The following is a 56,546-nucleotide window of genomic DNA, read 5'->3' on the forward strand; positions in this document are numbered from 1 at the left end:
CGTACCGGATGCGACTGCAACTGCAGCTCGACCTGGTTGGCGTCGAGCTGCGCCATCTGCGTGGCTTCGCTCACAAGACGGTCGAGGCGGTCGGCTTCTTCGTTGATGACGAGGATCAGGTCGCGGAGCTGGTCGGCCGCGACGGCGGGGCCGTCGAGGATGGTGGTGGCCGACGCCTTAATGGCGGTGAGCGGCGTGCGGAATTCGTGCGTCACCGAATCGAGGATGGCGGAGCGCAGCTTTTCGCCTTCGCGTGCCGCTTCGGCGCGCGCCAGCGATTCGACCGCGCCGGCGCGCTCGAGCGCGATGGCGATCAGGCTGCCGATGGCTTCCTGCGTCGCGCGCGAGATCGAATGTCCGGCAGTGCCGACAGCGCCGACGGACTTCACGCCGAGTCGAATCGGAACCACGCTGGTGTCGGTGGCCGGGTCAAACACCGGCTCGCCTCGCGACGCGACCAGGCGCAAAGTGACTGCGTCGAGGTTCGCGCTGCCGGGGCCGGAGCGATACACGTCGGCGTGGCCGGCGGCCAGCACTGCCGACGCCCGCGCGCCGAAAGCTTCCACGATGTAGCGCGGCAGGAGGTTGAGCAGTTCGGCCACGCTCTCACTCGCCAGCAACTGCTGGGTGAAGTTGTACAGCCGCTCGACCTCGCGGCGGCGCTGCGTGGCGTCGTGAGCTTCGCGGCGCGCGCGCTCGGCGAGCTGGCTGGCAATGATCGCGGTGGCAAGAAACGCGAACAGCGCGACCCAGTTCTGTGTTTCGGCGATGGTGAAGGTTCCAAGCGGCGGCAGAAAGAAGAAGTTGAACGCCAGGGTAGCGGCGATGGCGAAGGCAATGGCATACCACAATCCCCAGCTTGCCGAGACGATCAGGACGGCCAGCAGGAAGGTGAGCGCCACGGTTGTCGGGTTCGCATGGATGACGATGCGATAGAGCGCGACCAGGGCGAACAACACCGCCAGCATCGCCGCGCCGCGCGCAAACTTGACAATGACCCCACGCACGAGCGCATTGTACGCTGTGGGTTGCGGCACATTTTCGCCGCGCAGACATCGTGCACAAGACCCCCGAACAATGGCTGGAAGTGGCCGCTCCTGAGAAGAAACAGGGCGTATTCAAGCTCTGGCTTGGCTACTCGCCGGGCGTGGGCAAGACGTACAGCATGCTGAGCGAGGCGATTCGCCGCCACAGCCGCGGCGAGGACGTGGTGATCGGCGTGATCGAGACGCACGGACGGAAGCCGATCGCCGAACTGGCGTCGCGCCTGGAAGTGGTGCCGCGCAAGAAGCTGGAGTACAAGGGCGCGCAGTTCGAAGAGATGGACGTGGACGCGATCCTGGCGCGCAAGCCCGCCGTGGCCGTGGTGGACGAACTCGCACACACCAACATTGAGGGCAGCAAGCACGCCAAGCGCTACGAAGACGTGATGGAGCTGCTGGACGCGAAGATTGACGTGCTCTCCACCGTGAACGTGCAGCACGTGGAAAGCATTTCACCCATGGTGCAGCGGATCACGGGAGTGATCGTGCGCGAAACGGTGCCCGACTGGGTGATGCAGCGCGCGGGGGAAATCGTGATGTCTGACCTGACGCCGGAAGCGCTGCAGACGCGCATGCGGCGCGGCGACATCTATCCGGTGGACCGCGCCGAGCGCGCGCTGGGCAACTTTTTCCGGCGCGGCAACCTGATTGCTTTGCGCGAGCTTGCCCTGCGCCAGGTGGCGCAGCAGGTGGACCGCACGCTGGAGACGTACCGCGCGCAGGAGCACCTGGAGGGCGAACCCCAGGTCCGCGAGCGCATCGTCGTCTCGGTAAGCTCGAACCCGGCAGCGCAGTACCTGATCGCCCGCGGCGGCCGCATGGCGCACGCGATTGACGCCGAGTTCTACGTGGCCTACGTGGACATGGGCCAGGACACGCGCGACGAAGACCGCCGCACCCTGGCGGAAAATATCCGCTTCGCGGAAAACATGGGCGCGACGGTCGTGAAGCTGCAAGGCAGCGACGTGGCCAGCACACTGGCAAAGTTCGTGCGCGACAAGCACATTACGCAGGTGATCTTCGGGCGATCGGCAACCAAGGGCTGGCGCCGCTATCTCTACCTTTCCGCCGTGCAGCGCTTCCTGCGCGACGCGCCGCCGGTCGACGTCCACATCGTGACGCAAGAGGCCAAATAGTGGCGGAGACGCGCGCCGCCGAGCATCGCCGCGTCCTGCTGGTGGATGACGAGCCGCAGATCACGCGCGTGCTGCGCACCGGACTGGCCGCTGAAGGCTACGACGTGCGCGTGGCCAACGACGGCCGCTCGGCCTTCGACCTGTTCCAGGCGTGGACGCCCGACATCGTCGTCACCGACCTGGCGATGCCGGAGATGGACGGCCTGGAGCTGTGCACGCGCATCCGCGAGCACTGGCAGACGCCGATCATCGTGCTGTCGGTGAAGGGCGAGGAGCGCAAGAAGGTGCAGGCGCTGGACGCCGGCGCCGACGACTATGTGACCAAGCCGTTCGGCATGAAGGAACTCTCCGCGCGCATTCGAGCCACGCTGCGGCGCGCGCCGGCGCGCGAGACGCCGCCGCAGAAGATCCGCATCGGCGCCTTCGACATTGACGTGGAGGGCCACACCGCTGCGCTGCGCGGGCACGAGCTGCGGCTGACGCCGAAGGAATTCGACCTGCTGGTGTATTTTGCGCAGCATCCGCACAAAGTCATCGGGCACCGCGCGCTGCTCTCAGCGGTGTGGGGCGCCGAAAGCGCGGGTCAGACCGAGTATCTGCGCGTCTTCGTCGGGCAGATGCGCAAGAAGATCGAGCCCAGGCCCGAGGAGCCACGCTACATCGTGACCGAGCCGCGCGTCGGCTACCGCTTCGAGCCGGGCGAGTAGGCTCGAATGGGCGAACCTTTATAAACATTTTAGGCAGCGCTTACACATATCTTGCGGGCGCCGCGATCGAATAGGCAGTGCGGCGAGCGGTATCGCCGCGGACTCTATGCTGGCTGCCGGCTTCATCATTTGCGGGGTACCGCTGCTGAGCTTCTTCGGCATGTTCTTCGTGCAGTGCGGCCGCGAGTACCGGCGCGGCCGCCGGGTGATGTTCGAACGGCTGCCGGATGCCGGCAGGCCGCGCCAAAAAGCAAAGCTCATTCCCTTCCGCAACTATGAATCGCCGGGCGCATCCGCCAGGCGCAGGCGCATCGTGATGGGCATCGCCGTGGCGGCCCTGGTTGTTGCAGGCGGGCTGAAACTTCGGGCGCAAACAGCCGCGCCCGCCACCGCCAGCGCCGCTCCTGCGAGTTCGCCATGGCAGTACGGTGGATTCCTGGATGCGGCCTACCTGGTCGCTCCGAACGACCCGGCCAACCACCTGTTTCGCAATCGAGGCACCACCTTCAAGGTGAACGAGCCTGTGCTGGACATGGCGGCCGCGTACATCCGCAAGGCGGCCGCTCCCGGATCGCGCTGGGGCGCGGAGTTGACGGTGCAAGCGGGCGAGGACGCGGAAGTCTTCGGATTTTCCGCCACCGCGCCCAAGCTTGCGGGCGCCGATGGTCTGCGGCACCTGGGACCGACCGACGTTTCCTATCTGGCGGCAGTTGGCAAGGGACTCACAATCCAAGGTGGCATCTTTAGCAGCTTGATCGGATACGACAGCCTGTACGCGAAAGACAATTTCACCTACACGCGTCCGTGGGGGGCCGACACCACGCCCTATCTGATGCTGGGCGTGAACGCGAGTTATCCGTTCACGGAGAAGGTGACCGCGACGGCGTTCGTGGTGAACGGATACTGGCACCTGGCCGACGCCAACCGCGTTCCGTCGAGCGGCGGGCAGTTGGCGTACAAAGCGACGCCTCACGTGACGCTGAAGCAGACGGCCATGTACGGGCCCCACCAGCCGGACACGTCGCTGCCGTTGTGGCGGTTTCTGTCCGACAGCATTGCCGAGTGGAAGCGCGATCCGGTGACGGTCGCGTTCGAATATCAGCTGGCAACGGAAAAGGTCGCCGCCCCGGGCCAGCCGCGCGCTTACTGGTCGGCGGCGCAGTTGCCCATGCATTGGGTGATGGACAAGAGCAAGCATTGGAGCCTGACGCTGCGCCCGGAGTTCGCATGGGACAGCGATGGGCGATGGACCGGCTTCCCGCAGACGATCAAGGCGGTCACGACGACGGTGGAATATCGCCTGCCGTACCGACAGACGAACAGCATCTTTCGCGTCGAGTATCGGCATGACGACTCGCGCGGCGCGGGCGGCGGATTTTTCGAAAACGGGCATGCCGGGCCGGGCAGCGAGCGGCTCACGCCTACGCAGAACCTGGTCGTCTTCGGGCTGATCCTGACGTTCGACGGCCAAATCCGGCGGAAGTGAGGCAACGAGTATGTGGGACCTGGGAATGATCGCGCTGACGCTTGCGCTGTTCGTACTCGGAATTGGTTACGTGCGCGCTTGCGAGAGACTGAGGTAGAGCCATGGCGACGGGAACGGCAGCCCTGCTGGTGATTTGCGCCGCGCTCATGGTTTACCTGTGCGTTGCGCTGCTGCGTCCGGAGAAGTTCTGAGATGACGGCGAACGGGTGGTTCCAGATCGGATTGTTCCTGCTGGCGGTGCTGGCGGTAACCAAGCCGCTCGGCAGCTACATGGCGCGCGTGTTCGAGCGCGAGCGCACCTGGTTCGACCCGGTTGCGCGGCCGGTGGAGCGGCTGCTGTATCGCGTGACCGGCGTCCGGGAAGATGAAGAGATGCGCTGGACCGAGTACGCCACGGCCATGCTGCTGTTCAGCGCGGTCTCCATGCTGGCGCTGTACGCGCTGCTGCGCTGGCAAGCTCTGCTGCCGCTCAATCCGCAAAAGTTCGGCGCGATGCCGGCGGACCTGGCATTCAACACGGCGGCGTCGTTCACCACCAACACCAACTGGCAAGCCTACAGCGGCGAGACGACGGTGAGCTACCTGGTCCAGATGGCCGGGCTTGCCTACCACAACTTTGTTTCGGCGGCGGCGGGCATCGCGCTGGCGATCGCTTTCATTCGCGGCATCGCGCGGCGCGAGCGCGAAACCATCGGCAACTTCTGGGTTGACATGACGCGCGCCACGCTGTGGATCCTGCTGCCGGTCGCGTTCGTCTTCGCGCTCGTTCTGGTTTCGCAAGGCGTGGTGCAGAACTTGCGCGCCTACGACCACGCCCGGGTGGTCGAGGCGCAGACCGTGCAGGGCACTGACGCTGACGGCAAAGCGGCAACCAGGCAAATCACCGAGCAGGTGATCGCGCAGGGGCCGGTTGCGTCGCAGGAAGCGATCAAGATGTTCGGCACCAACGGCGGCGGCTTCTTCAACGCCAACAGCGCGCATCCGTTCGAAAACCCCACGCCGCTTTCCAACTTCCTGGAGCTGGTTTCGATTTTCGCCGTCTCTGCCGGCCTCGCCTACACCCTCGGCCACATGACCAACTCGCGGCGCCACGGCTGGGCGGTGTGGGCGGCCATGGCGGCGCTGTTTCTCGCCGGCGTCAGCGTCGCCTATTGGTCGGAGGCGAAGGGCAATCCGCTGCTGCCGGGCGTGGACCAGCGCGCGTCGGCGATGCAGTCCGGCGGCAACATGGAAGGCAAGGAAGTGCGCTTCGGAATCGCCAACTCCGCCCTCTTCGCCACCGTCACCACCGACGCGAGCTGCGGCGCCGTGAACTCCTGGCACGATTCGTTCACGCCGCTCGGCGGCTTGGTGCTGCTCACCAACATCATGCTGGGCGAGGTCATCTTCGGCGGCGTGGGCGCGGGGATGTACGGAATTTTGATCTTCGTGGTGCTCACGGTCTTCATCGCCGGGCTGATGGTGGGGCGCACGCCCGAATACCTGGGCAAGAAGATCGAGGCCTTCGACGTGAAGATGGCCATGCTCGCCGTGCTCATTTTCCCGCTCACGATTTTGGTGTTCGCGGCGATTTCGGCGGTTTCGCCGGCGTTCGGCGCCTCCAGCATCTCGAATCCCGGCCCGCACGGGCTTTCGCAGATGCTCTACGCATTCACGTCGGGCACGGGCAACAACGGCTCCGCGTTCGGCGGACTGAACGCCAACACGCACTGGTACAACGTCACCATCGGCATCGCCACGCTGGTGGGGCGGTTTTTCATCATCATTCCGATGCTGGCGATCGCGGGGAACCTGGCGGGCAAGAAGGCCGTGCCGCCTTCGGCGGGAACGTTTCCGGTGACGACGCCGCTGTTCAGCGTGCTGCTGTGCTCGGTGATCATCATCGTGGGCGCGCTCACTTTTTTTCCGGCGCTGAGCCTGGGGCCGATCCTTGAACACTTGCTGATGCACGCGGGAAAAACATTCTGATGAGCGGCACGCGACAACGCGGTTTGTGGGACGCGCGCATCGTGGGACGCGCGGCGGCGGATTCGTTTCGCAAGCTGAACCCGCGCACCATGATGCGCAATCCGGTGATGTTCGTGGTCGAAGCGGGCAGCGTGCTGACCAGCGCCCTGTTGTTGCGCGCGCCTGCGCCGCAGTTCGGATTCAATCTGCAGATCACGCTGTGGCTGTGGTTCACCGTGCTGTTTGCCAACTTCGCCGAAGCCATGGCCGAGGGCCGCGGGAAGGCACAGGCCGAAACGCTGCGCAGAGCGCGCTCGGAAACGCTGGCCAACCGGCTCACGCCCGACGGCGGCATGGAGCAGGTGGCCAGCTCGAAACTGCGCGTGGACGACATTGTGCAGGTTTCGGCGGGTGAACTCATCCCCGGCGACGGCGAGATCATCGAGGGCGTCGCGTCGGTGGATGAGTCGGCGATTACGGGCGAATCGGCGCCGGTGATCCGTGAAGCCGGCGGCGACCGCTCGGCCGTGACCGGTGGCACGCGCGTGCTGTCGGACTGGATCCGCGTGCGCATCACGTCGAATCCCGGTGAAACGTTCCTGGATCGCATGATCGCGCTGGTGGAAGGCGCGGAGCGGCAGAAGACGCCCAACGAAATTGCGCTGAACATCCTGCTCGCGGGGCTGACCATCATCTTCCTGCTGGCGGTGGTGACGCTGCAGCCGTTCGCCATCTACTCCGGCTCGCCGCAGACGGTGTTCGTGCTGGTGTCGCTGCTGGTGTGCCTGATCCCGACGACCATCGGCGGATTGCTGCCGGCCATCGGCATTGCCGGAATGGACCGGCTGATTCAGCACAACGTGCTCGCCATGTCGGGGCGCGCGGTGGAGGCCGCCGGCGACGTGAACACGCTGCTGCTCGACAAGACCGGCACGATCACGCTCGGCAACCGGCAGGCGAGCGCGTTCATTCCCGCGGCGGGCGTAACGGCGGCCGAGATGGCCGACGCGGCGCAGCTCTCGTCGTTGGCCGACGAAACGCCGGAAGGCCGCAGCATCGTGGTGCTCGCCAAGGAGCGCTACGGCCTGCGCGGACGCGACGTGGCGTCGCTCCATGCCGAGTTCGTGCCGTTCACCGCGCAGACGCGCATGTCGGGCGTCAACATGAACGGCCGCGAGATCCGCAAGGGCGCCGTGGATGCGATCAGCAAGTACCTGGCGGCGTCGGGCGCGGCCATCTCCACTGAACTCCAGGTGATGGTGAACGAGATCGCGCGCTCCGGCGGAACGCCGCTGGCGGTGGCCGAGCGCGGGCGCGTCCTCGGCGTGATTCACCTGAAGGACATCGTCAAAGGGGGCATGAAGGACCGCTTCGACCGGTTGCGCTCGATGGGCATCCGCACGGTGATGATCACCGGCGACAATCCGCTCACCGCCGCCGCCATCGCGCGCGAGGCCGGCGTAGACGACTTCCTCGCCGAGGCCACGCCGAAGGAAAAGATGGACCTGATCCGCCGCGAGCAGTCGAACGGCAAGCTGGTGGCCATGACCGGCGACGGCACCAACGACGCGCCCGCGCTGGCGCAGGCCGACGTGGGCGTGGCCATGAACACCGGGACGCAGGCGGCAAAAGAAGCCGGCAACATGGTGGACCTGGATTCCAATCCGACGAAGCTGATCGAAATCGTGGAGATCGGCAAGCAGCTGCTGATGACGCGCGGCGCGCTCACCACGTTCTCCATCGCCAACGACGTGGCAAAGTATTTCGCCATTATCCCGGCGATGTTCGCGGGGACATTTCCGGTGCTGAACGCGCTGAACATCATGCGGCTGGCGAGCCCGCAGTCGGCGGTGCTTTCGGCCGTCATCTTCAACGCGCTGATCATCATCGCGCTGATTCCGCTGGCGCTGCGCGGCGTGCGCTATCGCGCCATGCCGGCGGAAGCGCTGCTGCGCCGCAACCTGCTCATCTACGGACTGGGCGGGCTGGTGGCGCCGTTTGTGGGCATCAAGCTGATCGATCTTGTGATCACGCGGACAGGACTGGCATGAAACGGCAGCTTCTGACTGCGGTCTGGATGACGCTGGCGACCACCGTGCTGCTCGGCATCGTGTATCCGCTGGCGGTGACCGGCGCGGCGCAACTGCTGTTTCACGACAAGGCGAACGGGCAACTGCTGCACCGCAACGGACAACTGATCGGCTCGCGCATCCTGGGACAGCAGTTCTCCGGGCCGGGATACTTCCATCCGCGTCCGTCGGCGGCCGGCGACGGCTACGACGCCGCCAACTCGGGCGGAACCAACTACGCGGCGACCAACGCCCGGCTGGTGGAACGCGTGCGGGCGAACGTGGCCGGCTTGCAGCGCGAAAATCCGGACACTCCGGTCCCTGCCGACCTGGTCATGGCGTCCGCGTCAGGACTCGACCCCGAGATCTCAATCGCCGCAGCGGAATTCCAAGTACCGCGCGTGGCCCGCGAGCGGCACATGACAACCGAGTCACTGGCCGCGCTCGTGCGCTCATGCACGCGCAATCGGCAGCTGGGATTTCTCGGCGAGCCGGGCGTGAACGTATTACAGCTCAACCTGGCGCTCGATGCCGGCGCCGCGCAGTGCGGCAGGTAATCCGCTTTCGACCGCTGCTAAACTACTGCGTACCCGGCCCGGAGGGATGCGTGAGCGGTCGAAACGGGCGGTCTTGAAAACCGCTGTACCCGAAAGGGTACCGGGGGTTCGAATCCCTCTCCCTCCGCCATACAGTCTGACGTGCGAAATTCTCCCGGGTCATTTTCCGCCGCTTTCGATCAGCAGGAACGCGGCCCTCGACCAGCGCGTAGAGCGATATTCCGGTCAAGCCCCGCCGATGTCGACGAGCTCGGACTTCGGATGCCAGTCTGACTCAGGGCGGCCCTGGATCAGGCGTACGCAGCGGTTCCAACGCAGAATGGCGTCGTCATTGCCGCGGGGGCGGATTCTCTCAGCTTCCTCGTAGCAGCGGAGGGCCTCTTCCAGCACGGTCAGCAGACCGTAAGGGGGCCGCCCCGCGTTGAGTTGTGCCTTGGCGCGCCGCTCACTGAGAATGCCCCGATAGTAGAGGCGTTCATATGGGTCACGCAGGCGGCCGAAGACGCTCTCCACCTCGGCGTAGCGGTCCGAGAGATCGCCTTTGAACTGGTCGGTGATTGCCAGGCCGAGCAGACGCAACGCCTGCTGGTCTTCCGGATCAACGGCCAGCACGTCGTAGCAGATGGATTCGGCCTCTTCCGGTTCGTTCAGCAGACGATACAGCTCGGCCTTCGACTTTGCCTCCGCGATGCCTTCCGCGGAAATGGTCTTCAGGGTGTACGGCATGGCCGTTCCTCCGTCAGGTTTCAGTAGCAGGCTTGGGCCTGATGGCGCGCACCAGGCGCAAGAGCGGATCGTAGAACTCGTCGACTACACGCTCTTTCAGGGGGATGATGGCGTTATCGGTAATGGCAATTCCTTCCGGGCACACTTCGGTGCAGCACTTGGTGATGTTGCACAGGCCGAGGCCGAGATCGTCTTTCAGCTGCCGGAGACGGGAGGCGCCATCCAGCGGATGCATCTCCAGGCCGGCAACGCGCACGAAGAAGCGCGGTCCGCCGAATTGCTCCTGCTTCCCGTGATCGCGCAGGACGTGGCAGACATTCTGGCAGAGAAAGCACTCAATGCATTTGCGGAACTCCTGCACGCGATCGACATCCTGCTGGTACACCTTCCACTCCGCGCCCGCGCGCGGCTGGAAGGGCACGATCCTCTGGTTCACGCGATAATTCCATCCCACGTCGGTGACCAGGTCTTTGATCACCGGAAACGACTTCATGGGAGCAATCGTGATGGGTTGGTCCTGCGGCAGGGAGTCCATGCGCGTTTTGCACGTCAGGCGCGGCCGCCCATTCACTTCCGCCGAGCACGAGCCGCACTTGCCTGCCTTGCAATTCCAGCGCACAGCCAGATCGGGCGCCTGGTGGCTCTGGACGTAGTGCAGCGCGTCGAGCACCACCATGCCGGGAGCGACCGGCACGCGATACTGCACGTGCTGCCTACCCTCGTTCGAACCTCGAAGAATGCTTAAGACCGCCTCGGCCATCCCTAAGCCTTCGCTCCCTTTTCTTCTGCGACCAGTTGCTTCAGTTCGACAGGCATTTCTTCGGTTGCGACCTGGCGCAGCGCCATCGCGCCGTTTTGTCGAAAGATGATGTTGTTCTGCCGGCCCCAAACGGCGTCCGGTTCGGGATAGTCGATGCGGCTGTGTGCACCTCGGCTCTCTCGGCGCGCCAGGGCGCTGCGCGTGACCGCCTCCGCCACGGTCAGCATCGATCCAAGGTCCCGACACAGGTGCCAGCCGGGATTGAAGAGGCGCGATCCATCGCAGCCGAGCCGGCGGCTTCGCTGCTTCAACTGTTCGATCTTTGCCAGGGCTTCTTCCAGGTCTTTTTCCACGCGAAAGATCCCAACCAGGGCCTGCATCGTTTCTTGCAGTTCCCGATGCAGCGTGTAAGGGCTCTCACCGTCAGGGCGCTCGAAGAACGCCAGCATCTCTCGCTCGGCATCGCGCACCTGGGCATCGTCCACCGTGGAATAAGCAACCGACTTTGCCTGTTCGCCGGCCGCCAATCCGGCGCGGCGGCCGAATACGAGCAAATCCGAGAGCGAGTTGCCGCCCAATCGGTTCGCGCCATGCAGGCCGGCCGCCACTTCGCCGGCGGCAAACAGCCCCTTGCGGGTGGACTCGGCGGTCTCCGCATCCACGCGCACGCCGCCCATCATGTAGTGGCAGGTCGGTCCGACTTCCATCGGCCCCTTGGTGATGTCCACGTCGGCCAGCTCGAGGAACTGGTGATACATGCTGGGAAGCTTGCGCTTAACCACTTCCGGCGGCTGGTGCGAGATATCGAGGAAGGCGCCACCGTGCTCGGTGCCGCGTCCTTCTTTCACCTCGGTATAGATGGCGCGGGCCACTACGTCGCGGGTGGAAAGCTCCATGCGCTTCGGGTCGTATTTTTCCATGAAGCGTTCGCCGAGTCTGTTGCGCAAGATGCCGCCCTCGCCGCGCACCGCCTCCGTCACCAGCAGTCCCTGCACGCCCGGCGGCCATACCATTCCCGTCGGATGGAACTGGACGAACTCCATGTCCATCAGTTCGGCGCCCGCGTCGTAGGCCAATGCCATCCCGTCGCCGGTGTACTCCCAGGAGTTGGAAGTAACCGGCCAGGCCCGGCCAATTCCGCCGGTCGCCAGGACGATGGTCTTGGCTCTGAAGACGACAAAGCGTCCCTGTTCGCGCCAGTAACCAAAAGCACCCGTGATGCGCTCACCATTTTCGAAGAGCCGCGTGATGGCGCACTCCATGTACACGTCAATGCCCAGGCGCACGCCGCGGTCCTGCAACGTGCGAATCATTTCCAGGCCGGTGCGGTCCCCCACGTGGCAAAGGCGCTTGAAGGTGTGGCCGCCGAACGCGCGCTGCAGGATGCGGCCGTCCGAGGTGCGATCAAACAGGGCGCCCCACTGCTCCAGTTCGCGGACGCGGTCCGCCGATTCCTGGGCGTGAATTTGCGCCATGCGCCAGTTGTTGAGGAACTTGCCTCCGCGCATGGTGTCACGGAAGTGTGTCTTCCAGTCGTCACCGGGGTCTACATGACCGAAGGCGGCGGCGATGCCACCCTCCGCCATCACCGTATGCGCCTTGCCGAGCAGCGATTTGCACACCACGCCCACCTTGGCGCCTTGTGCCAGCGCCGCAATCGCCGCGCTCAAGCCCGCGCCGCCGGCCCCGATGATGAGCACGTCGTGTTCGTGCGTCTCGTACTTTCTGCTCACAAGAGCCTCAGGTCACGAATCACGCCACTGGACACAAGGCGCACGTAGAGATCGGCGAAGCCAACAGAAAACAGGCTCAGCCAGGCGAAAAGCATGTGGTTTTCGTTGAGTGACGTAAGGCGGCGCCAAACAAAGAAGCGCCGCTGACCGGATGCTGCACAGGAGAAGCAATCGACCCTGCCTCCCAGCAGGTGGCGCAAGGAATGGCACGACAGCAGATAGAGCGTGAGCAGCGCGACGTTGACGAGCAGCACGATCGAGCCCAGGCCGGCGCCGAATCCGTCGTCAAAGAAAAAGCCCTTGACGGCGTCGTGCCACAAGAACGCAATGAACACCAGCGCCAGGTACAGGAAATAGCGATGGAGGTTCTGCAGGAGAAAAGGAAATCGGGTTTCACCGCGGTACTGACGGCCGGCGCGTTCGCTCACCGCGCAGGCTGGCGGATCGAAGAAGAACGAACGATAGTACGCCTTGCGATAGTAGTAGCAGGTAGCACGAAAGCCGAGCGGGCCGCCGAGGATGAGCAGGGCCGGGGAAAAGGGCCAGTAGCGATGGTGGACGTCGATGAGTGGGGAATAAAAAGGAGAGAGGTAAGGCCCCCATTGGAAATAGGCGCCCTCGAAGGCCCGCAGTGTGGCGTACACACCAAAGGCGCCCAGGCCGATGATGACGGCTGCCACCTCCAGCCACCAGGCGTCGCGGCGCTGCCCGGCCGCGGTGTCGATCGGAACCAGGCCGTTTGCACCCATAGGCCTCCGCTGTAAGCCGTCCCACGACGGGACCAGGACGGTTCGACGCGGGCATTATATCCGCGACCGCCTGAGCGACGCCGAGCGCGGAGATCTTTCCGCCGGCGCCGCCGAGCCGGCTGCAAACCCTTCCCTCACGCTCGACTTTGGATCTGACGTGGACACGCAAGGCGGCGAGCGGTTCGCGCCGGACCCGTTCCGCCGCCATTGTTCCTAAGATGGCCGCCGCTTTTACCCGCGCCGCATGACCGCTATTTCTTCGCCGCCAGCGTGGCCGTCATCTTCGCCAGTTCGTCGCGGAAATGCTGCGCCTGGTCCGGCTGCTTGAGGGCGTCGTATTCCTCGATCAGGTCCTGGCGCGCGTTTTGCAGCCAGGTGACGGTGGGCAGGGTCTGCCGGCCCACGATCTGGTATCCCAGCTTCGATTCGCGCTCGGCTTCGGCCACGCGGCCCGCGCGCAGCAGGGTGCGGCCCAGCTTGATGCGCGTGATGCCGACGTTGAGGTGTCCGTCGGGCAGGGTCCGCGCGTACATCTGGAGGGCTTCGCGGAAGAGCGCCTCGGCGCGCTGGTAGTCCTTCTCGGCAAGATAGACGCTGGCCAGGTTCGACGTGGCGATGCCGATCACGTAATGCCTGCCGTTGTAGACGGTGCGATAAATGTCGCGCACGCGCGTGAAGTACTGCTCCGCGGCGGCGTACTTTCCCTGCTTGCTGGCGGCGTTGCCCAGGTCGTTCAGCGCCGAAGCCACCTTGGGATGCACTTTGCCGAAGACGTGCTCCTGGATGCCGAGCGCTTCGGTCAGCACCGCGGTGGCTTCGTCAAAGCGGTCCTGGAAGACCAGCGACCGGCCCAGCTGCGTGAGCGACGAGGCCGTCTTGTAGTGTTCTTTGCCGTAGTAGGCCCGGTTGATGTCGAGCGCCTGGCGGAAATATTTCTCCGCCTGCGCGTAGTTCCCGTACTCGTGCTGCACCGCGCCCAGGTTGATCAGGTCTTCGGCGACGCTGGGATGCCGCTCGCCGTAGAGCTGCTTGTGCATGTCGAGCACGCGATGCGTGATGGAGTCAAAGACCTGGTAGTGGCCGGCGTAGAAGTGGTTGTTGCCCAGGTGCGCCAGGCTGTCGGCCAGCTCCGGCGTCATGGCGCCGCCGCTGGAGTGCAGGCGCACGGCGTCTTCCAGCACGGCAATGGCCTGGTCGTAGGAGCCGCGTTCTTCCAGGACCTTGCCCAGCGCGTCATCGGCGCGCGCGATTGCCGGATGATTCGGCGGCAGGCGGCGCTTCGCCATCGCCAGTCCGTCGCGGACAAGCTGCTCGGCCTGCGGAAGCTGCGCCTGGTCGGCGCGCAACAGGCCGAAGAGCACGGTTGTCTCGGCAACTTCGGCGCTGTCGGCGCCGTAGAGGCGCTTGCGCTCGTCGAGCGCGGAGCCGAGCAGCGACTCGGCGCGATCGAACTTGCCGAGCTTCTGGTAGATCGTTCCGAGGGTCTGGTAAAGCTCGGCCTGGGCCGCGGGATCGCGGCTGAGCGCCTGCGCCTCCTGCACGCCGCGATCGAGCAGCGAGATGACGCGCAAACTGTCAGCCGGGCCGGCGGCCTCGTCGCCGCCCTGGAACAGGTTCAGCACGAAGCGCTGCGTGCGCCCGGCGCGCGCCGCTTCGGCAAGCGCCTGGTTGCGCGCGCGCGTGAGACGCACGGTGAAGAACGTGACCAGCGCGATTGCCGCGGCAAGGACCAGCGCTGTCGCCGCAACCGCGTTGCGATTGCGGCGCACAAACTTGCCGGCGCGATAGCCGAGCGTCTCGGGGCGCGCCTCCAGCGGCTCGCCGCGCTGGAAGTGGTCCAGGTCGCGCACCAGCGCTTCCACCGAGCGGTAGCGCCGCTGCGGATCCTTGTGCATTGCCGTGAGGCAAACGACGTCGAGATCGGACCATTCGGCCTTGGTCGCCGAAACCGCTGACAAAGCCACACGCCCACTCAAGCCAACGGAGCGCTGGAGCGGGCCGCTCGAAGAGTTGGAATCCCCGCCCTTTCCCGAAGGCGGGTGAAAGGGCGGGGCGCCCACACTTGTGTCCCTTCGCGCGACGGCCGACGGGCGCTCCGGCTCCTGGCTGACGATCACCTGCTCGGCTTCGGCCGGCGTTCGCCGGGAGAGATCAAAGGGCAGGCGTCCGGTGAGCAGCTCGTACAGAATCACGCCCAGCGAATACACGTCGGTGTGCACGCCCACGCGCTCGCCACGGACCTGCTCGGGCGCGGCGTAGGCCGGCGTCATCAGGCGCAGGCCAGTCATGGTCGCCTGCACAGACTGCGGAGTTTCCAGCGTCTCGATCTGCTTGGCGATGCCAAAATCGAGCAAGCGGACCGAGCCGTCTGCTTTCACCAGAATGTTGGAGGGCTTCAGGTCGCGGTGGATGACGGCGCTGGAGTGCGCATACTGCACCGCTTCGCACACCGCGCGCAGCAGTTGCAGCCGCTGGCGCAGCGGCGACGCGTGCCGCGCGCAGTATTCGGTGAGCGGCACCCCCTCCACGTACTCCATGACGAACCAGGGCGTGCCGTCGGGAAGCGTGTCGGCGTCGTAGAGGCGCGCGATGGCGGGATGGTTCAGTTGCGCCAGCGTGCGCTGCTCGCTGGCGAAACGCTCGCGGCGCGCCGGCGAGAGCCACGCGTCGCGCAGCAGCTTGATGGCGACCAGGCTGTGCAGGTCCTGCCGCTCGGCCAGGTAGACCACGCCCATGCCGCCTTCGCCCAGCGCCTCCCGGATGCGATACGGCCCGAATTCCCTGCAGGGCAGCGTGACCGGGCCGAGCACGGCCTCGGCCACATGCGAGACGCCTTTATCCAGCAGCGAAGAGCGCGCGTCTTCCTGCAGCAAGGCGAGCACTTCGGGAACCAGGGTTTCGTCGTCGTGGCAGACGACGCGAAGAAAGGCTTCCTGTTCACACGGGGGAAGATCAGCCGCGTCGTGAAACAACGTCTGTATTCGCTGCCAGCGCGCGCTGTCCATTTAGCAGTTGTCGGTTGCCGGTTGCCCGTCGCCAGCTGCCAGAGTCTCGCAACTCATAACTGGCGACCGACAACGGGCAACTGCCTCATCGCGTTCCCCGCAGTTCGTGCGCCAGCCAGGCCTTGGCGGCGCGCCAGTCGCGCTGGATCGTGGCTTCCGAGACGTCGAGCAATTGCGCCGTTTCGGTGATGTCGAGCCCGCCGAAGAAGCGGCTTTCCACCATCATGGCCTGACGCGGATGCAGCTTTGCCAGCTCGTCGAGCGCGGCGTCCAGAGCCAGCAGGTCCTGCCCTGCCGCGGCCGCCACCGCGGCAGGGCTCCTGCTCCCATCGGTGGATTCGTCGAAGGTAACCAGCGCCAGTTCGGCGCCGCCGCGCTTGCCGGCGTGCCGCCGCCTGGCCGCTTCGATCAGCACCTGGCGCATGGCCCGCGCCGCGATGCGTTTGAAGTGCAGCCGCGAAGTGGCGGCGAAGCGCGGCGACTTGGCCAGTTTGATCCAGGCTTCGTTGACCAGGGTGGTGGGGCTCAGCGTCGCCCCGGGGTCGCGCCGGCGCACGCTCGAAGCCAGCCGCCGCAGCTCCTCGTAAGTAACACTAAACAGGAGGTCAAGTTCACGCCGCTCCTCCGGCGACTCGCCCGCCGCTCCCCCCGGTGCTCTGCCAGTCGCCGTGTCCTGAAGACCCATGACGGTTTTTTGCGCTTTCCGACGTAATGCGAAGTGGATGAGCGGCTCCCCCAAGGTCGCTCGGCAACCGGCGGAGTTTTGCTTGCGCTGTGGGGAGGCGAAAGCCTAGCACCCGCAGAACGGGCGCGCAACTGCCGCTTGCGGCAATTCAGCCCATGGGCGCTGCTGATCTGGCCGGCGAACGCGCTCAGAATTTTGAAGACATGCCGAAGCAGGGTCCCGGTTCGGTTCGATGGACGCGATCGAGGCTGCTTGCCGCCGCTCGCAGCACGGTCGCGTCTTTCGGTTGCAGTCCGGCAACGGAGTGCAACGAGCGGCGGGTGCGCGATTGACCCTCAGGTCTCCTGTGCGCGCCCGCCGCTTTGGAGGGTGGTTCATTCACGTAGAGACGTGGCTTGCTGCGTCTCCATTTCAGCGATCATCATGCTGAGGCAGGCAAGGCATCTCCGGTTTCCGCCGGCGTCGCCGGAAATGGCGGCCGAACCGTTCGGGCGCTACCAGAATGCGGTGGGGACCTTTGTCGTTGAGTTCTTCGGCGACGGCGCGGCGCGCATCACGCTGTGGGGTGCGCGCCGTCTTGATGCCGAGTACGAATTCTCCGCCGAGCGGCTCCTGCTGTCGTTTCGCGATCACCGCATCCTGTTCCGCCGCCGCGCCGACGGCTCGCTGGCCAGCCGGCCCGAAGAGCTTCCCGGCGTGCTGCGCCGCTGCGCCTGAGCGGTGTTGTTCGCGCCGCGCAAAAACAGATAGAATTCCTCATCGATGCCTTGCCTCCGCCGGATTGCCGCGGCCGTGCTTCTGCTTGGCCTGATCGCCGCCCCGGCCATGGCTTGCCTCGTTCCTGCCGCGCAGCTCACCGCCACGGAACACGCCTGCTGCCAGCGCATGGCGCATCAATGCGGCTCCACGCGGAATGCGGCGCACTCCTGCTGCCGCACCGAGATGAGCGCTTCCGCTCCGTTCCTGCGCGCCGATGTGGTTACGGCAGTCCCGCCGGTTTCCGCCGCGCTGCCGGCCGCCGCTGAAGCGCAGCCGGTTGCGGCGGAAGCGGGTCTCCAGGTAACAATGGCGGCGGCACACTCCCCACCCGGCGCGTCCGGCTTCTTCACAATCCTGCGCATCTGAACCGCGCTCGCTTTTCCGCGTGAACGGCTTGGTGTCTTTGCCATTTCACGAAGGAGAACGTATGCGCATTCGTTTTGCAGTCGTGCTGGCGATCCTTTGCTTTGTGGCGCCAGTGGCGCAGGCCTCGGGTCACGGTCCCGTCTTTGGCTTCGCCACGCCGGTGAATTCGCAGGGGGAGACGAGCTTCGACTTCGGCATCTTCGGGCGAAGCGCCGACTCGGGCTCGCAGACCGCGGCGAAATCCATGATCAGCTACGGGGTGACGCCTCATTTCCAGCTTTCGCTCGTCGCGCCCGGCCTGATCCAGCAAGGCTCGCTGCCCATGAGCATGATGTCGGGCGGCGAATATCAGGGCAACATGGCGTGGCGCTTCCACCACAATGCCAACGCCGTGGGACGCCGCTTCGAGAGCACGGCCTCGGTCGGCTTTGTCGCGCCCGGCCCGCAGGACAGCTTCGGGATGTTCCGCGGCATTCACTGGGCGCCGGGCATCAATGCCTGGGCGGCGACAGGCGTCGCCTCGCGCAGCCACTATGTTTGGCTGGGCGGCGGGCTGATGAGCTTCGCCGAACGCGGCGGCGATCGCCGGCCGGACGTTTACTCCGCCACCCTCGTCTATGGCTACCGTCCGCCGTCGTGGCGGGCCGACCGCCACGCCTGGGACTGGCGCGTCTTCGCCGAGCTGACCGGTGAGCACACCGGCCTGACGCGACGCTCCGGCGCCGCGCTGCCGGGCAGCGATGCCAGCGTGATCTTCCTCGGGCCAAGCGTGTTGGGAATTTACAAGTTTTTCGCGGTTTCGGGAGGCGTGCAGTTTCCGCTCTTCCGCGACGCGGGCCCCCTGCACGCGCGCGAACGCGCGCGCCTGGTGATTAACCTGAGCTACTTCCATTTTCCGCGTACTCATTCGCACTGAAAGGGAACGGCAATGAAGAAGCTATCGCTTGTTCTGGTCCTGATGCTTGCGGCAGCCTCGGCGCGCGCCGAATTGCGGCGCGCCGAGATCAGCGTCTTCGGCATGGATTGAGGCGTCTGCTCCCACGCCGTGCGCGTGGCACTGAAAAACATCAACGGCGTTGATTCGGTCGACGTCAGCCTCAGCAAAGGCCTGGCCGTGGCCACCTTCAAGCCCGGCAACACCGTGCGCTACGAGCAGCTGTTGCGCGCGATCGAGAAAAATGGCTTCACGATCAAAGGCTCGAAGCTGATTGTGGGCGGAGTGACCGAGCGCGGCGAGGGCGGGACCTGGCTGCGCGTCAGCGGCAGCAGCGAGCGGCTGCGGCTGGCGCCTGCCGACGCGCGCGCCCCGGCCATCGCGCCCGGAAAGAACGTTGAGGTGACCGGCACCGTGCCGGAAGTCCCCAACGGCAAGACGCCCGATGTGCTGCGCTACCAGACAGTGACGGAGAAATGAGATGAGCACAACGGCGGTTCAGGCTCCCGAACGCGGATTCTGGCTGAGGTATCTGTCGCTGTTCTCCTCGCTGGGCACGCTGCTCTGCTGCGCGCTGCCGTCGCTGCTGATCCTTTTCGGATTGGGGGCGACGGTGGCCTCGGTACTCTCCGCCGCGCCGTGGCTGGTCAGTCTTTCGCAGCACAAAGGAACAGTGTTTGGCGCGGCGGGCGCGTTGATCGCCGGCAATTTCATCTACGTTTATGCCATCGTCCCGCGCCTGCCGGCTCCCGCCTGCGAACCCGGCGGCAACACCGGGACCTGCGCCACGGCTTCCCGCGCCACCCGCGTCATTCTCTGGACTTCCGCCGCTCTCTACTCGGTCGGAGCGCTGGTGGCGTTTGTGCTGGGCCCGTTCCTGGTGTGGGTCGATAATGCCCAGTAGAGGACCGGTGGGAGATGCCGTCGGACGCGGTCGCCCGAGGACGCCAGCTCGAATATCTGACCGTCGGTTGGAACCTGGCCGAGGGCGCGGCGTCGGTTGCGGCCGGCGCGCTGGCGGGCAGCATTGCGCTGCTCGGCTTCGGCCTCGACTCGGTCATCGAGGTCGCATCCGGTTCGGCACTGATCTGGCGCCTGCGGTACCAGGACCACCTTCGCCGCGAAACCGCCGAGCGGATGGCGCTGCGCACGGTCGGCATCTGCTTCCTGGCGCTGGCGCTGTATGTCCTGGCCGATTCGGTTCAGTCCCTGGTGCGCTGCGACGCGCCCGAGGCGAGCCGCCTAGGCATCGCCGTGGCGATTGTTTCCCTCATCGTGATGCCGGTCCTGGCGCGCGCCAAACGCGGCGTGGCGCGTGACCTGGAAAGCCGCGCCATGCGCGCCGACGCCCGCCAGACCGATATTTGTGCCTACCTCTCCGCCATCCTGCTCGCCGGCCTCTTGCTGAACGCGCTGCTTGGATGGTGGTGGGCCGACCCGGTGGCCGGTCTTGCCATGGTTCCGCTGATCGCGCGCGAGGGAGTGCGGGCCCTGCAGGGCAAGGAATGCTGCTGAGGGCAAATCGCTTTCCGGGCAGCCGCTCTGCATCCAGCTCCATGTAGAATTCAGCCCTGAGGATGGCGCTACCAGCTACCTCCCATGAGCTCTGAATCGGCCAAATTGCCCCGGGTACCGGCGCCGCAAAATCCGTCCGCGCAAGAGCCTGAGGGCGCACAACTTTCAGCACGGACGGGGGTTAGTAGAGGTGTGAGCAGCGTGGCCGTGACCGGGGACGCGGTTGCGGGGCTGGCTCGTCCAGCACGCGGTCGCGCGGCTGTGCCTGTCGCCTACGACTCCCTCAGCGACGCCCACGTGATGTTGCGCGTCAAGGCGGGCGACGATGCCGCTTTCGACTACCTGGTGGAGAAGTTCCGGCGTCCGCTGATCGGGTTCATGTTCCGCATGGCGCACAACCAGGCGCTGGCGGAAGAGCTGGCGCAGGAAGTTTTTCTGCGGGTGTATCGCTCGCGGCAGACGTACAACGCCGACGCCAAGTTCACCACCTGGCTGTATCGCATCGCGACCAACCTGGCGGTGAACCACGCGCGCGATACCAAGCACGAGCGCGCCGAGAACGCCATCAGTTTGGACGAGCCCGATCCGGAAACCGGGATCGCGCCCGACGTGGCCGACGCGGCGATGACGGCGGAAGAAGCCATGCTGCGCCGGGAGCGCATGGCCGCCATCCGCAAGCAGGTGGATGCGCTGCCCGAGCGCCAGCGCATGGCGGTGCTGATGCACAAGTACCAGGAGATGGATTACCGGCAGATCGCCGAGGTGCTGCACCTGAGCGAGTCGGCCACCAAGAGTCTGCTGTTCCGGGCGTACGAGGCCCTGCGCGAGCGGCTGAAGGAGTTTGTGGCGTCATGAAGTGCAAACAAGTACGCGAAGAGATTTTCGAGCTGCTGAGCGGCACAGCCTCGCCGGCAGCGGAAGAGCACCTGCGTTCGTGCGCCGAGTGCGCCCGCGAGCTCAGGGCAATGCGCGCCACCCTGTCGCTGATGGACGAGTGGCAGGCGCCGGAGCCTTCGCCGTACTTTGCGTCGCGGCTGAAGGCGCGCTTGCGCGACGAAGCAGCCCAACCGCGCACCCTTCGCGAATGGCTGCGCGATGCCTTCTCGCCGTTTACGCTTGCCGGCCGCCGTACGGTGCTGGCCGGCGCCATGGCGCTGCTGGTCACCGCCGGGGTCACGCTGTTCAACGTGAACAAGGGAGGGCAGCAGCCGGAGAAGCCGCTGATCGTGCACACCGGCACTGCCGTGGCCGATTTGCAGGCACTCGACAAGAACCAGGACCTGTACGCCGACTTCGACCTGCTCGACGACATCAACGGTGCCGAAGTGGCGCAGGCGAATCCGTAGCACAAAGGGCCATTGGCGCATGGCTTTTAGCTGTTAGGTTCTGGCTGTCGGTCTTTGGCCCTTAGCTGTTTTGCCGAAGCGGCGACGCAGGTGAAGCTGTAAGTCCCGGGTTTAACTAAAAGCCAAGGGCCAATGGCTAAAGGGCGCTTTTCTAACATGAAGTTCGGTCCCATCTCGATACTGCTTGTCGCCGCCTCGCTGGCCGCGCCCGCGCTGGCGCAGCGCCCGCAGCGTGCCGACGACCGGCCGCGCGACGAGCGCCATCGCCGCAATGCCGCGGGGCGCTGGCAGGCGAACCAGTGGCAGGCGCCCGGAAATCGTCCGCAGAATAACGCTGTTCCGCCGTCCGCCCAGGGCGAGCGTCCGTTGCGCGGGCCCGGCCCGCACGCGGGCGATTGGCTGCGGCGCTATCGCAATCTCCCGCTTGACCAGCAGCAGAAGGCCCTCGACAGCGACCCCAACTTCCGCGCGCTTCCGGCGGAACGCCAGGAGCGCCTGCGCCAGGCCTTGCGGAAATTCGGGCAGAAGACGCCCGAGGAGCAGCAGCGCATCCTGAACCGCATGGAAGTGTGGGAGCACCTCTCCCAGGAGCAGCGCGACCGTGCCCATGGCATCTTCGATCGGCTCCGGACGATGCCCGAAGATCGCCGCCAGCAGATCCACTCCGCCTTCGCGGCGCTGAATCGCATGGACCCGGCCGAGCGCCAGCGGGTCATGCAGTCCGACCGCTTCCGCTCGTCCTTTTCCGACGAGGAGCGCCAGATGATCTCCGACGCGCTCGAACTGGGCGTGCCTCCCAGCCGCATGAAGCCGCAGCGGAGCACCCCCGAACAGAAGTAGTGCGCCCTTGCAGGCGGCAATCAGCACTTAGCAATTAGCATTTGGCCGTGGAGGGCCGCCCGCGGAGCAACCACCGCCCTCCTTCGTGGTCAGCCCTTGCGTTTCCGTGGGCAGCTTTGGACGTTCACGGCCAAGCGCCAACTGCGCAATGCTAAGCGCGGTCTCACCGAAACAGGTTCTTCAGCAGGAAGAACACATTGGCCGGCCGCTCGGCCAGGCGGCGCATGAAGTATGGATACCACTGGGTCCCAAACGGGATGTAGACGCGCATCCTCCAGCCCTGCTCGACCAGCGATTTCTGCAGATCGCGGCGAATGCCGTAGAGCATCTGGAACTCGAAGGCGTCGGGGGGAATTTTTTCGGCGCGCGCGAAGGCGATGGTGGCCTCAATCATCTTCGGATCGTGCGTGGCGATGCCGTGGTAGACGCCGCTCTTGAGCAGCATCTTCATGAGGCGGACGTAGTTCGCGTCCACGTCCGATTTTTTCTGGAAGGCGATTTCGGGCGGCTCCTTGTAGGCGCCCTTGCACAGGCGGATGCGGATGCGGTCGGCGAGCAGCTGCTCGACATCCTTCTCGCTGCGATACAGATACGACTGGATCACCGCGCCCACGCGGCCCGCGTGGCTTTTCCCGTTCTGACCCAGGCCCCGGTGCAGTTCGCGGACAAAGTCGAGCGTGCGCTGCGTGTAGGCCGACCCCTCCATGTCCACGCGCACGAAGGCGGCACGGGCAGGGTCCTGGCTGCCCGGGCCCTGCTGCGCCGCAGCCTTGGCGACCAGTCCGGAGACCAGTTCGCGCGCCAGCGCCTCGTCCACGTCGAGCCCCATGTGGGTGAGCTTCAGGCTGACGTTGGCGTTGAGCTCGCCGGCGGCGATGGCGTCGAGCAGCTGATGATAGAGCTGCGCGCTGCGGCGCGCCTCGCCGGGACTGGTGACGTTCTCACCCAGGTTGTCGAGGCTCACCGACATGCCCAGCCGGTTGACGGCGCGCGTGGCGGCGAGCGCGTCTTCAATCGTCTCGCCGGCCACAAAGCGCCGGCTCATGCGCTGTCCGACGGCGGAGCGCTCGGCCAGCGCGCGCAGCCAGCGGCTGGTGGAAAGCCAGATGAAAAAAGCCCTCAACATGAGGGCTGGTTTCCAGGTGCTGAGGGCAACGCGCCCAGCCGGCGCGGCGGGCGGGCGGGCGGGTTGAGTGCGGGGACTCATTGGGGCGAACGGTTAGGGTGCGGTCGCCAGCGCAGGTTTGTCAACCGGCGCGGCCCAAGGAAGGCAGGAGAAGTCACAAAGCAAAGCCGGAGCTCATTGCGGATTGCGCTGTGAGCAGCGGGCGCGTATAAGGCCCGCGTGGGGCCAGGCCAACGAATGGCGAGTCCTTAGGCGCCCAGCCGACAGGCAATAGCGTGCCGCCGACGAGGAAGTCTCGTCTTGCTGTGCACGTAGCGCAGGTTTTGTTGTCCACTTCCCGCCACATTCGTGCTACCCTGTGCGCCGAGTATCCATTCCACGGCCACCTTCCCGGCGTCTTCATTGATAGCGGCCCGGCAATTTTTATTGAGGAGGAACGGCCATGGGATTCGGTTCGTCGGCCCGCCGCCCGCACGCCCCAACCTTGACCACCATGCTCCTGCTGATGGCGCTGGCATGCGCTGTTTTGCCGCTGCAGGCGCAATCGCAGCCGCAGGTTGCCGTTGTCTTCAACCTGCAAAGCAACGACCTCACCGTCATCGACGCCAAGTATCGCGTCTTCTACAACAAGTTCGAGAAGAAGACATTGCCGATCCAGGGATACGACCTTCGCGGCGCCATCCAGGACGAGTTCATGACCATGCTCGCCGCCGACACGCGCTACAAGTGGCGCCCGGCCGAGGCGGAGGACAAGCTCGATGCCGCCAGGCTCGCCGACGAAAAGCACCGCACGCCGGAAATGGTGTCGTCGGCCAAAGCCGACCGCGTGCTCGTGGTTGACGTGGTCGGCTTCGGCGCATGGGTGACCGGTCTCGCCAAGGACCGCATGGAGGTCCTGGCCTACGTCACCATGCTCGACCGCGCCACGGGCCGCAAACTCTGGAAGGAAAAAATCTTCGAGAAGGTGGGCTTCTCCGGCGACCTGCAGAAACTCCAGGCCGAAGATCAAAAGGAAATGAAGCAGGGCATCAACTCGCTGATCGAGAAGGCCTGCCAGGCGACGAAGACAAAAATGGCCGACAACAAGGTATAAGCGGGAGGCCGGCGATGCCGCGCATGCTGCTTTCCATCCTTCTTCTTCTTCCTCTTCTGCCGCGGGTGTCGGCGCTTGCCGACGATACCGGCTCGATCCGCATCAAGGCTGACGCGGGCGAGGCCGAGGTCTTCCTCGACGGCAAAGGCGTGGGCAAATCGCCGCTCACACTCACCGGCGTCACCCCCGGCGCCCACCAGGTCACGCTCACGCGGCCCGGTTACGAAGACCATGAGCAGCAGGTGCAGGTCGCGCCCGGCGCGACGGCGAAGGTCTTCGTCATGATGAAGGCGCTCCGCGCCGAGCTGCCCAAATTTCCGGTGCAGTACTACGCCCTGCACCAGCACGCCGCCGGCGCGTGCAACGGCATCCTTACGGTGACGGCGGAAGCGCTCGATTACAAATCCAGCGACGGCAAAGACGTGTTCCACATTCCCATCGACGACATCAAGTCGCTCTCACGCTCCATGGGCACGGCCTGGTGGACCTCGTCGCCGCTAAGCACGCCGGGCGAGTACGCCGGCTGCCGCCTGGAAATTCCCGGCCGCAGCCTGGGCTTCTTCGCGTACGAGCAGGACCCCGGCGCGCCCGCCGGCCCGATCGAAAACCGGGCGAAGTTTCGCCAGGCCGAGAAGACCAAAGAGCTGTTCGAGCTGGTCTATCGCCTCTGGATGGATTCGCTGCCAAGACGGCAGAAGACGGCAGCGAAGTAGACCCGCGGCCCACATGTTGTTGGGTTTCCTTTGTGCGCCTTCGTGTCCTTGCGTCCTTCGTGTTTGGGCCTTTCGAGCGCCGTTGACAGCCGCCGCCGGCGTTGCCTACGATTTCGCCTCCATGCGCCGCCTGCGGATCCTCGTCATGCTCGCGCTCGTCCCGTTGCTGCGCTCGGCCGCGCCTCCGGCCGAGCCGGGCGACGAAATCTGGATGGAGATTCCCGATCCGGCGATGAAGGTCCAGGGCAACACCGCCGCCGAACTGCCCGCGCCGGCGCTGCGCTACTTCACCATCCACCTGGAGCGCGACCAGAGCAAGGTGGACTACGGCAGCATCAAGTCGAAGATCAACACCGAATCGGCGGGCGGCGTGAGCGACTGCAAGAGCGTGCCCAACGAGATCGTGTGCATCTTCGATTTGAAGCGCCGCGCCGGCTTCGATCTGCACCCCGGGCGCAACGCCATCGAGATCGAATACAAGGACCCGTACGAGCGCTACCACTACGCCTCGTTCCTGCTGCAACTGGGCGGCAAGCCAACCGTCATGCGCGCCGGCGCGAAGGCCGGCCCGCCGGAAAGACCGGGCGGCGAGAAATACGCCGTGGTGGTCGGCGTCTCGCACTACCAGTTCTCGGGGCCCGGCCTGCCGAACCTGCAATTCGCCGATCGCGACGCCTCGGCTTTTCGCGACTTCCTGATGTCGCCCGACGGCGGCAACTTCCCGCGCGACAACATCAGGTTCCTGCTCAACGAAGACGCCACGTCGCAGGCCGTGCTCAGCGCACTGCGGACATTCTTGACCAAGCCTCGCCCGCAGGATGTGGTGGTGATTTATTTCGCGGGACACGGCTCGCCCGATCCCAACGATCGCCGCAACCTGTATCTGCTGACCTACGACACCAAGCCCGACGACATGGGCGGCACCGCCATCCCCATGACCGAGCTGCCAAAAATCCTGACCGAAGTCGTCAAAGCCAAGCGCGTGGTGCTCATTGCCGACAGCTGCCACAGCTTCGGCATCATGGGACGGCGTTCGGGCCCGGCCAACGCCAACAACCTGATCAACGAATATCTTTCGGCGACGTCGGCGCAAGGCCAGCGCGCGGTGATGACCGCCAGCGACGTCAGCGAAAAGTCGCAGGAAGACCCGAAGTGGGGCGGCGGACACGGCGTCTTCACCTGGTACGTGCTGCGCGGGCTGAAGGGCGAAGCCGACGCCAACCACGATGGCACCGTGACCGCGGGCGAACTGTTCCACTACGTCCACGAAGAAGTGCAGAAGGCCACCAACAGCCAGCAGACGCCGCTGGCCTCGCCGGGGCTGGCGGAAAATTTGGCGTTGTCGGGCGCGGGAATGCGGGCGGGGACGGCGTCGGGGAGGTAAGCCTACTTCCTCAGCTCCCCCGCCCTCTGCAGATCCCGCTGCGCCGCCGACCTGGTATTCTCGCTCTTCTCGAACACATGCCCGCGCAACTCCAGCAGGTCGGCATCGCCGGGATGCGCCGCGATCATCTCGTTCAACGCCGCGACCGTGTCGTACCAGACGCCCGCGTCCACCAGCGCCTGGAGCCGCCGCGTGTCGTCGCCGCCGGCGTTCGCCAGCGCTGCTTCAAGGTTCTTGCGCTCAGTGCCGCCGACGATTTCCATCGTCAGTTCCGGAGAGGGCGGGCCCGAAGTTGCCGACTCCGGCTGCACCGTCCACGTGTAACGCTTTCCCGGCGCCAATCCCGCCGACGCCAAGGCCCGGTACTCGTATCCGTTCACCGACTCGCGCAGCAGCTCGTTGCCGTCGGCGTCATTCAGCGTGAAGACGAACTTGCGCGTGGGCCCCGGATACGTCCAGGCGAACACGGGCGTCGTCGTGTAGGACTTGGCGGACATGGGCGCCAGCGGCTGGGGGAAGCGGTCGCCCGAGCCGCGCGTGGCGCCGCCCACGGTGGCCTGCTTGGCCAGCGCGGCCGCGTCGGCGCGCTCGAACTTCGCCAGGTCCACATTGACGCGTGGACGCTTGGCCGGCGGCGGCGGCGGCGAAGGTGAAGCTTGCTTCGCCTGCGCGAAAGAAATCGCAGTCAAAAACAGAACACAAGCAAGCAGACGAAGCGCGCCCATTGACGACCCCCTACTTTGTCCCGGCGGCATCGGCGGCCGCGGCGGTGTAGATGAGAATCTTACCTTCAAACCCCTTCACCTCGACTTCTCCGGCGGGCGCGAGCGCGCACTTGTGTTTGACCAGCTCATAGGTCGCCGGGCTCACGGCGATGTCGGTGCCCAGGTCTTTGTTCGCGCTCTCCAGTCGAGACGCCAGGTTCACCGTCTCGCCGATCACGGAATACTCCAGCCGGGTGGCCGCGCCCACGTTGCCGGCCGTCAGCGGACCGGTGTGAATGCCCACGCCGATGCGCAAATCGCGCGGAAACGCCGGATCGCCGGCGTGCTCGGCTGCGAGCTTGGCGGCGCGCTCGACCATGGCGAGCGCGGCTTCGACGGCGGCGCAGGCGTCGGCCTCGGCGCCCTGGCTGATGGGCACGCCGTAGACCGCCATGATGCCGTCGCCGATGAACTTGTTCAGGAACCCGCCGCGAACCTGGATTTCTTCCGCCATGGCGGTGAAGTACTCGTTCAGCCAGGCCAGCACTTCCGCCGACGGCTTGCCGGCTGTGTTCCGGGTGAAGTTGCGGATGTCGCTGAACAGCACCGTGGCGACCACTTCCTTGCCGGCGAGCACCACCTCGCCGCGGCGGTCCCAGATCTCAGCCGCGACTTCCGGCGCGACGTAGCGCGAGAACAGGCCCATCAGCTCGGCGCGTTCCCGCTGCGTGGCCGAGTGCAGCAGTTGCTCGCGCAGAAAGCGATAGCCGTATCCAACCGGCAGCCCGAGAAGCAAAGCGAATTCGACGGGGACCCAGTCGAACCACCGCTGGCCGAGAGTGAACGCCGCCTGCGCGCCGCCGATCAGCAACGCCATGAGCGTGAGCGTGGTGAGGACACCGGCCGCCGCGCGCCGGGTAACGATGGCGAACATCGCCACCAGCGCCACCACGATCAGGATTGCCCAGTTCACGCGTCCGGAGACCGGCGCAACGACGCGCCCGGTGAGCAGCGAGTTCAGCGACGCCGCCTGGATCTGCGTGCCGGCCAGTTGCGGACGCACGCCGCCATAGCGGCGGCGGAACAGCGGCGTGGTGTGGCGGTCGGCGCCAGCCGCGCTGCTCTGCCCGATGAGCACGACTTTGCCGGCGAACTGCGAGGCGTCAAAACCCGGCTGAAGCAGGGTTCGCGCCGAAACAGTCCGCGCGGGCTGCGGGCTCCACGTCCCGATCAGCGCGGTGTTGAAGTTCTGTTCGGCGAGCGGAATCATTGCTGGACCGAAGCGGATGCGCGGCTGGCCGGGCACCGGCTCGATGGGCGTGCGGCGGAAGTTCACCGCCAGCGCCGCCGGAAACGAGAGCACGTTGGAATCTCTGGCGGGCAGCAGAAACATGCGGCGGATGAAGCCGTCGTCGTCCACCGGCATATTGATGAAGCCCACGCCGAGCGCCGCGCCCGCCTTGCAGTTCGACGCCGCCTGCTCGTCAACCTCGCAGATCGCCGGCAGCGGATTTTGCGCCGGCACTCCCGCCGAGCCCGCCACGCTGCCCACGATCACGTTCTGCGCTTCGGCGATTGCCGCCGCCAGTTCCTGGTCGCCTTTCTCGTTACGCGCCTCGGTGAGCAGGATGTCGAGCCCGATCAGGTCGGGCTTTCCGGCGGCGACGCGGCGCAGCACGTCGGCAACGACGGTGCGCGGGACGGGCCAGGTTTTGAGCGTGAGGACAGTGTCGTCGTCGAAGTCCACCACCACGATGCCGGCCGCGCGCGGCGCGGGACTCGCCAGATTGACCAGCAGGTCGTATCCCCACCAGCGCACGTCGCTGACGAATGCGGTTTCGCGAGAGAGATAGACTGCCGCGACTACCGCCCAAGCCAAAAGCACGGCAGCGAGGAGCGGTTTCGATTTTTCCAGAAGGCCCACGCGGTTGAGGGTTGGAGCGCGGGTATTATCCCATCGCGCCGGCGCGACAGTGAGCATTTAGCTGCGGAAGCGCAGCCAGCTGCGTCTCTGCGTCTTTACGCCGCTATGCCAGTCTGGTACAGCTCGTCGCTGCCCACGTCAAACACCCGGTTGAGCCGCGCGCGGAAGTTCTCAAAGGCAAGATGCGCGCCCAGCTCCAGCAGCTGCTCTTCGGAGAATTGCGCCCGCAGCCGCGCGAACAGTTCGTCCGAGATGTTCGACGGCGTGCTGGCCATCGCGTCGGCCAGCTCGATCACCAGCCGTTCGACGTCGGTGAAGACGCTGAAATCGGCGCCCGGCACGGCTTTCAGCTTTTCATCCGAGAGCCCGGCTTTTCTGCCCACGGCAGAATTGATGTCCACTCAAAACGGGCAGCCGACGCGGGCCGCCGTCCGCACTTTGCCGAGCTGGATGTAGCGCAGCGAAACGCGCCGCCTCCGCCCCAGCGCCACCTCCATCAGGATGCCGCCCCACACCACGCCGGGCACGCGCATCTGCAGCTTGGCCGGCGTCAGGTCTTTGCCGAACATGCGGCGCATAACGCCGTAGAACCAGCGCAGGTGCCACGGGGCGTCTTTCTTTTCGATTCCTGATATGCGGGCGTGCGGCATCGGTCTCCTCCTGGGCGACAGGATCACCCCTGCTTAGTGGATGCGCGATGCGGCGCAATGATTCCCGAATTTAGCGCGCGGAGAAAGCGAAAATCGTCACGCTGTGGAAACGCTCGCCCGGGTTCAGCACGGTGGAAGGAAAGTCCGGATGATTGGGCGAGTCCGGAAAATGCTGCGTCTCGAGGCACAGTCCGGCGCGGCGGCCGTAGCTGCGCCCGCCTTTGCCGATGGCGCTGCCGTTCAGGTAGTTGCCGGTGTAGAACTGCACGCCCGGTTCGGTCGTGCTCACGGTGAGCACGCGGCCGGAGCCGGGCTCGTACAGCTCGGCGACCACGCGCAGCTTGCCGGGACTGTCGAGCACGAAGTTGTGGTCGTAGCCGCGTCCGGCCTCGATCTGCGAGTCCTTCTCGTCAATGCGCTCGCCCACGCGGCGCGCCTGGCGGAAATCGAACGGCGTGCCGGCGACCGGGCGCAGCTCGCCGGTGGGAATCAGCGTGGCATTCACCGGCGTGAAGCGCGCGGCGTGGATGGTCAGCTCGTGTCCCAGCACGTCTGCCGACGCGCCGCCGCTCAGATTGAAATAAGAATGGTTGGACAGGTTCACGACCGTGGGCTTGGCAGTGGTCGCGCCGTACTCGATCTTCAATGCGCCGCCGCTGAGCGTGTAGCGCACGACTGCCGTTAGCGTTCCGGGAAATCCCTGGTCGCCGTCGGGACTGGTGTGCTCCAGCTCGACGCCGTTGCCAATGCGCTTCGCCTTCCAGACCAGCTTGTCGAAGCCGAGCGGCCCGCCGTGAAGCGCGTTGCCGTTGTTGTTGGTGGGAATACGGTAGCCGGCGCCATTCAGCGAAAACCTGCCGCCGGCGATGCGGTTCGCATAACGCCCGATGAGCGACCCGAAGTGCGGATTGTTCGGTCCCGTAGCCCTCGAGCGTGTCGAAGCCGAGGACCACGTCGGCCATCGTTCCTTTGCGGTCAGGAACGCGCAGCGACTGCACCACGCCGCCGTACGTAAGGACGGTGGCTTCAGCGCGCCCGTCCGAAAGGGTGAATGCTTCGACCGCCACGCCATCGGGAGTCTTGCCGAACGGACGACTGCTCACGCGAGTCTGCGCCCCGGCTCCGGCCACCAGCACGGCGGCACAGAGCAGCAGTGGAATCGCCGCTGGCACAGTGACCACACGCATTCAAGAGAAAAGCGCCGGGTGGACGCCGCCCCGCTTACGACCAGCTCACTTCGCGGTATTGCCCCACGCGAATGAATTCGTAACTCTTCAGGCTGTCGAAGTCGTTGCGCTCGGCCAGGGCAACAATGCGCTCCATCAGTTCATCCGCCTGCCTGGGCTCAGATTCCTGGTCGCCTTCCAGAGACGCCACGAGTTGAACCAGGGTCGAACGGGAGAACTTGAGCGGGGCGTGCTGCTCATCGCGCTGGCCTCAGAAAACCAGGATGAACGCACCGGGATAATACCGGAAAGCACAGTCACTGGACAGCCGGACCGCCGGCCGCTGTTTTACTGAACGAAACGCTGTCAGGCGCACCTGGCGGCGCGTGGCGGCTGGCCTCCCGCCATCCAAGCCAGCCCGTCGCGGGCCACCAGGGTGGCGCGATCGGCGATGCGCGCGAGGTTGTTTGCCGAACCCAGCTCCCAGGCGATCTCCGACACGCTGCTGGCTGAACCGCGCCGGCGGAACGCTGCCTCCATCACCTCCAGCGTCCATTGATCGGCGAGACGACACTCCAGGGCGTGCTGCGCGAGGAGCGTGTCGCGATGCCGCACCGCAGTGAGCACGCGGCGGCACTGGTGCGCCACCGCAATGGCCAGCGGCTCGAGCGACGGGAGAGCCACGAGCGGCTCACGCGCCGTTACCGATTCGGACGCACAGCGCGCCGCCCGTCCCAGCCGAAGCAACGAAGCGCGCAGGTGCAGCTCGGCCGCCGTCACTCTCGGGCTCGCCTCGCTGCCGTCGACCACCGGCTGCGTGGTGGGAACCCCCCAGGCGTCGCCGTCGGCGAACTCCCAGGATTGCAACATCGACAGGCAGGCCAGGGCCCGGTCGCCGCGCACAATGGCGCGGACGGAGGCATCGACCACCGGCTGCACAACCTCGATCAGGCCAGGAACGTCGCGCGGCGGGATTGGCGGAAGCGGGACACGGGTCACGGCCAGCATGGATACCCCTTGAGTAAAAAGTCGGTCGAAAGCTGGAAGGACGGACGCCAGGTTCGACGCCGTCCGGTATTTCCACCATGTATTGAGTTTTCACCTTAAGCGGGCGGGATAAAAAGCAGGTAACCGTAAGGTTAATTTCGTGTAAATCTCCCGCAACCCTGATTTTCACCGGTAATTTCCAGCCGCTCGCGCCCTTTCTGCATCCAATCCACAGCAACGGCCCGCAATTCCACGGAAGAGGCTCGATCAATTCATAGCAGGTCAGTCCGGCGGGCGGAAAGCGGCCGCCGGTAAGTCGCGCACCGGCGGGCGCGCCCCGCCACAGCTAGAAGGGCCATTCAGTGAAGAAGTCCGAAGTGGTGCAAGCCTGGGGCCGCATCCTGCGCGGCATTCGCCCCACCCTTTCCATTGAAATTACGCGCGAGTGTCCGCTGCATTGCCCGGGATGCTACGCCTACGAAGACATGCACCTGGGCACGGGCGTCAATTTGCGCCGGCTCGCCGACAAGAAGGGCGACGAACTGATTGCCGGCGTGCTGGGCGTGGTGGACGAGTACCGGCCGCTGCACGTCTCCCTCGTGGGCGGCGAGCCGCTGGTGCGATACCGCGAACTCGAGGTCATCGTGCCCGAGCTGCGCCGCCGCGGCGTCCACGTGCAGGTGGTGACCAGCGCGGTGCGTCCGCTGCCGGAGAGCTGGAAGGCGTTCCGCGACAAGTTCACCGTGGCCGTCTCGATTGACGGCCTCCAGCCGGAGCACGACCTGCGGCGGCGCCCGGCGACCTATGAGCGCATCCTGAAGCACATCGCCGGACACCGCGTGATCATCCACTGCACCGTGACCGGGCAGATGGTGAAGCGCGCCGGCTACCTGAACGACTTCCTCGCCTTCTGGACGCCGCGTCCGGAGATCGGCAAAGTGTGGTTCAGCTTCTTCACGCCGCAGCGCGGCGCGATGTCCCCCGAAGTGCTCACGCCCGAAGAAAGAGCGCAGACCATCGAGCTGCTGCTGAAGCTGCGCGAGGCGTATCCCAAGCTCGACATGCGCGCCTCCGTCATCCGCGAGTTCGCCCGCCCGCCGGAGTCGCCGGAAGAGTGCATCTTCGCCAAGACGACACACACGATCTCCGCTGATTTGAAGACGCGCGTCACGCCCTGCCAGTTCGGCGGCGATCCCGACTGCTCCCAGTGCGGCTGCATGGCCAGCATGGGCCTGGCAGCGGTGGGAAACTACAAGCTGATCGGCGGGTTGACGGCGGGGCACGTGTTTCGGGCTTCGTTCGCGGTGGGCGACAAGGTCAAAAGCCTCACACAAAGGGCACGAAGGACGCACAAAGGGCCTGCCGGTGCGCGCGTCTCTGCGCTGAAGATTCTGCCTGCCTCGGTCAATGGCGAGGACGGCCGCTAGGCTGCGCCGTCCACGTTGTAGCGACGGGCGCCCTCGCCCGTCGGCACGCCACCACGACTCCAGACTTCTGTCCCGGATTCGATTCACCACGGAGACAGAGCGGCGGACTAGAAAGGCACATCTTCATCCGTTCCGAGCGGCAAATTCATGTTCGCCGCCTGTGCCGCCTTCGCCTTCGGGGCCTTCTTGAACGTCACCTCCAGCAGACGCGGATACTGGAGTTCTTTCCCGTTCAGAAGCTCCTCGATCGTAAGAATCTGCAGTCGCGGATACTGCTTCCCGACGCCCTCTGATTTGTACAGGCCCGCCTCTGCCGCCTCTTTCTTCATGGGAGCGGTCGGCTCTTCCAGGCAAATCAGCGCTCCAATCTCCGCCTTCTCACGCTCAATCACACCGCGGAGATCGCGTACTTGCGAAACGTTCACGTGCCCCGCTTTGACTGAAAAGATGATCTGCCGCGCCGTGTCGCTCTTATCGTCGTGGAAGTAGAGACGACCATCGATGCCCTGATCGGCGCCTTTTTTCTTTTCCACCGGTCTCGCTCCCACAAGCCCCAGCGCCCACCACTGGAACTGATACGGGTCCTGCTTCGCGAGTTCCGCTGCGCCCGTTGCATCCAATGGCTCTCCAATTACTTCGTAGGTGTCGCGCACGGCAGCGCCATACGCATCCGCGAGGCGCTTCTTTATGAGATTGATTGCGAGGTGCGTAACATCAATGCCGATCCAGCGCCGTTTTAAGCGCTGCGCCACTGCAACCGCCGTCCCGCAGCCGCAGAACGGGTCGAGTACAACCTCACCCTCGTTGCTGCTGGCCGAAATGATCCGCTCTAGAAGCGCTTCCGGCTTCTGGGTGGGGTACCCGAGCTTTTCATTCGAACGGTTGTTGATAACAGGGATGTCCACCCACACGTTCTGAACGGGCACTCCCGGCATTTCGTCGAGGTACCGTTTGTATTGAGGCACTGCACCAGGTCGCGTCTGAATGATTCGTCCTTGCCGATACAGCTCTTCCATCTTGGCTTTTGTATAGCGCCAGTATCTGGTTACTCCAAGAAACTCGTATTGCGGGTTGCCCTTCGCGGCACCGCCGGGCCCTTGAAGATTGTCGATTCGATAGCGCCGTCCGTCCGGGTCCACACGGCGATAGTCGCGCTCTATGTACTCCGGATCGTATGGCGTGTAGAGCGGGTTCCAGGTTCTCGCGTCGGACTTGGAGCAGAACAGTATCGTGTCACTTACTCGACCAAAATGCTTGGCGCCCTGCTTTGCGTCGCTGTGAGCGCTACTACGTTTCCAGACAATCTCATTGACGAAGTATTGCGGCCTGAACACCGCATCCATCAGCATCTTCAAATAGTGACTCGCCGTCGGATCGCAGTGCAGGTAAATCGAGCCGGTCACCTTCAGCACGCGATGCAGCTCCACAAGCCGCGGAGCCATCATCGCCAGATACGCCATCATGTCGGAGTGGCCTAGGAACGTGCGGAACGCCCGCAAGGCATCCGCTACGCGGCCGCCGCGCTCCAGCATTTCGTGGTAGCTGCGCTCCGACTCAACGTTCCACTCCCACGTGTCTTCGAACGGCTTGAATCTGCGAGCTGGAGCGTGTGCCGTCGCGCTCTGCAAACAGCACGTTGTAGTCCTGCCGGCTGTTGAACGGCGGATCGAGGTAAATCAGATCAACCGTTTCGTCGCCAATGTAGCGGCGCAAAACATCGAGATTGTCGCCGTAATAGAGCTGGTTCTTATTCATTCCTGCTGGACTCTAGCACAGCTTTTCGACGCCGCCGCTGCCTGGAGTTCGTTCGTTAATGCGAAAAGACAAATGTCGCAACATTGCGCTTGCCCTTCCACAGCCGGGCACGATATTCAAGCTACAACACTCTCACGGACTATAGCTATAAGACATTGTCTTTTGTTCTGAATACTTTGCCTCCAACTCCTGCAAACTCAAAGACCTGGAAACATTTTTCCGCTAACGCACTGATTCTCAAAGACCGGATTTTGCGGGTACCGGGGGGTGGCGCACGCGCTGTGCCAAACTTTGACAGTTCGACGGGGCAGTTGGGTTTCAATTCGGCAATTCCGCAGTTCGGCAATTCGGCAATCGGCTACGGGCCAACTCGCGTTAACATTCGACTTCGTGAAGACGGCTCTTAAAACCCTCATCTGGACGGCGATTGCGGCCGTTGGCGCGCTTTGCGTGGCGGTGATCGCCATCCATCGCGGCGAGCCGATCAGCGCCACCTGGCTGGTGACGGCGGCGCTGTGCTGCTACGCCATCGGCTATCGCTTCTACTCCAAGTTCATCGCGGCCAAGCTGCTGGCGCTCGACGAGCTGCGCGCCACGCCGGCCGAGCGCCTCGACGATGGCCGCGATTTCTGCCCGACGAACAAGTGGGTGGTCTTCGGACACCACTTCGCCGCCATCGCCGGGCCCGGGCCGCTGGTGGGGCCGGTGCTGGTGGCGCAGTTCGGCTATCTGCCGGGAACGCTGTGGATCCTGGCCGGCTCGATCCTGGGCGGATGCGTGCAGGACTTCGTCATCCTGCTGTTCTCCATCCGGCGCGACGGCAAGTCGCTCGGGCAGATGGCGCGCGAGGAGATTGGCGGGCTCTCGGGGACCATTGCGTTCACCACCATCATCACCATCATCGTGATCCTGCTGGGCGTTGTGGCGCTGATCGTGGTCAACGCGCTGAAGTCGAGCCCGTGGGGCACGTTCACCATCGCCATGACGATTCCCATCGCGCTGCTGATGGGCGTGTACCTGCGCTCGATCCGGCCGGGGAAGGTGGTGGAGGCCTCGGCCATCGGCTTCGTGCTGCTGCTCGCCGCGATCTGGGGCGGGCAGGCGGTGGCACACTCGGCGACATGGTCGGCGGCGTTCACGCTGACCGCGCCCACGCTGGCGGTGGCCATCATTCTTTATGGCTTTGCCGCCTCGGCGCTGCCGGTGTGGCTGCTGCTGGCGCCGCGCGACTACCTGAGCACGTTCATCAAGCTGGGAACGGTGCTGCTGCTGGCCATCGGGATCATCGTGCTGCGGCCGACGCTGCACATGCCCGGGCTGACGCGCTTCATTGACGGCACCGGGCCAATCTTTGCCGGCAAGATTTTCCCGTTTGCGTTTATCACTGTCGCCTGCGGCGCGGTGAGCGGCTTCCACTCGCTGATCTCCAGCGGAACCACGCCCAAGCTGGTGACGCACGAGACCGAGAGCCAGATGATCGGCTACGGCGCCATGATGGCCGAGTCGTTCGTGGCCATCATGGCGATCATCGCGGCGTGCGTGCTGCAGCCGGGTTTGTATTTCGCCATCAACAGCCCGGCGGGGATTGTGGGCGAGAGCGCGGCCGCGGCGGCGACGACGATTTCGGGCTGGGGGTTTCCGGTTTCGGCCGCCGACATCAACGCTCTCGCGGCGGCGGTGGGTGAGAAGACCATGCTGAACCGCACCGGCGGCGCGCCCGCGTTCGCCGTGGGCATGGCCAACATTTTTGCGCGCAGCCTGGGCGGACAGGCGGTGATGGCCATCTGGTACCACTTCGCCATCATGTTCGAGGCGCTGTTCATCCTCACCATTCTCGATGCCGGCACGCGCGTGGGCCGCTTCCTGCTGCAGGACGCGCTGGGGCACATCTGGAAGCCGCTGGGGCGGACGAGCTGGTATCCGAGCATCATCGCCACCAGCGCCATGATGGTGCTGGCCTGGGGATATTTTCTCTGGCAGGGCGTGAAAGATCCGCTCGGCGGCATCAACTCGCTGTGGCCGCTGTTCGGCATCGCCAACCAGTTGCTGGCGACGGTGGCCATGTGCGTGGCGACCACCATCATCATCAAGACCGCAAAGGAAAAAACGGGCAAGATGCGCTATGCGCTCGTCACGCTGCTGCCGCTCCTGTGGCTGGTGGCGGTGACGTTCACCGCCTCGTGGCACAAGATCTTCAATCCGAACCCGCGGATCGGGTTCCTGGCGCACGCGCGGCAGTTGAGCGAGGCCGCGGGCGGGAGTCCCACGGGCGAAGTCGCGCGGCTGATCTTCAACGACCGGCTGGACGCGGTGGTGACGGCCCTGCTGGTGGCGCTCTCGGCCGGCCTGCTGCTCGATTCCGGCATGGAGTGGCTGCGCGTGCTCAGCGGACGAAAGCCGGCGCGCGTAAAGGAAACGCCTTTCGTGGCGAGCCGGACGGCGCGGTCGGCGGGGGACTAGAGAAGCAGGTTTCGAGTTTTAAAGTTTCAAGGTTCATGTTTCACGCGGAGCGGGGAAGCGCATAGCGGAGAGAAAACCCGGGTCACACTGCGGCGGTTACTGTTTTGCGGCGCGCGGAGTTACGAGAGGAATCTTTCGCGGGATGGGGTGCGGGAATACTCTGCGCGTCAGCTAGCAGGACGTTCACCCATTCGGTGCGTTTCTCCTGCCTTCAGGGCGCAGCTCAATGTGGCTGCGCCCGTCCAACCTGCGCCGCCGACTTGGAATTTCGACGCCCGCCGGGCGGCGCGTGCCGCGGCTCAAACCCGCTGAATCATCTGGTCCACGCTGCTGAGGAACTGCTCAGGGCCGTCCTGTTTGCTGAGGACCTCGTCGGGACAAGCCTCGGATGGCAGATAGAGCGTGTGGTTGGCGATCAAGGCAAGCTTCTGCGCCGGATTCGTGGCTTTGATCTGTTCGCAGAACTCGAGCGCCTCGGCGGCGTTGTGGCCCACATCGACCATGACGAGCGCGAATTCGCCAACGGTGAGCATGTTGAGGGCTTCGCCGAGGGTGCGCGCGCCTTCAACTTTGTATCCGCGCTGGCGGAGCATGATCTTGCGGAGGCGCTGCACGGTGGCGTCACCATTGACGAGCAAAATGCGACCGGGGGCTGAGATCAGCATGAAAAGATTTCACCGAAAAGCTGGGTCGAGCATAGCAGCCGAAGGCGGCGGAAAACATCCTCCGAAAACCCTAGTACCCCGTGAAAAGCCCCTCTGGACGCGGCTTTTCAGGCAGCACTCAGCACTCAGCAGTCAGCCCTTGCACATCCCGGCAAAAACGCTTGCTTGTTCGCAGAAGGCGATCGGGGGCTGAATGCTGACTGCTGAGTGCTGAGTGCTGCCATTGCACAATTTTCTGGCACTTGACAACGGCGGCGAGGGGGCGCAGAATCCAAGTCCCTTAGGCGAACAAAAAGCGAAAACTACTCACCTCTGAGTAGCTGCGCTTCGCGCCGGATTTGAGGTTCCTGATGTCGCTGCCAGCCGCGGTCCCCGCTCCTGCCGTCTTCCCTGCTGTCTTTCCGGATGTGGCGCGCCCGAGGGCGCGCTCGGCCGCCGAGGTGCGCGAGGAACTGGAACGCGCGCTGGCCGAGCGCATTCCCGGAGCGCTGACGCCGAGGCGGCGCGCCGCCGATCCGCCGCTGGCGAGCGGCGTGGCCGAGTTTGACGCGCTGTGCGGCGGCATTCCTCGGGGCGCGGTCACCGAGATTTGCGGCGCCGCATCTTCAGGTCGCACCAGCCTGCTGCTGGCCATGCTGGCCGCCTCGACGCGGCGCGGCGAGTTCTGCTGCCTGGTGGACGCGGGCGACTGCTTTCATCCTGAATCGGCGGCGGCGGCGGGCGTGAAGCTGAAGCAGCTGCTGTGGGTGCGCTGCGGGCGGGGCGGACAGTCGCGGCGCAAGGCTTCCCTGTTTCCCGAGCGCTCGCCGCTGGCGCCATGGCTACGCCGGGTGGAGCAGGCGTTGAAGATCGCCGACCTGGTGCTGCAAGGCGGCGGCTTCACGCTGGTGGCAATCGACCTGGCGGGCGTGCCGGCGGCGGCCGCGCGAAGGGTGCCGCTGGCGTCGTGGTTCCGCTTTCGGCGCGCGGTGGAAGACACGGCGTCGGCGCTGGTGCTGGTGGGAGCCGGGCCGGTAACGCAGAGTTGCGCAGGGCTGGTGGTGAGAACGCAGCTGTCAGCTGTCGGCTACCGGCTGCTGGCGGAGCACGCAGCCATCAGCAATCAGCATTCAGCCCGCGAAGGCTCGTGTCCGGCAAAGAGCGCGCCGGCGCATGCGCAGTTGCTGGAGAGCATGGGCGTGCGCGCACATGTGCTGCGGAATTCGGCCGAACGCGGCGTGATCGCGCGCAAAGGTCCGCGGGCGGCGAGCGCGGAGTGGGAAAGCAAGGTCGCTGCCGGCTACTAGCTTTGGCTGCGGTGCTTGACGCGGAACGGGCTCCCGTCGGCATTCCCAGTTAAGTAGGGATCCTTCGACTCGTCCTCTCCCGCAGAGCGGGATCGGACTTCGCTCAGGATGACAACAGCAAGTCCCAATCGTTTTCGATGTTATGTGCGCTGTACATTCCCGATTTCATTGCTGCGGCCGCGATGCGGCTGGAGCCGGAGCTGCGCTCGCGTCCACTGGCGGTGCTGGAGGGCAAGCCGCCGCTGGCACGAGTGGCGGCGATGAACGCGGCGGCGCGGCTGGCTGGAATCGAAGCGGGCATGACCAAGATGCAGGCTGAAGCGCTGCCGGGTGTTGTGCTGCGCGAGCGAGCGGAGGCCCGGGAGGCGGCGGCGCACGCGGCGCTGCTCGACGCGGCGCACGCGTTTTCTCCGCGCGTGGAAGCGGCTGCGGCCGACACGGTGCTGCTCGACATCCAGGGACTGGAACGCATCTTCGGGCCGCCGGCTGCGATTGCGCGCGACGCGGCGCGGCGCGTCGCGGAGATGGGACTGGAAGCGAACGTCGCGGTGGCGGCCAACCGCGAGGCGGCGATCCATGCGGCGCGCGGGTTTGCCGGCGTCACCGTGATCGCGCCGGGCGAAGAGGCGCAGCGGCTGGGCATGCTGCCGGTCGAAGTGCTGGTAATGGAGCCGCCGGCGGGAAATTCCGAAATCCCCAGCCTTCGCCAAAAGAAGGCGGAAGGATGGGGCAGCCACGGCGGCGGTAGTGATCCAAGCGGCGCGGAGATGCTGGAGTCGCTGGAGCGATGGGGCGTGCGCACGCTGCGGGCATTGGCCGCTCTGCCCACGCCGGCGCTATCACAGCGGCTGGGCCAGCGCGGCGTGTTGCTGCAACGCTGGGCGCGCGGCGAAGGCACGGTGACGCTCACGCCGGCGGAGCTACCGCTCGTGTTTGAAGAAGAAGTGGAGCTGGAGCATCCGATCGAACTGCTGGAGCCGTTGGCGTTCGTGCTGAACCGCATGCTGGAGCAGCTCTGCGCGCGGCTGTCGTCGCGGGCGCTGGCGGCGAACGAGTTGACACTCTGCCTCACGCTCGACCAGACGGACGAAGTTTCGAGTTTCCAGTTTCCAGTTTCGAAAAACTCCGGCGCAGAACAGCTTGAAACTGGAAACTCGAAACTCGAAATTTCTTCGCGCCCTCGTGGTGAGCAACACGTCCGCACACTGCCTCTGCCCGTGCCCATGCGCGATGCGCGCACCTTCCTGAAGCTGCTGCAGCTCGATTTGAACGCGCATCCGCCGGGAGCGCCGGTGATCAAGGTTGCGCTGCGGGCCGGGCCCGCGCGTCCGCAGGTGGCGCAGCACGGGTTGTTTGCGACGGCGACGCCCGCGCCGGAAAAACTGCAGCTCATGCTGGCGCGCATGGCCGGCGTGGTGGGCGAGGGGAACCTGGGATCGGCGGAATTGCTGGACACGCATCGCGCGGATGCGTTTGCGATGCGGGAGTTCGCGCCGAATCAAAGTCAAAGTCGGAACCCAAAGGACACGATGGAAAACGGCGAGCGAATGCCGCGGCTGGCGCTGCGTATGTTTCGTCCGCCGCTGGAGGCCGTGGTGGAGGTGAGCGGCGGGCGTCCGGTGCGGGCGCGCTGCGCGCCCCGGCTGGGCGAGAAGGCGGAAGACGCCATCGGCGGGCGCGTGCTGTGGTGCGCCGGGCCGTGGCGCACGAACGGGGAGTGGTGGGAAAGAACAGTTTCCAGTTTCCAGTTTCCAGTCTCCGGCCAAAGCCGCTCTTCCGAACCGATCGCCGCGACCCGAAACTTGAAACTTGAAACGCGAAATTTTTTTCGTGACGAATGGGACATCGCGCTGCGCGCTGGTGATGGCGTGGAAATTTATCGCCTGGTGCGGGAGCGGGAGCGGGAGCGCGAGAGGTGGTTGGTGGAGGGCATCTATGACTGATTCGTTTGCCGAAGTGACGAATTGCGGAGTTGCCGAATTTTAGGCAGCGGCTCAATTCGGCAATTCCGCAGTTCCACAGTTCCGCGATCGCAATGGGCTACATCGAACTCCATGCCCGCTCCGCATTCAGCTTCCTGGAGGGTGCGTCGCTTCCGGGGGCGCTGGCCGGCGTGTGCGCTGAGCAAGGCATGCCGGCGATGGCGCTGCTGGACCGGGACGGCGTTTATGGCGCGCCACGGTTTCATCTGGCGGCGAAGAAGTTGGGGGTCAAGGCGCACATCGGGGCGGAAGTGACTACGTCGGTTTCACGTTTTCCGTTTCACGTTTCCCGAACCGCTCCTGATGAGCAACGTGAAACCAGAAGCGTGAAACGTGAAACCTTCTTCCGCCTTCCCCTCCTCGTTGCCTCCCGCGGCGGCTACCAGAACCTCTGCCGTCTGATCACCCGCATGAAGCTCCGCGCGCCGAAGATTCCGCTGGAATCGCGTCCGGAGACGTTCGCGTCGGCGACGCTGGAGGAAGCTGCCGGGTTTTCCAGCGGATTGATTTGCCTGACCGGCGGCCCTGAAGGTCCGCTGGCGGCGGCGCTGAGCGCGGGCGGCGAAGAGGCGGGACGCGAGTGCCTTGCCGGGCTGACAGAAATTTTTGGGCGCGAGGGCGTGTACGTCGAGTTGCAGCGGCACTTCGACCGCAACGAAGAAGCGCGCAACCAGGCGGCGCTCGGGCTGGCGCGCAGTTTGAAGCTGCCTGTGGTGGCCACGAACGGCGTGTGTCATGCGACGGAAGCAGAGTGCGAACTGCTCGACGTCTTTACCGCCATCGGCGCGCACACCACGCTCGACGGAGCGGGGCGGCTACTGGCGCGCAACGGTGAGCGCAGGATCAAGCCGCCGTCGGAGATGGCGCGATTGTTTGCCGATCTGCCGGAGGCAATCGCGGCGACGGAAGAAATTTCTTCACGGCTGGAATTTTCGCTGGCGGATTTGGGATACGAGTTTCCGCGCTATCCGGCGCCGGACGGCGAAACGGAGATGTCGTTTCTGCGCAAGCGGACGGAAGAGGGCGCTCGCGAGCGTTATCAGGCCCGCGCGCGAACGGATTCGGACCGCAATCTCTGGGCGCGGGCGAAGCGTCAGATTGAGCGCGAGCTGGCGCTGATCGAAAAGCTGAAGCTGGCCGGCTACTTCCTGATCGTGTGGGACATCGTGCGCTTTTGCCGCGAGCAGGGGATCCTGGCGCAGGGGCGCGGCTCGGCGGCGAACAGCGCGGTGTGCTACTCGCTGGGGATCACCGCGGTCGATCCGGTCGGGATGGAATTGCTGTTCGAGCGCTTCCTCTCGGAAGAGCGCGGCGAGTGGCCCGACATCGACCTCGACCTGCCGTCGGGCGACCGGCGCGAGCGCGTCATTCAGCACGTATACGAGCGCTACGGCAAGCTGGGCGCGGCGATGACGGCGAACGTCATCACGTATCGCGGGCGGCTGGCGGCGCGCGAGATGGGCAAGGCGCTGGGCTTCGATGAGGAGACGACGGGCAGACTGTCATCACTGGTCGGCTCGTGGGAATACAAAGATCCCGACGACACGCTGAAGCGCCAGTTCCGGCAGGCGGGGTTCGACCTGCGGCACCCGCGCATGCGGAAATTTTTTGAGCTGTGCCTGCGCGTGCAGGACCTGCCGCGGCATTTGGGACAGCACTCGGGCGGCATGGTGATCTGCCAGGGGCAACTGGATTCGGTGGCGCCGCTGGAACCGGCGTCGATGCCCGGGCGCGTGGTGGTGCAGTGGGACAAAGACGACTGCGCCGACATGGGCATCATCAAGGTGGACCTGCTCGGGCTGGGCATGATGGCTGTGCTCGAAGATTCGCTTGGGCTGATCCGCGATCACTATCAAGAGGATGTCGATCTCGCCCAGTTGCCGGCCAACGATCCCGAGGTCTACGCGGCGCTGAAAAAAGCCGACACCGTCGGCATGTTCCAGATCGAGAGCCGCGCGCAGATGTCGTGCCTGCCGCGCATGAAGCCGGAGCGGTTTTACGACATCGTGGTGCAGGTGGCGATCATCCGGCCGGGGCCGATCGTGGGCAAGATGGTGAACCCGTACCTGGAGCGGCGGCAGGGGCGGCAGAAAGTGGAGTATCCGCATCCGTCGCTGGAGCCGGTGCTGGAGCGAACGCTGGGCGTGCCGATCTTCCAGGAGCAGCTGCTGCGCATGGCCATGATTGCCGCTGGCTTTACCGGCGGCGAGGCGGAAGAACTGCGTCGCGCCTTCGGCTTCAAACGCGCCGAAGCGCGCATGGTGGACGTGGAGAAGAAACTGCGCGCGGGCATGCAGCGCAACGGCATCGAGCCGGCGGCGCAGGAGGCAATCCTGCACGCCATCACGTCGTTCGCGCTGTACGGGTTTCCCGAGTCGCACGCGGCCAGCTTCGCGCTGCTGGCGTATGCGAGCGCCTATTTGAAGTGCCATTACCTGGCCGCGTTCACCGCCGCCATGCTCAACAATCAGCCCATGGGCTTTTACGCGCCGGCCACGCTGGTGAAAGACGCGCAACGCCACGGGCTGCGCGTGCTGCCGGTGGATGTTTGCCGCTCGGAATGGCTCTGCACTTTGGAAAAAACGCTTTCACCGCGGAGAAGCGGAGACGCAGAGGAAGGCGTTTCAGGTCCCACGTTCCGCGTTTCGCGCGCGTCATCGGGGCCACGCGAAACTCGAAACGCGAAACTCGAAACGCCCTGCATCTCCGTGTCTCCGCGTCTCCGCGGTGAAGAAGCTCTCGCCGTGCGGTTGGGGCTGCGCTACGTGCGCGGGATGCGCCAGGAGGCGGCGCAGGCGCTGGTGCGGGCGCGGCGGGAGCGGGCATTCGACTCGGTGGATGACCTGGTGCTGCGCGTGCCTGAGTTGCGGCGCCCGGAGTTGCTGATGCTGGCCGAGATTGGGGCGCTGAACTCAGTTGCCAGTTGCCGTTTGCCAGTTGCCAGTTACGTTTCCCGTTTCCCGTTTCACGTTTCACGAGAAGAGCAATCAGTCAGCTTCGAGCCGCGTTGCCATCCTGAAGATCCGCAAACTGCAACGGCGCGTCGCGAAAGCAAGCGTGATGAGCGTCTTGGCCGCCTCGGGAAACGGGAAACGAGAAACGAACAACGATCCGCAACCGGCAACTGGCAACCGGCAACTGGCAACCTGTTTTCCCATCGTCGTGATGCCCTCTGGCAGGTGGAGCGGGCCACGCGTCCGGCGGGGCCGCTGCTCGAACGAGTGCCGCGGGCGCCGCACGAGCACGGCGAAGACGCAGACTCGCCGCTGGAACCGATGACGCACCAAGAGCGGCTGGTGGCCGACTATCACGGCACGGGGATGACCGTTGGGCCGCATCCCATGGCGTTTCGACGCCGCGAACTTGCCGGCATGGGCGTGCGCAGCGCGATCGATCTGCCCAAGCTGCCGCACGGCAAGAAAGTGAAGTCGGCGGGATGCGTGATTGCGCGGCAACGGCCGGGAACGGCAAGCGGCTTCGTGTTCCTGAGCCTGGAAGATGAAACGGGAATCTCTAACGCGATCATCACACCCGATCTGTTCGACCAGAACCGGTTTCTGCTGGTCAGCGAGCGATTTCTGCTGATTGAGGGCACGCTGCAGAACCAGGATGGAGTTGTTTCCGTGAAAGCCGACCGCGTGCGGCCGCTCAGCGTGACGCAGGCGGAGACGGTGTCGCACGATTTCCATTAGCAGTCAGCACTCAGCAGTCAGCAGTCAGCCCCTGAACGGCTTCGGCGAGGGTGCGCACCTTCAGCCGGGTACGCGCAGAGGCTGAATGCTGATTGCTGAGTGCTGAGTGCTGACTCTGAAATCCACAAGCAAACGCGGTATATTTGGATCGATCTGCACTTGTTCCTGCGCCGGCCCGTGCCGGTGCGAGACTTTCCCCTCAAATGCAGAGGAGTTTTTGCCGTGTCGAGTACGCCGAAGAGAGTCCGCACGCCCCGCGCTACCACGTCCCGGGTAAAATCCGCCAAGACCGCGCCTGAGAACGGCACGCAAATCCCGGTGGAAGACATGATCCGCGTGCGCGCGTATCAGCTGTGGGAACAGCGCGGCCGCCAGGATGGATCGGCCGAGCAGGACTGGCTGCTGGCCGAAGCCGAAGTGCGCGGGCGAAGCGCATAAACAGGAATCCGCGCCGAAGTAGTTCCCGCCCGAGGAGACTTGTGCCTTGAGAAAGGTTTGCTGAGGCTGCCCATTGACCGCTGACGGCAAGGAACATGTCCTGCTGCTCGACGACGACGCGCTGCAACTGCGCGTGCGCGCCATGGTGCTGGAGCAGGCGGGATACGGCGTGGCGACGGCCGAGTCGCTGGATCGGGCGCTGGATCTGTTCAAGGCCGGCAGCGGCTTCAAGGCGGTGGTGACCGATCATCTGCTGGCGGGCGAAAATGGCGTGGAATTCGTGCGCCGTCTGCGGCAGATGGACGCTAACGTTCCCGTCATCGTCATCACCGGGCTTCCGTGGGCCGAAGGTGAGTACGCGGGCCTGAAGGTCACGTTTCTGTTCAAGCCCTGCCCGGCAGAGGAGCTGATTGCTGCCGTCCGGCAGAGCCGGCCCGCGGCCGCCCGCTAGCGAGCTGGCGTTTTGTCAGGCAAGCGCCATCCCTGGCGCGTCGCTTTCTGGCCGGGCACGCCGGTAAGGCGCCTCACAGCCGGATGCGTTCGCTTCCCGTAAGCTGCTTTCAGAGCGCTTCCGGAGCTGGATTCCAGCGGGCGCGCGCTTGCTGCATCCCGGAATCTCTGAAAAGATATTGGGGCCTTTTCATGCCGCAAATTGGCAGCTTCGCCCTGCTTCTGGGACTCGCCCTGGCGGTTTACAGCCTGGGCGCGGGTGCGCTGGCACTTATGCGTCCCTCCGCCGGCATTGACCGGCTGGGCGAGACCGCGCGGCGCGCGGGAATCGCCACCTGGTTCGTTTTGACGGCCGCAGTCGTGTGCCTGGTGACGGCGGCGTTCACCAACGATTTTCGAATGGCATACATCTTCCACCACTCCAACCGCGCGCTGCCGGCGCCCTACAAGTTCGCGGCCCTGTGGTCGGGTCAGGAAGGTTCGTTGCTGTTCTGGTCGTGGCTGCTGGCGACGTACGGGCTGGTGCTGCGGCTGCGGCACAGGGTGGACACGCGGCTGGTGGCGCACGCCAGCGTGATCCTGGCGGCGGTGCAGGTCTTCTTCCTGCTGCTGATGAATTTTGCCGCGCATCCGTTCGCGGTGGTGGCGAACCCGCCGGCCGACGGCAACGGGCTGAACCCGCTGCTGCAGTATCCGGAGATGGTGATCCACCCGCCCATGCTCTACCTGGGCTACGTGGGATTCACGGTGCCTTTTGCGTTCGCGCTGGGCGCGCTGATCATGCGGTATCCCGGCGAAAAGTGGATCCACATCACCCGCCGCTGGACGATGGTGACGTGGCTGTTTCTCACCTGCGGCATTTTTCTCGGCGCGCACTGGGCGTACTCGGTGCTGGGCTGGGGAGGCTACTGGGGATGGGACCCGGTGGAGAACGCTTCCCTGCTGCCTTGGCTCACCGGCACGGCCTTCCTGCACTCGGTCATGATGCAGGAGAAGCGCGGCATGCTGAAGGTGTGGAACATGTGGCTGATCTTCGCCACGTTCCTGCTGGCGATCTTCGGCACGTTCCTCACGCGCAGCGGACTGGTGAGTTCGGTGCACGCGTTCGCGCAATCTTCGATTGGCAACTGGTTCATTGTTTTTCTCGCGCTGACGATGTGCACGTGCCTGTTCTTCTTTCTGAAGAACCGCTCGCACCTGGTGAGCGAGCACTGGCTGGAGTCGCTGGTGTCGCGCGAGTCAAGTTTCCTGTTCAACAACCTGCTGCTGCTGGCGGCGTGTTTCGCGGTGTTGTGGGGAACGTTGTTCCCGGTGCTGTCGGAAGCCGTGCAGGGGACGAAGGTGACGGTTGGCCCGCCATTTTTCAATCGCGTAAACATTCCCATCGCCATGTTGCTGCTGCTGCTCACCGGCATTGGTCCGCTGCTGGCGTGGCGCAAGACGAGCGCCGAGAGCCTGAAGCGCAACTTCACCTGGCCGGTGCTGGTCGCCATGGTGGCGACCGTGGCGCAGATCGCGATGGGGGTGCGGCCGTGGCAGGACATCGCGCAGTTCTACTCGCTGACGGCGGTGTCGCTGTCGGTGCTGGTGGCGGCGATCGTGATTTCCGAATTCATCCGAGGCGGGCGCGTGATCCGCGGGCACACTGGCCAGCCGCTGCCCGCGGCCATGCTGCAACTGGCGCGCCGCAACACGCGCCGCTACGGCGGATACATCGTGCACTTCGGCGTGGTGGTGATCATGATCGGTTTCGCCGGCGCCGCCTTCAATCAGGACAAAGAGCAGGAGCTGGGCTACGGCGACCAGATGACCATCGGCTCCTACACGATGGTTTGCCGGTCGTATACGCAGGACGACAATCCGAACTACTCCAACGAGTGGGCGATCCTCGACGTCTACAAGGGCGGGCAGCAGGTGGGGCAGATGTTTCCCGAGCGCCGCTTCTACAAGGCGAGCGAGACGGCGAGCACGATCGTGGCGAACCGCTCGACGCCGCGCGAAGACCTTTACCTTATTTATGCGGGACGGAATCCCGACACGGGCCGGCCGATCATCAAGGCGCGCGTGAATCCGCTGGTCATGTGGATCTGGACGGGCGTGTGGATCGTCGTGGCCGGAACGGTGTTCGCGCTGCTGCCGAACCTTGCCGCGGCACGCGTGACCGCGCCGGCCCGGGCGCGGCATGAGCAGGTGCCGGTGGGAGCGGGGGACTGATGCGGTGGTCGGTCATTGGTCGCTGGCCGTTGGCCAAGAACAAGAAGCTCGCCGCGGTCGCGGCCGTCGCGCTCCTCCTGGTTCTCACCATGGGCGCAGGCGATGACGCCACGCGGTTCAATTCACTCGGACATCGGATGATCTGCGCGTGCGGATGCAACCAGATCCTGCTGGAGTGCAATCACGTGGGCTGCACCTACTCCGACAGGATGCGCAACGAGCTGAGCACGGCGCTTACGCGCGGCGACAGCGACGACCTGGTGCTGCAAGGCTTTGTGCAGAAGTATGGCGCGACCGTGCTCTCGGCGCCGACCACGACCGGGTTCAATCGCGTGGCCTGGATCATGCCGTTCGCCGTGCTGGCCGCGGGGACGTGGCTGGCGGTGATGTTCGCGCGCCGGTGGCAAGGGCGCGTGGTAACGCGCGGCGCCGGCGCCGATCTGGGCGAGATTGACATTGCCGGCATGGACGTGGAGGCGCTGCGCCGCCGCGCACGCGAGGAGACGCAACTATGATCGCCGCCATTTGCGCTGCCATGACGCTGGCCGTCGCGGTCTATGTCTTCTACCTGCGCGACAACGACACGGCGGGAGCGGAAAAGTCGCGGCTCGCATTTCTGCGCGAGCGTAAAGACGTGGTCTACGAGAATCTGCGCGACCTGAACTTCGAGTACCAGGCCGGCAAGCTGCCCGAAGCCGATTACCAGGCAATGCGCGCGTCGCTGGAAAACGAAGCGGTGGCGCTGCTGGCCGAGATCGAGCGCCTGGAAGCCGACCCTGAAGCTGTTGCGGCCGAGACCTGTTCATGAAGCCATCTTTTTTCTTGCTGCGAGTTCTTGCATCGGCGGTGCTGCTCTCGGCCGCCGCATCCGGCGACATCACCGGAAAAGTCACCAATGCCACCACGGGCAAGCCGGCCGCCGGCGACGACGTGGTGCTGCTGCGTCTGAGCCAGGGCATGGACGAGATTGCGCGCACCAAGACCGACGCGCGCGGCCAGTTCACGCTCAAGGTCAGCGATGCCGGCGCGCCGCACCTGGTGCGCGTAAGCCACGGCGGCGTGAACTACCACAAGGCCGCGCCTCCGGGAACCACGACCGCGGACGTCGAGGTGTACGACGCCGCGCCGAAGCTGGACGGCATTTCCGCCACGGTGAACGTTGTGCGCTTCTCGGCGACGGGCGATCAGTTGCAGGTCATCGAGCTGTTCGCGTTGAAGAATGATTCGTCGCCGCCGAAGACGCTGATGTCCGACAAGACCTTCGAACTCGATCTCCCCGAAGGCGCGGTGGTGGACAGCTCGATGGCCGCGGGGCCGGGCGGCATGCCGGTTACATCCTCGCCAGTTCCGGATGAAGGAAAGAAGGGCCGCTATTACTACGTCTTCCCGCTGCGCCCCGGCGAGACGCGCTTCCAGCTCAGCTACCACCTGCCCTACAACGGTAAGGCGAGCTTCGCGCCGACGGCGCTCTACAACATGGAGCACTTCGTGGTGATGCTGCCCAAGTCCATGGAGTTCAGGCCGGCCGATCGGCAACAATTTTCGCCGATGCAGGAAGATGCGAGCGCGAACACGCAGGTCGCTACGGCCGTGAAGGCGGGCGACAAGCTGGCGTTCAGCATCTCGGGCAGCGGCGAGTTTCCGCGCGAGCAGCAGGGTGGCGGCGAAGAGCCGGCGGGCGCGACCAGCAACGACGCGCGTCCCGGCGGCGGGCTGGGTCCGCCGTCGGAGCAGCCGGACCCGCTAAAGCAGTATCGGTGGTACATCCTGGGAGCGCTGGCGTTGGCGCTGGCAGCGGGCGCGGTGTATGTGCTGCGGCGCGGGCCGGCGAGTGCACCGGCGCCGAGCTCGACGCCTGCGACGGCGGTGCAGGGCCGCGGAGTGGCGCGAACGGCGACCCCGGCTTCCGCGAATGGCAATGCGCGCTCCGCGGCCATCATGGACGCGCTCAAGGAAGAGTTGTTCCAGTTGGAAGTGGATCGCGCCCAGGGAAGCATTTCGCCGGCGGACTACGCCGAAGCCAAGGCGGCGCTGGATCTGACCATGCGGCGCGCGCTGGAGCGCGGGAAGAAGACCGCGAAGGTTTAGGTTTTCTCAGGTTGCGCCACCCCTCATCCAGGTCATCCTGAGCGCGCGCGAGTCGATGGAGTCCCTACAGCTACCGAGCTGGTCAGGTCCAATAGGGGTCCTTCGACTGCGCTCAGGATGACAACGCCACAAGAGCCCTTCCGCCCTGCGGGCTCAGTTGCGACCGTTACCAGCGGGCTGCTAGTCTGGCGCGCTCTGCTGATTACCGCGAGGTCATCATGCGTTTGCGTTTCGTGCTCGTTCCCGCCGTTTTTCTGTTGGCAAGCGTTACATTGCCGGCCCAGAAGGCCGCCGCGCCCGACCTGGCAGCGGCGCGCGACGAGGCAGTGCAGATCCTGGCCGGCCTGGTCAAGATTGACACGTCGAATCCGCCGGGGAATGAGACGAAGGCGGCGCGGCACATCCAGGAAATCTTCGACCGCGAAGGCATTGCTTCGGAGATCTTCGAGTCGGCCCCGGGGCGCGGGAGCATTGTGGCGCGGCTGAAGGGGAACGGCAAAAAGCGCCCACTGCTGCTCATGGGCCACCTCGACGTGGTAGGGGTGGAGCGCGACAAGTGGACGGTGGACCCGTTCGGCGCCGTGATCAAGGACGGCTATCTGTACGGGCGCGGCGCGTCGGACGACAAGGCGATGGTCAGCGCCTGCCTGGAGATTGTCCTGCTGCTGCACCGCATGAAGGCGCCGCTCGATCGCGACGTGATCTTCCTGGCGGAGGCGGGCGAGGAAGGCACCAGCCAGTTTGGCATCGGCTACATGGTGAAGGAGCACTGGGAGAAGATTGAGGCCGAGTTCGCGCTCAACGAGGGCGGCAGCATTCACAACGTGGATGGCAAAGTTACCGACGTGCAGATCGGGACGACGGAAAAAGTTCCGCGCACCACGCGGCTGGTCGCGCGGGGCTCGAGCGGGCACGCCTCGATCCCGCGCCCGGACAATCCTGTGGTCCACCTGGCAGCGGCCGTCGGCAAGTTCGGCGAGTGGCAGCCACCGGCGCGGCTGAACGAAACCACGCGATTGTTTTTCCAGCGGCTGGCGACCATCAGCCCGCCCGATGAGGCAGCCCTCTATCGCAACGTGGAAGACCCAGCGGTGCAGGAGAAGCTGCGACTCAGCAAGCCGGTGTATTACTCCATGCTGCGGACGTCGATCGTGCCGACCATCGTGAAGGGCGGCTTCCGAACGAACGTGATCCCGGCTGACGCTGAGGCGACGCTCGACATCCGCTCGCTGCCCGACGAAGACATGGACGCGCTGCTGGAGAAGATGCGCCAGCTCATCAACGATCCCGAGATCGAGATCGTGAAGAACAACTACGGCGCGCGGCCCACGTCTCCGCCTTCGAGCGTGAACACGGAAATGTTCGCCGCGCTCGAGCGGGCACAGAAGAAAGTGTTTCCTGCGGCGGTCACCCTGCCCGCCATGGGCACCGGCGCGACCGACTCGGCCCAGCTCCGCGCCAAGGGCGTGCAGGCCTACGGCCTGGGCAACGTTTCTACCGACGACGACCGCCGCCGGGTGCACGGCAACGACGAGCGGGCTTCCGTCGAGGGCCTGGGGAAGTTCCTCGAATTCATGTGGTTGGCCGTGACCGACGTGGCCCTGGCCAAGTAGGCCCGGGCTGAATCGCGGACCGCCAGACGCCATCTAATGAATGTAAGCGGCTCGCGCCTGGAACGGACGGCCGCCGGAATTCGTATCTGCGACTATGGGAAACGCATTTAAGACCGCGCTGCTGCTGGGCGCGCTCACGCTGCTGCTGCTCTTCCTGGGGGACTACTTTGGCGGGCAGCAGGGGCTGGTTGTCGCCTTCGTGATCGCGGCAGTGATGAACTTTGTCTCCTACTTTTTCTCGGACAAGCTGGCGCTGGCGATGAGCGGCGCGCGTCCGGTGACGCGCGAGCAACTGCCGCGCGTCTATCGCGTGGTGGAGAACCTCACGCAGCGCACCGGCCTGCCGATGCCCAAGATCTACCTGGTTCCGTCTCCTTCGCCCAACGCCTTCGCGACGGGACGGAACCCGAAGCACTCGGCCGTGGCGGTGACGCAGGGCATCCTCGACATTCTCGACGACGAGGAGCTGGAAGGCGTGCTGGCGCACGAGTTGGGACACGTGCGCAATCGCGACATCCTGATCGGGGCCGTCGCAGCCACGCTGGCCGGCGCGGTCACGTTCCTGGCGCGTATGGCGGCGTACGGCGCGATGTTCAGCGGGTACGGCGGCCGCGACGAGCGCGATAGCCGCGGCGGCGGCGGGCTGGGCGCGCTGCTCATGCTGATCCTTGCGCCGATCGCAGCCATGCTGATTCAGCTCGCCGTCTCGCGCTCGCGCGAGTACGAAGCCGACGCGACCGGGGCGCACTTCACCGGAAACCCATTTGCGCTGGCACGCGCGCTGAAGAAGCTGGACGCGTACTCGCGCCGCATTCCGCTGGTGGCGTCGCCTTCAACGGCACACCTGTTCATCGTGGCGCCGCTGCTGCGCGGGGCAGACTTCGCCAGCCTGTTCTCCACCCATCCGCCGATTCCGAAGCGAATCGAGCGGCTGACGGGGCGGACGGAAGAGTTCGTGTAACACCCATGCAAAGCTGAAAATGCAAAATGAGCCCGCAGAACCCAGGCCGCGGCGTCTTCATTTTGCATTTTTCATTGTGAATTTTGCATGGGATCAGCGCTCCACCACCACCAGCTGCCCATCCTCAATCCTGATGCCGGCCACGTAGTCCGGCAGCTTGAGCTTGTCGCGGTCCTCCGGCTCCATCAGCTTGCGCCGCAGCGGAGCGGCATGGTTAGCGGATTGTAAAACCCAACGTTCACCACGGAGACGCAGGGGCACAGAGAACGTAAGCACGCTTGTTCCGAGCGACCGACCACCTCCGTGTCTCTGTGCCTGTATGGCGGATGTTGCTACAATCGCGGGACGATGGCATCGGAAACGGCCCCGGCGCTGGGCAACGCTGCGCATCGCGCCGCTCAGCTGGAAGCCGCGCTGCGCGCGGTGATTCGCGGCAAAGACGAAGTGGTACGCCTGGCGCTGGTTGCGGTGCTGGCACGCGGACACCTCCTGATTGAAGGCGTTCCGGGCGTGGGCAAGACCACGCTGGCGCACGCGCTGGCGCGCGCGCTCGACTGCGCCTTCCAGCGCATACAGTTCACCAGCGACATGCTGCCCAGCGACGTGCTGGGCATTTCCATCTATTCGGCCATCGAACAGAAGTTCGAATTCAAGCGCGGGCCGATTTTTACCAACGTGCTGCTGGCCGACGAGATCAACCGCACCACGCCGAAGACGCAATCGGCGCTGCTGGAAGCGATGAACGAAAACCAGGTGACGGTGGACGCGCGCTCCTATGCGCTGCCGCAGCCGTTCGTAGTGATCGCCACGCAGAATCCGGTGGAGCACCACGGCACGTATCCGCTGCCGGAGTCGCAGATGGACCGCTTCCTGATGCGGGTGCGCATGGGATATCCCGGCGCCGAGGGCGAGCGGCAGATTCTGCGTTCGGAGGCGGGCGCGGCGCGGCTGGAGGATGTGCGTCCCGTGCTGAGCGGGGCAGACGTGCTCGGGTTGCAGGCCGACGCGACGCGCGTTGCCGTGGACGAGGCGCTGGTGGACTACACACTGGAAATCGTGCGGCGCACGCGTGAGTCGGATTACCTCGCGTTGGGCGTCTCGCCGCGCGGATCGCTGATGCTGTTTCGCGCCGCGCAGGCCATGGCGTTCCTCTCCGGGCGCGGATTTGCCACTCCCGACGACTTCAAGTCGCTGGCCGTGCCGGTCTTTGCGCACCGCGTGGTTGTCAACGGCCGTTACTCCTCGAACCTGAAGCGCACCGACCAGGCAGAGACGATCCTGCGCGACATTGTGGACGCTGTACCGGTCCCTGTGTAGCGGCGGGCAACTCTCCTTCTCGATAGACGATTCGCCTGCTTTGGAGGAAATGATGCAAGGCAACCCGCCGCGTGTAACCGAGATTGCACCCGACATTTTCCAGATCTCCATCTTCGCCCCGGAAATCAACCTGCAATTCAATGCGTTCCTGGTCCGCGACGACGAGCCGCTGCTGTTTCACACACTGTTCCGGCGCTGGGTACCGCTGATGCGCGAAGGCATTGCGCGCTTGCTCGATCCGGCGCGGCTCCGCTGGATCAGCTTCAGCCACTTCGAAATGGATGAGTGCGGCGCGCTGAATGAATGGCTTGCCGAGGCGCCTCGCGCCGAGGCGGCGCACAACTTTGTCGGCGTCAATGTGAACCTGCACGACTACTCCAGCCGGCCGGCGCGCGTGCTCATGCCGGAAGACCGGCTCGTGACCGGCAAATACTGTTTCCGCTATATACACACGCCGCAACTTCCGCACGGGTGGGACGCGGGCGTGATGTTCGAAGAGAAAACACGGACGCTGTTCTGCTCCGACTTGTTCCATCACGGCGGCGATCCGGAGCCAATCACCGAACAGGACGTGCTCGGCCGCGTGCGCGCCGAACTGACGGCGTACCAGGCGGGGCCGCTGGCCAACTATGTCCCGTTCACACAGCACACGGAGCGAATCCTGCACGGCCTGGCGGAGCTCAAGCCGCGCACGATTGCGGCGCAGCACGGTTCCGCCTACGCCGGCGACGGCGAGCGCGCTTTGCGCGGATTGGCGCAGGTGATGCGTGAAGTACTGGGCAAAGCCGCCAGCGTGACGAGCGCGCCCTGATTCCGGCAACGGAATGCAAACAGAAAGCCCCGCCGCACATCGCGACGGGGCTTTTGAGCATTTGACCGCTTCCTGCTGGCCGGCCTTGATCTTGCGACGATTACTTCTTCGCCGGCGCTTTTGCCGCGCCTTTCGCCGCCGTCTTGCTCTTCAGCGCTTCGTCGAGGGAGATTTCCTTGCCGCTGGCGTCCACGTAGTGGATGTCGAACGCGCCGTCAGTTCCGATGAAAAAGGTGCAGGCGGCGGTGCAGGTGAACTGATGGGTGTGCTTGGCGGGCAGATATGCATACGCGCCCGCGCCGATCGCTTTGCTGGGGCCGTCCTTTATCTCCAGCTTGGCGCTGCCGCTCACGATGCCGAGCTGTTCCGTGGCGGTGTGCCAGTGCCAGGGAATCTTGCAGCCCGCGGTGGCTTTGGCGGAGAGCGTGGCTCCGCCTTTGCCCGGGTCGCCGTGCAATACGGCGCCCTGCGCGCACGGGGGCAGTCCAGGTAGAGGACCGTATTTCATTTCGGCAGGGCTGGTAATCGCGCCCGTGTCGTGTCCCTGGGCAAAAGCGGCGGCGGCGCAGACAGCGAGCGCCAAGGTGAGAACGAAAATGCGCTTCATGTAGTGTGCCTCCTGAGAAGAACTTGTTGGGTCGTGCCAGATCAGCAAAATGGCAGCCGCGCATGTCCGCGGCGGGACGAAATTCTACAACAACGGGCCGAGTGGCGAAGGGCGCGCGTGCGATACTGGAGAGTTGGCGGCCAGGCGGCGGGCCTCACAGTCGTCCGGGCGCAACTTGGCGCAACCTATGACGTTCGTGCGCTTCCTGATGCTGCTGTCGTTGGCGGTGTGGGTCGGCGGCATCGTGTTCTTCGCGTTCGTGGTCGCACCCACGGTTTTCTCCGTGCTGCCGACGCGGCGCCTGGCCGGCCTGGTGGTGACGCGCTCGCTCGGCCTGCTGCACTGGATCGGTGTGGCGGCGGGCGCGGTGTTCCTGGCGGCGTCTCTGATTGGCGGGGCGCGCTTGCTCGCGCCACGGCATCTGCTGGTGGCGGCGATGATAATGCTCACCGTCGTCTCTCAGGCCGGCCTTTCGCGGCGCATGCAGACCCTGCGCGAGCAGATGGGCGAAATCGATTCGGTCGCGGCCAGCGACCCGAGGCGGATCGAGTTCAACCGTCTGCACGCGTGGTCAACCAGAATCGAGGGAGGAGTATTGCTGCTGGGATTGGCGGCGGTCTATCTGGTGGCGAAGGACCCGTCGCTGTGCGGCAGTTAGCAATTGGCGCTT

Annotated in this window: 53 protein-coding genes, 1 tRNA gene and 2 pseudogenes (1 of these 56 running past the window's edge); 36 read left to right on the forward strand and 20 right to left on the reverse strand. The window is 65.2% G+C overall.

Annotation, left to right across the window (positions count from 1 at the left end; translation table 11 throughout):
* A protein-coding gene (locus tag VFA60_01425) for a DUF4118 domain-containing protein (protein ID HZQ90435.1) crosses the window boundary here: on the reverse strand, positions 1-1,007 show its 5' portion. 442 nt of this gene lie to the left of the window's left edge; the window shows 1,007 of its 1,449 coding nt (coding positions 1-1,007); it begins with the start codon at positions 1,005-1,007; the stop codon falls past the left edge of the window.
* 50 nt (positions 1,008-1,057) lie between these two features.
* Here VFA60_01425 and VFA60_01430 point away from each other — a divergent pair, with 50 nt between their 5' ends.
* The 8 genes from VFA60_01430 (at position 1,058) to VFA60_01465 (ending at position 9,075) form a co-directional block, all read left to right on the forward strand.
* Positions 1,058-2,179 (forward strand): histidine kinase, encoded by a 1,122-nt coding sequence (locus VFA60_01430; GenBank protein ID HZQ90436.1) that lies wholly within the window; start codon positions 1,058-1,060, stop codon positions 2,177-2,179.
* Positions 2,179-2,886 (forward strand): response regulator transcription factor, encoded by a 708-nt coding sequence (locus tag VFA60_01435; GenBank protein HZQ90437.1) that lies wholly within the window; start codon positions 2,179-2,181, stop codon positions 2,884-2,886. Before VFA60_01430 ends, VFA60_01435 begins: the two co-directional genes overlap by 1 nt.
* Before the next feature lie 106 nt (positions 2,887-2,992).
* Entirely contained in the window at positions 2,993-4,372 is a 1,380-nt protein-coding gene (locus VFA60_01440) for an outer membrane beta-barrel protein (GenBank protein ID HZQ90438.1), read from the forward strand.
* Positions 4,373-4,473: 101 nt separating this feature from the next.
* On the forward strand, positions 4,474-4,563 hold the full coding sequence (kdpF, locus tag VFA60_01445; protein ID HZQ90439.1) for a K(+)-transporting ATPase subunit F: 90 nt from the start codon (positions 4,474-4,476) through the stop codon (positions 4,561-4,563).
* Between the two features lies 1 nt (position 4,564).
* Entirely contained in the window at positions 4,565-6,340 is a 1,776-nt protein-coding gene (gene kdpA / locus VFA60_01450) for a potassium-transporting ATPase subunit KdpA (protein HZQ90440.1), read from the forward strand.
* A complete protein-coding gene (gene kdpB, locus VFA60_01455) occupies positions 6,340-8,370 on the forward strand; it encodes a potassium-transporting ATPase subunit KdpB (GenBank protein HZQ90441.1) in 2,031 nt (676 codons plus the stop codon). Before kdpA ends, kdpB begins: the two co-directional genes overlap by 1 nt.
* Positions 8,367-8,945 carry a potassium-transporting ATPase subunit KdpC gene (gene kdpC / locus VFA60_01460; GenBank protein HZQ90442.1) on the forward strand — a complete coding sequence of 193 codons (579 nt, stop codon included), beginning with the start codon at positions 8,367-8,369 and terminating at the stop codon, positions 8,943-8,945. Before kdpB ends, kdpC begins: the two co-directional genes overlap by 4 nt.
* Before the next feature lie 40 nt (positions 8,946-8,985).
* Positions 8,986-9,075, forward strand: a tRNA-Ser gene (locus VFA60_01465).
* A 95-nt stretch (positions 9,076-9,170) separates the two neighbouring features.
* On the opposite strand, the gene VFA60_01470 is transcribed toward VFA60_01465, so the two are convergent.
* The 6 genes from VFA60_01470 to VFA60_01495 form a co-directional block, all read right to left on the reverse strand.
* Positions 9,171-9,671 carry a hypothetical protein gene (locus tag VFA60_01470; GenBank protein HZQ90443.1) on the reverse strand — a complete coding sequence of 167 codons (501 nt, stop codon included), beginning with the start codon at positions 9,669-9,671 and terminating at the stop codon, positions 9,171-9,173.
* Between the two features lie 13 nt (positions 9,672-9,684).
* Entirely contained in the window at positions 9,685-10,431 is a 747-nt protein-coding gene (locus VFA60_01475) for a succinate dehydrogenase/fumarate reductase iron-sulfur subunit (GenBank protein HZQ90444.1), read from the reverse strand.
* A 2-nt stretch (positions 10,432-10,433) separates the two neighbouring features.
* The gene (locus VFA60_01480; protein ID HZQ90445.1) at positions 10,434-12,164 is read right to left on the reverse strand and encodes an FAD-binding protein; all 1,731 of its coding nucleotides are present in this window, start codon (positions 12,162-12,164) and stop codon (positions 10,434-10,436) included.
* Complete coding sequence (locus VFA60_01485) at positions 12,161-12,913, reverse strand: succinate dehydrogenase (protein ID HZQ90446.1); 753 nt, start codon at positions 12,911-12,913, stop codon at positions 12,161-12,163. Before VFA60_01485 ends, VFA60_01480 begins: the two co-directional genes overlap by 4 nt.
* Positions 12,914-13,164: 251 nt before the next feature.
* The gene (locus VFA60_01490; protein ID HZQ90447.1) at positions 13,165-15,918 is read right to left on the reverse strand and encodes a serine/threonine-protein kinase; all 2,754 of its coding nucleotides are present in this window, start codon (positions 15,916-15,918) and stop codon (positions 13,165-13,167) included.
* 85 nt (positions 15,919-16,003) lie between these two features.
* Positions 16,004-16,657: an ECF-type sigma factor gene (locus VFA60_01495; protein ID HZQ90448.1), complete on the reverse strand. Its 654-nt coding sequence runs from the start codon at positions 16,655-16,657 to the stop codon at positions 16,004-16,006.
* A 417-nt stretch (positions 16,658-17,074) separates the two neighbouring features.
* Between VFA60_01495 and VFA60_01500 the strand changes: the two genes are divergently transcribed.
* The 9 genes and pseudogenes from VFA60_01500 to VFA60_01540 all read left to right on the forward strand — a co-directional run bounded on the left by VFA60_01500 (position 17,075) and on the right by VFA60_01540 (position 22,363).
* A complete protein-coding gene (locus tag VFA60_01500; GenBank protein ID HZQ90449.1) occupies positions 17,075-17,320 on the forward strand; it encodes a hypothetical protein in 246 nt (81 codons plus the stop codon).
* A 45-nt stretch (positions 17,321-17,365) separates the two neighbouring features.
* Complete coding sequence (locus tag VFA60_01505; protein ID HZQ90450.1) at positions 17,366-17,728, forward strand: hypothetical protein; 363 nt, start codon at positions 17,366-17,368, stop codon at positions 17,726-17,728.
* A gap of 61 nt (positions 17,729-17,789) precedes the next feature.
* Positions 17,790-18,644, forward strand: a complete 855-nt coding sequence (locus tag VFA60_01510) for a hypothetical protein (protein HZQ90451.1) — start codon at positions 17,790-17,792, stop codon at positions 18,642-18,644.
* Between the two features lie 126 nt (positions 18,645-18,770).
* A pseudogene (locus tag VFA60_01515) lies at positions 18,771-19,142 on the forward strand (heavy-metal-associated domain-containing protein).
* A gap of 1 nt (position 19,143) precedes the next feature.
* Complete coding sequence (locus VFA60_01520; GenBank protein HZQ90452.1) at positions 19,144-19,566, forward strand: hypothetical protein; 423 nt, start codon at positions 19,144-19,146, stop codon at positions 19,564-19,566.
* Between the two features lie 14 nt (positions 19,567-19,580).
* Positions 19,581-20,177: a cation transporter gene (locus tag VFA60_01525; protein ID HZQ90453.1), complete on the forward strand. Its 597-nt coding sequence runs from the start codon at positions 19,581-19,583 to the stop codon at positions 20,175-20,177.
* Between the two features lie 261 nt (positions 20,178-20,438).
* A complete protein-coding gene (locus VFA60_01530; protein ID HZQ90454.1) occupies positions 20,439-21,032 on the forward strand; it encodes a sigma-70 family RNA polymerase sigma factor in 594 nt (197 codons plus the stop codon).
* Positions 21,029-21,523 (forward strand): hypothetical protein, encoded by a 495-nt coding sequence (locus VFA60_01535; GenBank protein HZQ90455.1) that lies wholly within the window; start codon positions 21,029-21,031, stop codon positions 21,521-21,523. The genes VFA60_01530 and VFA60_01535 overlap by 4 nt, the downstream gene beginning before the upstream one ends.
* A 156-nt stretch (positions 21,524-21,679) precedes the next feature.
* Positions 21,680-22,363 (forward strand): DUF3106 domain-containing protein, encoded by a 684-nt coding sequence (locus tag VFA60_01540; protein ID HZQ90456.1) that lies wholly within the window; start codon positions 21,680-21,682, stop codon positions 22,361-22,363.
* A 163-nt stretch (positions 22,364-22,526) separates the two neighbouring features.
* Here the strand turns inward: VFA60_01540 and VFA60_01545 are convergent, their stop codons facing one another.
* Positions 22,527-23,489, reverse strand: coding sequence for a proline dehydrogenase family protein (locus VFA60_01545; GenBank protein ID HZQ90457.1), 963 nt, complete (start codon positions 23,487-23,489; stop codon positions 22,527-22,529).
* 442 nt (positions 23,490-23,931) lie between these two features.
* Between VFA60_01545 and VFA60_01550 the strand changes: the two genes are divergently transcribed.
* The 3 genes from VFA60_01550 to VFA60_01560 all read left to right on the forward strand — a co-directional run bounded on the left by VFA60_01550 (position 23,932) and on the right by VFA60_01560 (position 26,679).
* Positions 23,932-24,582, forward strand: coding sequence for a hypothetical protein (locus VFA60_01550; GenBank protein HZQ90458.1), 651 nt, complete (start codon positions 23,932-23,934; stop codon positions 24,580-24,582).
* 14 nt (positions 24,583-24,596) lie between these two features.
* The gene (locus VFA60_01555) at positions 24,597-25,295 is read left to right on the forward strand and encodes a PEGA domain-containing protein (protein ID HZQ90459.1); all 699 of its coding nucleotides are present in this window, start codon (positions 24,597-24,599) and stop codon (positions 25,293-25,295) included.
* 82 nt (positions 25,296-25,377) lie between these two features.
* Positions 25,378-26,679 carry a caspase family protein gene (locus tag VFA60_01560; protein ID HZQ90460.1) on the forward strand — a complete coding sequence of 434 codons (1,302 nt, stop codon included), beginning with the start codon at positions 25,378-25,380 and terminating at the stop codon, positions 26,677-26,679.
* A 2-nt stretch (positions 26,680-26,681) separates the two neighbouring features.
* Here the strand turns inward: VFA60_01560 and VFA60_01565 are convergent, their stop codons facing one another.
* The 8 genes and pseudogenes from VFA60_01565 to VFA60_01600 all read right to left on the reverse strand — a co-directional run bounded on the left by VFA60_01565 (position 26,682) and on the right by VFA60_01600 (position 32,131).
* On the reverse strand, positions 26,682-27,368 hold the full coding sequence (locus VFA60_01565; GenBank protein HZQ90461.1) for a DUF928 domain-containing protein: 687 nt from the start codon (positions 27,366-27,368) through the stop codon (positions 26,682-26,684).
* A gap of 46 nt (positions 27,369-27,414) precedes the next feature.
* Positions 27,415-29,268 (reverse strand): adenylate/guanylate cyclase domain-containing protein, encoded by a 1,854-nt coding sequence (locus VFA60_01570; GenBank protein HZQ90462.1) that lies wholly within the window; start codon positions 29,266-29,268, stop codon positions 27,415-27,417.
* A 134-nt stretch (positions 29,269-29,402) separates the two neighbouring features.
* Positions 29,403-29,690 carry a hypothetical protein gene (locus VFA60_01575; GenBank protein HZQ90463.1) on the reverse strand — a complete coding sequence of 96 codons (288 nt, stop codon included), beginning with the start codon at positions 29,688-29,690 and terminating at the stop codon, positions 29,403-29,405.
* An 18-nt stretch (positions 29,691-29,708) separates the two neighbouring features.
* On the reverse strand, positions 29,709-29,957 hold the full coding sequence (locus VFA60_01580; GenBank protein HZQ90464.1) for a hypothetical protein: 249 nt from the start codon (positions 29,955-29,957) through the stop codon (positions 29,709-29,711).
* A 70-nt stretch (positions 29,958-30,027) separates the two neighbouring features.
* The gene (locus tag VFA60_01585) at positions 30,028-30,987 is read right to left on the reverse strand and encodes an aldose epimerase family protein (protein ID HZQ90465.1); all 960 of its coding nucleotides are present in this window, start codon (positions 30,985-30,987) and stop codon (positions 30,028-30,030) included.
* Positions 30,902-31,144 (reverse strand): annotated as a pseudogene (locus VFA60_01590) (galactose-1-epimerase). Before VFA60_01590 ends, VFA60_01585 begins: the two are co-directional and overlap by 86 nt.
* Positions 31,145-31,178: 34 nt before the next feature.
* On the reverse strand, positions 31,179-31,334 hold the full coding sequence (locus tag VFA60_01595) for a hypothetical protein (protein HZQ90466.1): 156 nt from the start codon (positions 31,332-31,334) through the stop codon (positions 31,179-31,181).
* A gap of 155 nt (positions 31,335-31,489) precedes the next feature.
* Positions 31,490-32,131, reverse strand: coding sequence for a hypothetical protein (locus tag VFA60_01600; GenBank protein ID HZQ90467.1), 642 nt, complete (start codon positions 32,129-32,131; stop codon positions 31,490-31,492).
* A 341-nt stretch (positions 32,132-32,472) separates the two neighbouring features.
* Here VFA60_01600 and VFA60_01605 point away from each other — a divergent pair, with 341 nt between their 5' ends.
* Entirely contained in the window at positions 32,473-33,537 is a 1,065-nt protein-coding gene (locus VFA60_01605) for a radical SAM protein (GenBank protein HZQ90468.1), read from the forward strand.
* 107 nt (positions 33,538-33,644) lie between these two features.
* Here VFA60_01605 and VFA60_01610 read toward each other — a convergent pair whose 3' ends face one another.
* On the reverse strand, positions 33,645-35,069 hold the full coding sequence (locus VFA60_01610; GenBank protein HZQ90469.1) for a site-specific DNA-methyltransferase: 1,425 nt from the start codon (positions 35,067-35,069) through the stop codon (positions 33,645-33,647).
* A 22-nt stretch (positions 35,070-35,091) separates the two neighbouring features.
* The gene (locus tag VFA60_01615; protein HZQ90470.1) at positions 35,092-35,292 is read right to left on the reverse strand and encodes a hypothetical protein; all 201 of its coding nucleotides are present in this window, start codon (positions 35,290-35,292) and stop codon (positions 35,092-35,094) included.
* Between the two features lie 390 nt (positions 35,293-35,682).
* On the opposite strand from VFA60_01615, the gene VFA60_01620 reads away from it, so the two are divergent.
* Positions 35,683-37,752: a carbon starvation CstA family protein gene (locus VFA60_01620; protein HZQ90471.1), complete on the forward strand. Its 2,070-nt coding sequence runs from the start codon at positions 35,683-35,685 to the stop codon at positions 37,750-37,752.
* Between the two features lie 299 nt (positions 37,753-38,051).
* Here VFA60_01620 and VFA60_01625 read toward each other — a convergent pair whose 3' ends face one another.
* The gene (locus VFA60_01625) at positions 38,052-38,417 is read right to left on the reverse strand and encodes a hypothetical protein (GenBank protein ID HZQ90472.1); all 366 of its coding nucleotides are present in this window, start codon (positions 38,415-38,417) and stop codon (positions 38,052-38,054) included.
* A gap of 350 nt (positions 38,418-38,767) precedes the next feature.
* On the opposite strand from VFA60_01625, the gene VFA60_01630 reads away from it, so the two are divergent.
* The 13 genes from VFA60_01630 (at position 38,768) to VFA60_01690 (ending at position 55,269) form a co-directional block, all read left to right on the forward strand.
* Positions 38,768-39,703, forward strand: a complete 936-nt coding sequence (locus tag VFA60_01630) for a hypothetical protein (protein HZQ90473.1) — start codon at positions 38,768-38,770, stop codon at positions 39,701-39,703.
* A gap of 137 nt (positions 39,704-39,840) precedes the next feature.
* Positions 39,841-41,646, forward strand: coding sequence for a hypothetical protein (locus VFA60_01635; GenBank protein ID HZQ90474.1), 1,806 nt, complete (start codon positions 39,841-39,843; stop codon positions 41,644-41,646).
* Between the two features lie 92 nt (positions 41,647-41,738).
* Complete coding sequence (locus tag VFA60_01640; GenBank protein ID HZQ90475.1) at positions 41,739-45,377, forward strand: error-prone DNA polymerase; 3,639 nt, start codon at positions 41,739-41,741, stop codon at positions 45,375-45,377.
* Between the two features lie 222 nt (positions 45,378-45,599).
* Positions 45,600-45,815, forward strand: a complete 216-nt coding sequence (locus tag VFA60_01645) for a DUF2934 domain-containing protein (GenBank protein ID HZQ90476.1) — start codon at positions 45,600-45,602, stop codon at positions 45,813-45,815.
* Positions 45,816-45,888: 73 nt separating this feature from the next.
* Positions 45,889-46,266 carry a response regulator gene (locus tag VFA60_01650; GenBank protein HZQ90477.1) on the forward strand — a complete coding sequence of 126 codons (378 nt, stop codon included), beginning with the start codon at positions 45,889-45,891 and terminating at the stop codon, positions 46,264-46,266.
* A gap of 191 nt (positions 46,267-46,457) precedes the next feature.
* A complete protein-coding gene (locus tag VFA60_01655) occupies positions 46,458-48,479 on the forward strand; it encodes a heme lyase CcmF/NrfE family subunit (GenBank protein ID HZQ90478.1) in 2,022 nt (673 codons plus the stop codon).
* Entirely contained in the window at positions 48,479-48,994 is a 516-nt protein-coding gene (locus VFA60_01660; protein ID HZQ90479.1) for a cytochrome c-type biogenesis protein CcmH, read from the forward strand. Before VFA60_01655 ends, VFA60_01660 begins: the two co-directional genes overlap by 1 nt.
* Entirely contained in the window at positions 48,991-49,287 is a 297-nt protein-coding gene (locus VFA60_01665) for a hypothetical protein (GenBank protein ID HZQ90480.1), read from the forward strand. Before VFA60_01660 ends, VFA60_01665 begins: the two co-directional genes overlap by 4 nt.
* On the forward strand, positions 49,284-50,567 hold the full coding sequence (locus VFA60_01670) for a carboxypeptidase regulatory-like domain-containing protein (protein HZQ90481.1): 1,284 nt from the start codon (positions 49,284-49,286) through the stop codon (positions 50,565-50,567). Before VFA60_01665 ends, VFA60_01670 begins: the two co-directional genes overlap by 4 nt.
* A 218-nt stretch (positions 50,568-50,785) precedes the next feature.
* Positions 50,786-52,180, forward strand: coding sequence for a M20/M25/M40 family metallo-hydrolase (locus tag VFA60_01675; GenBank protein ID HZQ90482.1), 1,395 nt, complete (start codon positions 50,786-50,788; stop codon positions 52,178-52,180).
* Between the two features lie 94 nt (positions 52,181-52,274).
* Complete coding sequence (locus VFA60_01680; GenBank protein ID HZQ90483.1) at positions 52,275-53,141, forward strand: zinc metalloprotease HtpX; 867 nt, start codon at positions 52,275-52,277, stop codon at positions 53,139-53,141.
* A 348-nt stretch (positions 53,142-53,489) separates the two neighbouring features.
* Complete coding sequence (locus VFA60_01685; protein ID HZQ90484.1) at positions 53,490-54,458, forward strand: MoxR family ATPase; 969 nt, start codon at positions 53,490-53,492, stop codon at positions 54,456-54,458.
* A gap of 52 nt (positions 54,459-54,510) precedes the next feature.
* A complete protein-coding gene (locus tag VFA60_01690; protein ID HZQ90485.1) occupies positions 54,511-55,269 on the forward strand; it encodes a hypothetical protein in 759 nt (252 codons plus the stop codon).
* A 100-nt stretch (positions 55,270-55,369) separates the two neighbouring features.
* On the opposite strand, the gene VFA60_01695 is transcribed toward VFA60_01690, so the two are convergent.
* The gene (locus VFA60_01695; protein HZQ90486.1) at positions 55,370-55,876 is read right to left on the reverse strand and encodes a cupin domain-containing protein; all 507 of its coding nucleotides are present in this window, start codon (positions 55,874-55,876) and stop codon (positions 55,370-55,372) included.
* A 187-nt stretch (positions 55,877-56,063) separates the two neighbouring features.
* On the opposite strand from VFA60_01695, the gene VFA60_01700 reads away from it, so the two are divergent.
* Positions 56,064-56,534: a DUF4149 domain-containing protein gene (locus tag VFA60_01700; GenBank protein HZQ90487.1), complete on the forward strand. Its 471-nt coding sequence runs from the start codon at positions 56,064-56,066 to the stop codon at positions 56,532-56,534.
* The last annotated feature ends 12 nt before the right edge of the window (positions 56,535-56,546 follow it).

It is taken from the genome of Terriglobales bacterium, assembly GCA_035651995.1.
Taxonomy (GTDB): domain Bacteria; phylum Acidobacteriota; class Terriglobia; order Terriglobales; family Acidobacteriaceae; genus DASRER01.

What these genes read in the sequence shown, in the direction of transcription:
- VFA60_01440 (HZQ90438.1), top strand. Translation starts at nt 2,993, where the DNA reads ATGCTGGCTGCCGGCTTCATCATTTGCGGGGTACCGCTGCTGAGCTTC.
- kdpF (HZQ90439.1), top strand. Translation starts at nt 4,474, where the DNA reads ATGGCGACGGGAACGGCAGCCCTGCTGGTGATTTGCGCCGCGCTCATG.
- kdpA (HZQ90440.1), top strand. Translation starts at nt 4,565, where the DNA reads ATGACGGCGAACGGGTGGTTCCAGATCGGATTGTTCCTGCTGGCGGTG.
- kdpB (HZQ90441.1), top strand. Translation starts at nt 6,340, where the DNA reads ATGAGCGGCACGCGACAACGCGGTTTGTGGGACGCGCGCATCGTGGGA.
- kdpC (HZQ90442.1), top strand. Translation starts at nt 8,367, where the DNA reads ATGAAACGGCAGCTTCTGACTGCGGTCTGGATGACGCTGGCGACCACC.
- VFA60_01470 (HZQ90443.1), bottom strand. Translation starts at nt 9,671, where the DNA reads ATGCCGTACACCCTGAAGACCATTTCCGCGGAAGGCATCGCGGAGGCA.
- VFA60_01475 (HZQ90444.1), bottom strand. Translation starts at nt 10,431, where the DNA reads ATGGCCGAGGCGGTCTTAAGCATTCTTCGAGGTTCGAACGAGGGTAGG.
- VFA60_01485 (HZQ90446.1), bottom strand. Translation starts at nt 12,913, where the DNA reads ATGGGTGCAAACGGCCTGGTTCCGATCGACACCGCGGCCGGGCAGCGC.
- VFA60_01490 (HZQ90447.1), bottom strand. Translation starts at nt 15,918, where the DNA reads ATGGACAGCGCGCGCTGGCAGCGAATACAGACGTTGTTTCACGACGCG.
- VFA60_01500 (HZQ90449.1), top strand. Translation starts at nt 17,075, where the DNA reads ATGGCGGCCGAACCGTTCGGGCGCTACCAGAATGCGGTGGGGACCTTT.
- VFA60_01505 (HZQ90450.1), top strand. Translation starts at nt 17,366, where the DNA reads ATGCCTTGCCTCCGCCGGATTGCCGCGGCCGTGCTTCTGCTTGGCCTG.
- VFA60_01510 (HZQ90451.1), top strand. Translation starts at nt 17,790, where the DNA reads ATGCGCATTCGTTTTGCAGTCGTGCTGGCGATCCTTTGCTTTGTGGCG.
- VFA60_01520 (HZQ90452.1), top strand. Translation starts at nt 19,144, where the DNA reads ATGAGCACAACGGCGGTTCAGGCTCCCGAACGCGGATTCTGGCTGAGG.
- VFA60_01525 (HZQ90453.1), top strand. Translation starts at nt 19,581, where the DNA reads ATGCCGTCGGACGCGGTCGCCCGAGGACGCCAGCTCGAATATCTGACC.
- VFA60_01535 (HZQ90455.1), top strand. Translation starts at nt 21,029, where the DNA reads ATGAAGTGCAAACAAGTACGCGAAGAGATTTTCGAGCTGCTGAGCGGC.
- VFA60_01540 (HZQ90456.1), top strand. Translation starts at nt 21,680, where the DNA reads ATGAAGTTCGGTCCCATCTCGATACTGCTTGTCGCCGCCTCGCTGGCC.
- VFA60_01545 (HZQ90457.1), bottom strand. Translation starts at nt 23,489, where the DNA reads ATGTTGAGGGCTTTTTTCATCTGGCTTTCCACCAGCCGCTGGCTGCGC.
- VFA60_01550 (HZQ90458.1), top strand. Translation starts at nt 23,932, where the DNA reads ATGGGATTCGGTTCGTCGGCCCGCCGCCCGCACGCCCCAACCTTGACC.
- VFA60_01555 (HZQ90459.1), top strand. Translation starts at nt 24,597, where the DNA reads ATGCCGCGCATGCTGCTTTCCATCCTTCTTCTTCTTCCTCTTCTGCCG.
- VFA60_01580 (HZQ90464.1), bottom strand. Translation starts at nt 29,957, where the DNA reads ATGCCGCACGCCCGCATATCAGGAATCGAAAAGAAAGACGCCCCGTGG.
- VFA60_01600 (HZQ90467.1), bottom strand. Translation starts at nt 32,131, where the DNA reads ATGCTGGCCGTGACCCGTGTCCCGCTTCCGCCAATCCCGCCGCGCGAC.
- VFA60_01610 (HZQ90469.1), bottom strand. Translation starts at nt 35,069, where the DNA reads ATGCTGGAGCGCGGCGGCCGCGTAGCGGATGCCTTGCGGGCGTTCCGC.
- VFA60_01615 (HZQ90470.1), bottom strand. Translation starts at nt 35,292, where the DNA reads ATGAATAAGAACCAGCTCTATTACGGCGACAATCTCGATGTTTTGCGC.
- VFA60_01625 (HZQ90472.1), bottom strand. Translation starts at nt 38,417, where the DNA reads ATGCTGATCTCAGCCCCCGGTCGCATTTTGCTCGTCAATGGTGACGCC.
- VFA60_01630 (HZQ90473.1), top strand. Translation starts at nt 38,768, where the DNA reads ATGTCGCTGCCAGCCGCGGTCCCCGCTCCTGCCGTCTTCCCTGCTGTC.
- VFA60_01635 (HZQ90474.1), top strand. Translation starts at nt 39,841, where the DNA reads ATGTTATGTGCGCTGTACATTCCCGATTTCATTGCTGCGGCCGCGATG.
- VFA60_01640 (HZQ90475.1), top strand. Translation starts at nt 41,739, where the DNA reads ATGGGCTACATCGAACTCCATGCCCGCTCCGCATTCAGCTTCCTGGAG.
- VFA60_01655 (HZQ90478.1), top strand. Translation starts at nt 46,458, where the DNA reads ATGCCGCAAATTGGCAGCTTCGCCCTGCTTCTGGGACTCGCCCTGGCG.
- VFA60_01660 (HZQ90479.1), top strand. Translation starts at nt 48,479, where the DNA reads ATGCGGTGGTCGGTCATTGGTCGCTGGCCGTTGGCCAAGAACAAGAAG.
- VFA60_01665 (HZQ90480.1), top strand. Translation starts at nt 48,991, where the DNA reads ATGATCGCCGCCATTTGCGCTGCCATGACGCTGGCCGTCGCGGTCTAT.
- VFA60_01670 (HZQ90481.1), top strand. Translation starts at nt 49,284, where the DNA reads ATGAAGCCATCTTTTTTCTTGCTGCGAGTTCTTGCATCGGCGGTGCTG.
- VFA60_01675 (HZQ90482.1), top strand. Translation starts at nt 50,786, where the DNA reads ATGCGTTTGCGTTTCGTGCTCGTTCCCGCCGTTTTTCTGTTGGCAAGC.
- VFA60_01680 (HZQ90483.1), top strand. Translation starts at nt 52,275, where the DNA reads ATGGGAAACGCATTTAAGACCGCGCTGCTGCTGGGCGCGCTCACGCTG.
- VFA60_01685 (HZQ90484.1), top strand. Translation starts at nt 53,490, where the DNA reads ATGGCATCGGAAACGGCCCCGGCGCTGGGCAACGCTGCGCATCGCGCC.
- VFA60_01690 (HZQ90485.1), top strand. Translation starts at nt 54,511, where the DNA reads ATGCAAGGCAACCCGCCGCGTGTAACCGAGATTGCACCCGACATTTTC.
- VFA60_01695 (HZQ90486.1), bottom strand. Translation starts at nt 55,876, where the DNA reads ATGAAGCGCATTTTCGTTCTCACCTTGGCGCTCGCTGTCTGCGCCGCC.
- VFA60_01700 (HZQ90487.1), top strand. Translation starts at nt 56,064, where the DNA reads ATGACGTTCGTGCGCTTCCTGATGCTGCTGTCGTTGGCGGTGTGGGTC.